This is a genomic window from Chromohalobacter sp., from assembly GCF_039830575.1.
GTDB classification, from domain to species: Bacteria; Pseudomonadota; Gammaproteobacteria; order Pseudomonadales; family Halomonadaceae; genus Chromohalobacter; species Chromohalobacter israelensis.
The window spans coordinates 1-56551 of sequence record NZ_JBDOOX010000001.1 but is presented as its reverse complement, the minus strand read 5'-3'; the positions used below and the strand labels follow the sequence as shown (position 1 = coordinate 56551).

Below are 56551 nucleotides of genomic sequence, written 5' to 3'. Positions count from 1 at the left end.
CCATCAACCGCGACCTCGGTCACGACCCGGAGGCGCTGGTGCGCTGGGCGCTCTCTCTCGAGGGCAAGGTCATCTGCACGACCAACTTCCGTCCCTTCGAAGCGGTGATCCTGCACATGATCACCCAGGTCAATCCCGACACCCCCGTGGTGTGGATGGATTCCGGCTACAACACCGAGGCGACGTACCGCTTCGCTGACGAGGTCAGCCGCCGCCTGAACCTCAACTTGACGATCTATCATCCGCGCCGCTCGCGCGCGCACCGGGAAGCCGTCGAGGGGGCGTTTCCCGCCATCGACGACCCGCGTCATGCGGCCTTTACCGAAGAGGTGAAGCTCGAACCGTTCCAGCGTGCCCTGCGTGAAACCGCGCCACGCGTCTGGCTCACCGCGCTGCGCGCCGAGGACACCGCGGAACGCGCCCAGATGCAGCCGGTATCGATCAATCAGGATGGGCTGATCAAGGTCGCCCCGGTACTGCACTGGACTGCCAAGGACATGTACCAGTATCTGCAGAAGCACGACCTGCCCAACAACTTCGACTACTTCGATCCCACCAAGGTGGAAGACAAGCGTGAGTGCGGCCTGCACCTGCAGCACTGAGCAGGTTGCGGCATCCCACGTCTTGACGTGCCTAGCGCGTTGCGTCGATCACGAGCAACGCGCCGGGGTATCGGCTCGTCAGCGTACCGGCAGTTCCACGCCCTCGAACAATCCCTGCTCGTGACGCGGCCCCGCCGCCAGCGCAGCTTCGACGCTATCCCGGTCGAGGTGCGGCGCGAAACGCTTGACGAAATCGAACATGAAACCGCGCATGAAGGTACCGCGGCGAATGCCGATCTTGGTCGTCGAACTGGCGAACAGGTGGCTGGCGTCCAGCGCCACCAGGTCGCGATCGACCACCGGATCGACCGCCATGTGCGCCACGATCCCCACGCCCAGACCCAACCGTACATAGGTCTTGATCACGTCGGCGTCGGCGGCGGTCAGCACCACATTGGGGGTGAGGTCATGCGCCTTGAAGGCATCATCGAGCTGCGAGCGGCCGGTGAAGCCGAATAGATAGGTCACCAGCGGATGCTCGGCCAGCGTTTCGAGGGTCAGTGCCTCGACCTCCGCCAGCGGATGATCTCGCGGCACCAGCACGCACCGGTTCCAGCGATAGCAAGGCAACAGCACCAGGTCGGTGAACAACTCCAGGGACTCGGTGCAGATCGCAAAGTCGGCCTGGCCTTCGCTGACCATCTGCGCGATCTGCTTGGGCGTGCCCTGCTGCATGTGCAGGGCGACATCGGGGTATTTCTGGCGGAACTCGTGAATGACCGGTGGCAGCGCGTAGCGCGCCTGGGTGTGTGTGGTGGCGATCGAGAGACTGCCGCGCCGTTCGTCGCTGTGTTCCTGGGAGACGTGCTTGATGTTGTCGACGGTGCGCAACACCTTGCCGGCCAGTTCGATGATGGCCTCGCCGGCGGGCGTCACACGGGTCAGATGCTTGCCGCTACGCGCGAAGATTTCCACGCCCAGTTCGTCTTCCAGCAAGCGTATCTGTTTGGAAATGCCCGGTTGCGAGGTGAACAAGCTCTGCGCTGTGGCGGAAACGTTGAGGTTGTGCCGCGCCACTTCCCAGATATAACGCAACTGCTGGAGCTTCATGAGCGACGTCTCCCGAACGACAATCTTTTATGGCATAAAATTCAGATTTGTGATTACTTTAAAGCATATGGTGCGAGAGTAGAAGAGGCACGACGGCCTGGCAAGAACGCCCCTCGGTGGTGCGCGGAAAGGCCCTCACATGATAGGCTCGACCTATTGTCGCCATACCGATGGGGCATTTGCCAGGGCCATGGTCAACGGCTACCATCGCCTCATCTACGCTCGCAAAAGCGCAACGGAATACTGGAGAGATTCGTAATGGCTAACAATGTCGATGTCACCTCCGCCAACTTCGAGCAGGAAGTCATCAACGCGGAACAGCCGGTGCTGCTCAAGTTCTGGGCACCGTGGTGCGGCCCCTGCAAGATGATGGCTCCGGTGGTCGATGAAGTCGCCGACGAGAAAGCCGGTGGCCTCAAGGTCGTCAGCGTCAACGTCGACGATGCTCCCGAAATCGCCGCCGAACAAGGTGTGCGCGGTGTCCCCACCGTGATGCTGTTCAAGTCCGGTGCCAAGGTCGCCTCGCTGGTCGGCGCTCAGTCGAAGTCCCAACTGACGCAGTTCATCGACCAGAACACCTGATCGAGCAGCCCCCTGAACGACAGGCTGCGCAGAACCTTCATCGCCCCGCTCCCATGCGGGGCGATGTCGTTTCAGCGCTCCGGTGTCATCAATCCACGCTTGCGACGCGCACGCTCGGAGGGACTCAGTAGCCTCGCCAGCCAGCGTGTCTCCGGGTGGCTGTCCAGCGCGATCTTGAGCGTCATGGTCAGCGGCACCGACAGCAACATTCCCACCGGCCCGAAGATCCATCCCCAGACCACCAGCGACAGAAACGCCACCAATGTGGAAAGCCCCATCGTGCGTCCCATGACGCGCGGCTCGATGATATTGCCCATGAAGAAGTTGATGGCAAGGTAAGCCCCCGCCAGCACCATTGCCTTGAACAGGCCCCCTTCGGGCATCGCCAGGGTCAACAGCACGGCGGGAACGGCCGCCAGGGCCGAGCCGATGTTGGGAATGTAGTTGAGGCAGAATGCCAGGGTGCCCCACAGCAATGCGAAATCGACGCCGATCAACAGGCACGAGCCCCACACCAGCACCCCGGTCACAAGACTGATCACCGTCTTGATGGCCAGGTAGCGTTTCAGGTTGCGACTGAACTCGGTGAAACGCTTGAGACTCGGCGCCGGATTGAGCAGGGCGCGCGACACCTTGTTGCGGAAGTCCAGCGTCTCGAACAGCATGAAGATCACCAGCAGCATGATGACCACGCTTTGCGACAGCAGGTTGCCCACGCTGCCCAGAAAGACAGGTACCCAGTCGGTCGCACTAGACGTATCGAACAGGCGCGAGATGCCCTGCGGGTCGATGGAAATGCCCTGCCCCGCCAGCCAGCGCAGCACCGCCAGATAGTGTTCCTGCAGTTGCTCCTGCAGCTTCGGGAGGGCTTCCATGAAGGTCGCGAAGCTGTTGCCGAGCAATGCCCCCAGCAAGGTCACCAGCACGCCGAGGATCAGTAGCGTGACCAGCACGGACAGACGCATGCCAAGGCCGCGCTCATGCAGCCAGTGCACCGGCGATGTGCAGATGACGGCAATGAAGAGCGACAACAGAATGGGAATCAGCAGATCGGCACCGGCGCGCATGCCTCCCACGATGATCACCAGGGACGCCAGGGTCAGCATCAAGTTGAGAGGGAGGTTCTGGGAACCGGGGTCGTATCCGGGGGACATGGGGCGTTCGCATCCTTGACGAAACCAGCCTCCCATTCTGCCTGTCGGGGGTGACTTGCACAAACGCCCCGTGGTGCGGCATGAGCGAATGGGCGGCTCGAAACGAACCGCCCATTCATGCGAGGCGTTGCGCGCCCGGTTCGACGATCAGATGGCGAAGCCGCGCCCGAAATCCTCGGCCGACATCGCCATCAGGGTATCGCCACCGGCACGGATCATCTCGGCGTGCGCACGGGTACGCGGCAAGAGGCGCTGGTAGTAGAAACGGGCGGTATCGAGCTTGGCGCGATAGAACGCCGCATCATCGGGATTGCCGGCCAAGGCATCATGCGCCGCCTGTGCCGCGCGCGCCCAGAAGAATGCCAGGGTCACATATCCCGCGTACATCAGGTAATCGACACTCGCGGCACCGACTTCCTCGCGATCCTGCATGGCCTTCATGCCCACCGCCATGGTCAGATCGCCCCACTCGGCGTTGAGCTTTGCCAGGGGCGTGACGAACTCCGCCATGGCATCGTTCGCTTCATGGGCCTTGCAGAACTTGTGAATCTGCTTGGTGAAGGGCTTCAAGGCCTCTCCCTGGCTCATCAGCACCTTGCGACCGAGCAGGTCGAGAGCCTGGATACCCGTGGTGCCTTCATACAGCCGCGTGATGCGGGCATCGCGCACGTACTGCTCCATGCCCCATTCACGAATGTAGCCATGCCCCCCGAAGACCTGTACGCCCTCATTGGTGGCCTCGAAGCCCACCTCCGTGAGGAAGGCCTTGACGATGGGCGTCAGCAACCCGAGCAACGTTTCCGCCGATTCCCGTTCGCTGTCGGATGCCGAGCATTCGACGGTATCCGCCAGTTGCGCGGCATACAGCACCATCATGCGCCCCCCTTCGGCCAGGGCCTTCTGGGTCAGCAGCATGCGCCGTACATCGGGATGCGCAATGATCGGGTCGGCGGGCTTGTCGGTATTCTTTGCCCCGGACAGCGCCCGCATCTGCAAGCGCTCACGGGCATAGGCCAAGGCATTCTGGAAACTGATCTCCATCAACCCCAGCCCCTGGATGCCCACGCCGATACGGGCCACGTTCATCATCGTGAACATGCAGGCCAGCCCCTTGTGAGGTTCGCCGACGAGAAAGCCCCGGGCACCGTCGAAATTCATGACACAGGTGGCGTTGCCATGGATGCCCATCTTGTGCTCCAGCGAGCCGCAATTCACCGCATTGCGCTCGCCGATGCCCCCTTCGGCATCGGGCAGGTATTTGGGCACCACGAAGAGAGAGATGCCCTTGGTGCCCTCCGGGGCATCGGGCAATTTCGCCAGTACCAGGTGCACGATGTTCTCGGCCAGATCGTGCTCGCCCGCGGAGATGAAGATCTTGGTGCCGGTGATCCGATAACCTTCTTCCCCATCGGGCTGGGCGCGCGTCTTGATCAACCCCAGATCGGTCCCGCATTGAGGCTCGGTGAGGCACATGGTGCCCGTCCAGGTGCCCGCATTCAGCTTGGCCAGGTACTGCGCCTTCTGGGCTTCGCTGCCATGATGGCGCAAGGCATCCGCTGCCCCCTGGGAAAGCCCCGGATACATGCCCCAGGCCAGATTGGTGGAGCACACCATCTCGGACAACACCATGCCCAGCGATGTCGGCAACCCCTGCCCCTCATGCGCCGGATCCCCCGACAGGCTCGGCCAGCCGCCTTCGACGTACTGGGCATACGCCTCCTTGAAGCCCGGCGGCGTCACTACCTGATCACCTTCGAGGCGACAGCCATGCGTATCGCCCACCTGGTTGAGCGGCAGCAGCACATCACGCGTGAAGCGCGCGCCTTCCTCCAGGATCGCACTCACGACGTCCGGCGTGACATCGTCGGCCTGGGGAAGCCCCGCATAGTGCCGGGGATAGTCGAGGACCTCGTCCATCGCGAAGCGGAAATCGCGTAGCGGCGCCTGATAACTGGGCATCTCTGAAGCTCCTGAGCATTACGGGCGGGTGGCCCGCGGGACATCAAACATGCGTTTGAAATTAAGCCTCGGCCGGCACCAAGTCAAGCGTTCGTTTGATTCCGAAATTCCTCGCGGCAATGTCGCCACCGACCAAGACGGCGTCACTCATGCCGCCCCCAGGGGCGTCGTCGCCAGTTGCCACGCCACCAGCAGCAAGATTCCGCAGATCACACCTTCTATGGCCTGCCAATAACGCGGCTCGGCCAGGCGAGGCGCCAGCCAGCCGGCGCCACCCACGAGGCCGAAGAACCACCCCACCGAGGCCATCGACGCGCCGACGACGAACGCCATCGGCGCTGTCTGCTGCGCACCGATGGCGCCGAGCATGATCACCGTGTCCAGGTACACATGCGGGTTGAGCAACGTCACCGCCAGCGTGGCCGACAATACGCGCCAGAGACGAGGCGACGCCTCGCCACCGGCCTGCAAGGCCGCCGGGTGACGCACGCGTTGCCAGGCTTGCCATGCCTGCCAGCACAAGAAGGCGACGCCCGCCCAGCGGGCCACCTGCATCAGCCCCGCATGCGTGGCCAGCAAGGCGCCGAGTCCCAGCACGCCCAGTCCGATCAGCCCGAGATCGCAAAGTGCACAGACGGTTGCCACCCACCAGGGGTGTTCATTCCTGAGCCCGCGCTGCAGCACGAAGGCATTCTGCGCACCGATGGCAATGATCAATCCCGCACCGACAAACAGGCCATTGAACCAAGAGCTCCACATATCCGTTTCTCCCTTTCAGCCGGGATACGTTGATAAGTGGCGCAGAATACGCTTGACTACAGCAATAAGGTAAATTAATTCAAGGAATGGGTGATAACGTTTACTGATGCTCGACTACAAACTTCTCGAAGCACTGGCCGTCGTGGTCGATCAGGGGGGATTCGAACGCGGCGCGCATTACCTGGGGCTCACTCAGTCGGCCGTCTCGCAGCGCATCAAATTGCTCGAAGCTCGCCTGGGGCAACCGGTGCTGGTACGCACGCCCAAGCTCGCCCCGACGCCCCTGGGGCGCCGGCTGCTCAACCACGTTCAGCAGGTACGCTTGCTCGAACATGACTTGCTCGATCAGATCCCTGCCCTCGGCGAGCGCGAACAGCGGCTGCGTCTGGCCATCAACGCCGATAGCCTGGCCACGTGGTGGTCGCCGACGACCGGCGAGTTCTGCCGTCGCCAAGGGGTGCTGCTGGACTTGATCGTCGAGGATCAGGACGTGGCGCTCAAGCGCATGCGCGACGGCGAGGTGGCCGGCTGCATCTGCGCCACACCGCGCCCCGTGCAAGGCGCCCGCGCGCATGCCCTGGGCAGCATGCGCTACCGTGCCATCGCCAGCCCCAGCTACGTCTCACGTCATTTCCATGACGGCTTGACGCACGATGCCTTGCGCCAGGCGCCGGCCATCGTGTTCGGCCCCGACGACCGCCTCCAGCATCGCTACCTGGAGATGCGCGGCTACAAGGAATCCTTTCCCCACCACCTTTGCCCTTCCTCGGAAGGCTTCGTGCATCTTGCCCTGGCCGGCATGGGCTATGGCCTGATTCCCGAGCGCCAGGTAGCGCGCGAGCTGGAGGAAGGCCGTCTGGTGGACCTCGATCCGGACAGTCACATCGACGTGCCCCTTTACTGGCACCACTGGCGGCACGGCGGCGACACCCTGGATGCCTTGACGGCCCATCTGCTCGACATGAGCAGTGCCTGGCTCACGCCGCCGGCGCCGACGGCGGCGTCGCTGACATAGCACGCGTCACAGGGGCAGCGATCAGGCGTCGCCCAACCGGCGCGCCACGCTGGCCACCTTGTCGTCCATGTGCTGTTCGCGATCGGTCCGCGTGCCCATCTTCAGTGTGGTGGTGATGCGCGGAGCGCCCATCTCGTGGACCCGTTGGTGGCACGCCTTGACGACCGCCATGACGTCATCCCAGGGCCCTTCGATGTTGGTTCCATATGCATGCATGCGGTACTCGAGGTTCGACGCCTCGATGACGCGCTGACAAGCCGCGACGTGCTCACCCACCGAGACGCCCACGCCCAGCGGTACCACGCATAGATCGACGATGACATGCATGTCGGCCTCCCTGGATGCTTCTCGAAAACGGTTTCGAGACGATGAACTGGCCAGAGGCTGTACTGGCCAGACGGTGCCCGGCCCGGAGCTCGTGATCGAACTCCTCGAGGCGCCGGGCAGGCCGCTTGCCTCAGCCTCCCTCGCGGATGACGTCCGCCCCTTCGGGAATCTCGAAGGTGAAACGCGAGGCGTCGATATCGCCGTTGACCTCGATGTCGTCGAACGCGATGGCGGTACGCTGGCCGGTGCTGTCCTCCATCTGCAGGCCTTCCAGACGCTCGTTCTCGAACGTCAACTGCAGGCTTTCGAACAGCGTATCCGGCGACTTCGGCGTCAGCGTGAAGGTTTCCTCGTCATCGCCCTGGCGACTTTCCACGGCGTAGTTTTCCGTCAAGGCGTCGGCGCTTCCCGATAACAGCAGTGCCGGCGTGTGCGTGACCCGCGTATCCAGCGGCCGCACGCTCACCTGTTCCAGATCGGGGTCGTAGAGGTAGACCTTGTCACCATCGGAGACCACCACTTGCCGGTACGGCGCCTCGACTTCCCAGTGGAACTTGCCCGGCCGCGAGAGCCACATGTGACCCTCGGCTTCCTGCAGGCGCTGGCCACCGCCATCGAGGATCTGCTGATCGAAATCCGCCGAGTAGGAGGTGACCGACTCCAGCAGTGCCGCCAAACGCTCCGCGCCACCCGTCTGCGCCTGCGCCGTCAATGGCAACGCGAGCGTCGCGCCGATCGCCAGCGCCCACTTGAATGCTCTCATGCCCACTCCTCGTTTCATCATCTGCATTGCTCGCCAGGCGTTGCCCGAAACTGACCGCGCCTCGCTCGCCGACTTTGCGTATCACTCGTGGGACGCCACGCCGGGCCGAAAGTTGCAGTTCCGTCATGGCGTTCACACTCTTTGCACCTTTCCCTTGCGCCTTTCGGCCGCCCACCGATTGCAGGCCGGCGTCAGCGATCCACGGGCGGCGGCGCCAGCACTTCGCGTGCCCCGTTGGTTCCCATCGAGGTCACGACGCCGGCGGCTTCCATGGCCTCGACCAGACGCGCAGCACGGTTGTAGCCGATCTTGAAACGGCGCTGCACGGCGGAAATCGAGGCACGGCGCGACTCGGTGACGAATTGCACGGCCTCGTCGTAGAGCGCGTCCTGCTCGGGATCGTCGCCGTCGCCGCCTTCCGCCTCGAGCCCCGTCAAGGCATCGGCGGACACCCCGCCGGAGAGAATTTCGTCGACGTACTCGGGTTCGCCGCGACGCTTCCAGTCCTCGACGATGCGATGGACTTCATCATCGTCGACGAAGGCCCCGTGGACACGCGTGGGCATGCCGGCCCCGGCCGGGAGATAGAGCATGTCGCCATGCCCCAGCAGGTTCTCGGCACCGCCCTGGTCGAGGATGGTGCGAGAGTCCACCTTGGAGGACACCTGGAAAGCCATGCGCGTGGGAATGTTGGCCTTGATCAGGCCGGTCACCACGTCCACCGAGGGGCGCTGCGTCGCGAGAATCAAGTGAATTCCCGCCGCGCGCGCCTTCTGGGCCAGGCGGGCGATCAACTCTTCCACCTTCTTGCCCACGATCATGAACATGTCGGCGAATTCGTCGATCACCACCACGATGTACGGCAGCTTCTCGAGCACCGGCGGCTGCTCGTGCATTTCCCAGGGTTGCGGCTCCCACAACGGGTCGGCGACCTGGGCGCCATGCCGTTCGGCCTCGTCGAGCTTGGCGTTGAAGCCGGCCAGGTTGCGCACGCCCATCGCTGCCATCAGCTTGTAGCGCCGCTCCATTTCGGCCACGCACCAGCGCAATGCGTTGGCGGCTTCCTTCATGTCGGTGACCACCGGCGCCAGCAGATGCGGAATGCCGTCGTAGACCGACAGCTCCAGCATCTTCGGGTCGACCATGATCATGCGCACCTCGTCCGGCGTCGCCTTGAGGAGCATCGAGATGAGCATGGCATTGACGCCCACCGACTTGCCCGACCCCGTGGTACCGGCCACCAGCAGGTGCGGCATCTTGTTGAGGTTGGCGACCACCGGATTGCCGCCGATGTCCTGGCCCAGCCCCATGGTGAGCGGCGACTCGGCCTGCTGATAGACATCCGAATCGAGCACTTCCCGCAGCCGGATCATGGCACGGTTGGGGTTGGGAATTTCGATCCCCACCGTGGGGCGCCCGGGAATGATCTCCACCACGCGCACGCTCTTGACCATCAGCGAACGCGCCAGGTCCTTCGACAGGTTGCTGATCTTGGAGACCTTGACCCCGGCGGCGGGCTTGATCTCGAAGCGGGTGATGACCGGGCCCGGCCAGGTATCGACGACCTCGGCCTTGACGCCGTACTCACGCAGCCGCGTTTCCAGCAGCTCGGCCATGTCCGCCAGCTGCTCGTCGGTATAGTTGGGTTTTTGCTCACCGGTCGGCGTCAATAGCCGCAAGGTGGGCAACGCCCCTTCGGGCTCGGTCGACGGCACGGTCTCGGGACGCTGATTCTGCAGATGCTCCACCGTCCACAGCGCCGGGGCCTCGTCATCGCCTTCCGGCTCGCTCGCCGACGGCTCGGCGGCGCGCGCCTCGGGCGTTTCCCCGGGCGCGCTTTCCACCCGACCACGCGGCGCCGACCGTGACGCATCCGCCGAAGGCGCATCCGACACCTCGGGCTCGGGGGGCGCCGAGGCCGGTGCCGATGAGTGCGCTTGCGGGGCTTCGTCGTCCCAGCTGATGCGAGGGCGCGGCGCTGCCGAAGGCGTCTCGGGCGCGGGTGCCGGTGACGCGGCATCCTCGGAGGCCGCAGGCGGGATGTCGTCGGCCTCGGGAGGCGGCGGGGCAAAGGACGCCGTTCCGACGTCATCGTCGTCGCGACGGGCCTGGATGCCCCAATCGCCGAGCGGCACATCGTCATCGTCGTCGGCAGTGAGCGGCTCCGGAATCGGCTCGGGAATGCGACGCCGCGTGACATCGGCCCGCATCGGGGTCTCGGTATCGGTATCCGTACCGGATGGCGTCCGAGGCGATGTCTCGGCTGAACGGGGCACTTCGCCGTCCTCGCCTGCTTCCTGCTTCTCGGCAGCAGGGCCGTCAGCGGCATCGGCCGTGGACGACTGACGCGTCGACGCGGCGGTCCTGGCGTGGACCGGCTCGCCATCGCGTGCGTCGTCAGCACTCTGTTGCGCGGAATAGGCGGCTTCAGGGCGCTTGGCGGAAGGCGTGTGCTCGGGCACGTCCCAGGGGATATCGGTCTTGCCGTCGTTGCGCCATGCCGAGGCGGCAGGCGCGGCTGCCTCGCGGGCATCGAAGGACGGCTCCACGCGCCGGGCCTGCGCCGAGGCATAGGCCGGTTCCGGGGAATCGCCGCCGAGCTGGGGCGCGCGACGCGACGGCCACCAGCGCTGCCACCAGGGCGTATGCGGGGCGACCTCTTCTTCGTCGCGCGCCTCATCGTCGGTGTCCGACACGTCCGCGCCATCGGCCAGCCGGGGCTCATGGTACGCCTCGGCTGCGTCGTCGCCCTCGGAAGCCGCCCGGCGCTCGGCGCGTCGTTCACGGCCTCCCGACCACTTGGAAACGCCCCAGCCCAGCAAGCGGTACATGCCGCGCCCCAGCTCGTCCATCACCGCCAGCCAGGTCATGCCGGTGAACAGGGTGAACCCGCACATGAAAGCGACCAACGCGACCAGGGTGGTGCCCTGCATGTTGAGCAGGGGCTGCAGGGCACCGACCAGTCCTTCGCCCAGAATGCCGCCCGCCGCGTAGGGCAGTTCGCTGTCGGGGTGATAGAAATGCAAGGCGCCAAGGGTCGTGGTGCTCAGCAACAGCAGCACCAGACCGCTGGTTCTGACCGATAGTGCGGTCGGGTCCCAGGCGATGCTCACTTCCCGCGCGCGCAGCATCCGCCAGGCCGCGAAGCCGAACATGCCCGGCCACCACAGCGCACTGGCGCCGAACAGCGAATACAGCACGTCGGCCAGCCACGCACCGACAGGCCCCATCCAGTTGGCAATCGACTGGTCCGGGCCGCTGTGCGACCACCCCGGATCGCTCGATGCATAGCTGAACAGCGACAGCAGGAGAAAGACACAGACCGCCAGCAGCACGATGGCGGCACCTTCGCGCGTCACACCCTGCAGGTGCATCACGACCCGACGTGCCTGCTCCTTGGCCTGCGACGCCGCTTGTCGGCGTTCATTGCGTTTTTCGTTGACACTCAAGTGGCCATCCCCCTTGCGCCACGTATGGCGATACCGGTGTTACCAACGCCGCCCGATGCGAGCAGTCCCTGTCGCATCCGCACGAGGTCGGCTCGCATCTCATGATCGGTGGTCGTCCCTGGCGTGCTCCCGCAAGCGTTTGCCGCCTCGGTCACCGGAAGGCGCCTGGACGATCAGGAGTGCCATCATACCCACCCCGTGCGCTGCGTCACAGGGGCAAACGTCGTCCTCTGCTGTCGCCGGGAAGCGACGCCACGCGGCCGGGAGGCGAAGCGGGTGGTTATCGACAGCCCACCTGACGTACGCTGATGCGAACCCCCTGACGTCAGTGCTGGAGCCTACCTCCATGTTGCCTTGGCTACCTGCCCATCGGGTCGCATTCCCCGCCGTCGAACATGCCCTGCGCGAACCGGACGGCCTGCTCGCCGCCGGCGGCGATCTCACGCCGGCATGGCTGCGCTGTGCATATCGTCACGGCATCTTCCCGTGGTTCGCGCCCGGTGAGCCCATTCTGTGGTGGAGTCCCGATCCGCGCCTGGTGCTGTTTCCCGAGGAGATCCACGTTCGCCGCAGCCTCGCCAAGCGCCTGCGCAACGCCGGCTTCACGGTCACCTTCGACCATGCCTTCGAGGCCGTCATCACGGCCTGTGCGACCACCCGCGCTGCCGCGGAAGGAACCTGGATCACGCCCGCCATGCACGCTGCCTACTGCCGCCTGCACATCGAGGGCGATGCGCATTCGGTCGAGGTGTGGCGGGACGGCGAGCTGGTCGGCGGACTTTACGGCATCGCCCTGGGCGGCGTTTTCTTCGGTGAGTCGATGTTCAGTCGGGTCGCCGATGCCTCGAAGGTGGCACTCGTGCATCTGGCGCGTCACCTGGCCGCCCACGGCGGCCGCCTGATCGACTGCCAGGTTCACACCCCGCACCTGGCAAGCCTCGGGGCGCGCTGCATCGCTCGCACGACGTTCATCGACTATCTTGACCAGTATGTATCTGCGCCCGTTTCATCATCGTTGTGGCCCGCCGCTCCCTCCACTGACGGATGTGCTGGCGCGAGCCGCCATGGACCGGGCGCCGACATGCGTCGGGGCGACATGAGTAGAGAGTCGACATGAGCAGCAACACACCGTCCCAGCTCACGCGAGACCTGCGCTTTTTCCTCACGGTCCCGCACGGCTGCAGCTATCTGCCCGACCGCGAGGCGACCACGCTGTTCCTGGACCCCCAGGAACAGCCTGGCCAGGGCGTGTACGATGCCCTGGCGCTGCTCGGGTTCCGGCGCAGCGGGCGGCATCTCTATCGTCCCCATTGCGAGGGCTGCCGGGCCTGCATCTCGGTGCGCATTCCGGTGGACGATTTCACGCCCAAGCGCACGCAGCGCAAGCTGATCTCGCGTAACGCCGACATTGAGACCCGCATGCTGCCGGCGGCCTTCCATGAAGAGCATTATGCCCTGTATGCCCGCTACATCCGCACCCGCCATGCCGACGGCGACATGTATCCGCCCAGTCACGAGCAGTACCGTACCTTCCTGACCCTCGATCACCCCTACGCCCGGCTGATCGAGTTTCGCCTGCAGGGACAATTGCTCGGCGTCGCGGCAACGGACCTGCTCAGCCACGGCGTCTCGGCGATCTACACCTTCTTCGACCCTTCACCGGCCTTCGAGCGGCGGTCGCTGGGCACGTATGCGATTCTCCATCAGATCGAGCTGGCCCGCCGGCTCGGCCGCCCCCACGTTTACCTGGGGTACTGGATCCGTCAATGCCGCAAGATGAGCTACAAGCAGGATTTCGAGCCGCTGGAGTATCTCGACGGCCGCCACTGGCGGCGCCAGATCCCTCTCGTCGAGTGACCTCCACCGCTCCGACCGGCAATTCGTGCACGGGTTTTTTGCCTTAACTCGCGGCATGCGGCAGAATATCGGGCTATCTTCAAGACCGATACCGGTTGCGGCCGGTATCCAGCGTCGTCGATGCGGCGCATTCCGTGACGCACTTTCGAAGAAGCCTTCAACGCAATACGAGGAAACGCCTAATATGGCACGTGAAGACCATATTGAAATGGAAGGTGTCGTGGTCGATACCCTTCCCAACACCATGTTCCGAGTCGAGCTGGAAAACGGCCACGTCGTGACGGCCCACATTTCCGGCAAGATGCGCAAGAACTACATCCGCATCCTGACCGGCGACAAGGTCAAGGTCGAGCTGACCCCCTACGATCTGTCCAAGGGCCGTATCGTCTACCGCGCTCGCTGAGCACCTGCCAGGCAGACACGGTGTTTGCCCGATCGCCAAGGCCACGAAAAACGCCCCGTCATCATGACAATGACAGGGCGTAAAGCGTGATGCCTTGAAGCGGTGGCGAGAGACCGTCAGGCCACGGCTGCCTCCGTTTCCAGATGCAGCTCGCCCTCCTCGACCGTGACGTGCACCACGCCACCGTGCTCGGCGAGATCGCCGAACAGAATCATCTCGGCCAGCGGCTTCTTGAGCTTTTCCTGAATGACACGTCCCATCGGGCGTGCCCCCATTTCCGGATCGTACCCCTCTTCGGCCAGCCACGCGCGCGCCGTTTCGTCGACGTCCAGCTGCACTCGCTTCTCGTCGAGTTGCGCCTGCAGTTCGACCAGGAACTTGTCGACCACGTTGCGCACCACCGAGGGAGACAGGCCGTGGAACTGGATGATGCCGTCCAGGCGGTTGCGGAACTCGGGCGAGAAGGTCTTGCGCAGCACTTCCATGGCATCCGAGGAGTGATCCTGCGTCTGGAAGCCGATGGAGCGCCGTGCGATCTGCTCGGCACCGGCATTCGACGTCATGATCACGATGACGTGCCGGAAATCGGCTTCGCGCCCGTTGTTGTCCGTCAGGCGGCCATGGTCCATGACCTGCAGCAGCAGGTTGAAGACCTCGGGGTGCGCCTTCTCGATCTCGTCGAGCAGCAGCACGCAATGCGGCTGCTTGTTGATCGCCTCGGTCAGCAGCCCGCCCTGGTCGTATCCGACGTACCCCGGGGGCGCACCGATCAGACGCGAGACGGTGTGGCGTTCCATGTACTCGGACATGTCGAAGCGCACCAGCTCGATGCCCATCAACTGCGACAGCTGGCGGGCCACTTCGGTCTTGCCGACACCAGTCGGCCCCGAGAACAGGAAGCTGCCCACCGGCTTGTCCGGCGACTTCAGGCCGGCGCGCGACAGCTTGATTGCCGCCGCCAGGCTGGTGATCGCCTCGTCCTGCCCGAACACCAGCATCTTGAGGTCGCGCTCGAGGTTGGACAGCAGCTTGCGATCCGAACTGGACACGCTCTTCGGCGGAATCCGGGCGATCGATGCCACCACCGCCTCGACCTGATCCACGTCGATGGTGGAGACGCGCATCTCGGGCGGCAGCAGGCGCTGATGCGCACCGGCCTCGTCGATCACGTCAATGGCCTTGTCGGGCAGGTAGCGGTCGTTGATGTAACGGTCCGCCAGCCGCGCCGCGCTTTCCAGTGCCGTGTCGGTGTACTTGAGCGCATGATGCTCCTCGAAGCGCCCACGCAGGCCCTTGAGGATGCGAATGGTGTCGTCCACGGTCGGCTCGGGCACATCGACCTTCTGGAAACGACGTGCCAGCGCGCGATCCTTCTCGAAGATGCCGCGGAACTCCTGGAAGGTCGTCGAGCCGATGCAGCGCAGCTCGCCGGACGACAGCAGCGGCTTGAGCAGGTTGGAGGCGTCCATGACGCCACCCGACGCCGCGCCGGCCCCGATCACGGTATGGATCTCGTCGATGAACAGGATCGCATTGGGTTGCTTGCGCAATTCGGCGAGCAGGCCCTTGAGCCGCTTCTCGAAGTCGCCCCGGTACTTGGTACCGGCCAGCAGGGTGCCCATGTCGAGCGAATAGACGACACCGTCGCTGATCACGTCGGGAACGTCCTCCTCGACGATACGCTTGGCCAGGCCCTCGGCGATGGCGGTCTTGCCGACACCGGCCTCGCCCACCAGCAACGGATTGTTCTTGCGCCGACGCGCCAGGATCTGGATGACGCGCTCGAGCTCGTGGTCGCGCCCGATCAACGGATCGATCTTGCCCAGGCGCGCCTGCTCGTTGAGGTTGGTGGCATATCCCGTCAACGGGTGGGTGCCGCCTTCGGACACGCCTTCCTCGGCATCCTCGCTTTCCTGGGAGGACGGCGACTGGCCGTGGCCGGCGACCTTGGAGATGCCGTGGGCGATATAGTTCACCGCATCGACGCGCGCCACGTTCTGCTGCTTGAGGAAATAGACGGCCTGGCTTTCCTGTTCGGAGAAAATCGCGACCAGGACATTGGCGCCGGTCACCTCCGACTTGCCCGAGGACTGCACGTGGAAGACCGCGCGCTGCAGTACGCGCTGGAAGCCCAGCGTCGGCTGCGTCTCGCGATCCTCCTGCTCATCGGGGATCAGGGGGGTGGTGGAATTGATGAAATCCTGAAGATCGGCGCGCAGCTTCTCGAGATTGGCGCCGCAGGCTCGCAACACATCGGCCGCGGAGGCATTGTCCAACAACGCCAGCAGCAGATGTTCCACGGTCATGAACTCGTGGCGCTTGGAACGCGCCACGGTGAAGGCCGTGTTCAGGGTGAGTTCAAGTTCTTTGCTCAACATGGCAATCCCCTCTTGGCCGCCTATGGCGTCTGTCGGCACTTTCACAATCGAGCACAAACAGAGGTTATGCAAGTGCTACCTTGGACCACACTTCAACGCAGCAGTGCCGTAATCAATCGGTTTTATCGATATCGCACAGCAGCGGGTGCTGACATTCGCGTGCGTACTCGTTGACCTGGTGACATTTGGTTTCCGCGATATCGCGGGTGAAAATACCGCAGGTGGCCTTGCCGTGCGTATGCACGACGAGCATGACCTGCACGGCCTTTTCCCGCTCCATCGCGAAGAAGCTTTGCAGCACCTCGACGACGAACTCCATGGGAGTGAAATCGTCGTTGTGCAGCACGACCTTGTACATCGGCGGCTGAGCCAGCTCGGGATCCGCCGACTGGACCGAAACGTCGCCTTCCGGATCTTCGTGGGGATCGTCGTCGGGCGGACGTGTCATGCCCAGGATGACCTCTGCGTAAGACATGGGGGAGACGAATGGGTGTTCTGGTTCAAACATAGATGGAAATGTCCGTAAGTGCGCGCCGGATTCGACGGGGCAGGGTCACCAGGGTGAACGCCACCGGCCGCTCCGGTTCTCTCAATGTGCGGCCGGCCGCACGTGGATGCAAGGCGGGCGCCGCGAAAAAACACGCGCCCCGGTACCCCGCAAGTATGGCATTGCGCCCCGGGTGCGGAGTAGGCTTTGCCCCATGTGCGCCGCCGTCGACAGGCCCGAGACCGCCAATGAGTTCGCTGTACCTGCTGCATAAACCTTACCAAATGCTCTCGCAGTTCACCGATACACGGGGACGCGCCACGCTTGCCGAGGCCATCGACGTGCCCGACATCTACCCGGCCGGGCGTCTCGACTACGACTCGGAAGGCTTGCTGCTGCTCACCGGAGACGGCGCACTGGCGCATCGCATCAGTCATCCGCGCCACAAGCAGCCCAAGACCTACTGGGTGCAGGTCGAGGGCGAGCCGGAGCCCGCCGCATTGCAGGCCCTGCGCCAGGGCGTGACGCTGCGTGACGGCCCCACCCGCCCGGCCAAGGTACGCCGTCTCGAGTCACCCGATGTCGCGCCACGCCACCCGCCCGTGCGGCATCGCGAGGCCGTGCCGACCGCGTGGCTCGAGCTCACCCTGAGCGAGGGACGCAATCGCCAGGTTCGCCGCATGACGGCGCATGTCGGCCACCCCACGCTACGCTTGATTCGTGTCGCCATCGGACCATGGCGCCTCGCCGGGCTGGCGCCTGGCGAATGGCGCCGCGAGACCCTGCATGCGCCGCGCGCCCAGGCCGCGCCGGCTTCCTCCCACAAGCGCCGCCGGAGTCGCCGATGAGCCGCTGGTCTCCCCATGTCACCGTCGCCAGCGTCATCGAGCGCGCGGGCCGTTACCTGCTGGTCGAGGAAGACAAGGGCGGGCCCTTCAGCCTGTTCAACCAGCCCGCCGGCCATCTCGAGCCCGGCGAACGTCTGACCCAGGCCGCCGAACGCGAAACCCGTGAGGAGGCCGCCTGGCATATCACCTTGACCGGCTATCTGGGGCTTTACGTCTATACCGCACCCGACGACCTGACCTTTCACAGTCATGCCTTCGTCGGCATCCCCCTCGCCCATCTGGGCAACGATCTGGACAGCGGCATCGTCGCCGCGCACTGGCTGACGCTCGACGAGATCGAAGCCCTGGAACGCTCGCATCGCCTGCGCAGCCCGCTGGTGCTCAAGCGGATCCGCGACGCCATGGCCGGACGCCAGTTTCCTCTCGACGTGATTCACGAACGCTGATGCCGCGACCTCGAAGCCTGAAGCCGGTTTCAGGTATAATGGCCGTTTTGACAGCCATTCATCCTCCACCCATTCGAGAGTGACCATGTCTCACGCCACGGGATCCCGGGCCGCGGGGGCCACTACCGCGTGCAAAGTCATCGTCGGCATGTCGGGCGGCGTCGATTCGTCCGTGACCGCCCTGACCCTGCTGGAGCAGGGCTATGCGGTCGAAGGCCTGTTCATGAAGAACTGGGACGAGGACGACGGCACCGAATACTGCACCGCCAAGGAAGATCTTGCCGACGCCCAGGCCGTATGCGACACCCTGGGCATCACGTTGCACACGGCGAACTTCGCCGCCGAGTACTGGGATAACGTCTTCGAGCATTTTCTCGCCGAGTACAAGGCCGGCCGCACGCCCAATCCCGATATCCTCTGCAACCGCGAGATCAAGTTCAAAGTCTTCCTCGAGTACGCCGAGATGCTCGGTGCCGAGAAGATCGCCACGGGCCATTACGTCCGTCAGGGCTGGCGCGACGGTCACTGCCGGCTGCTCAAGGGGCTCGATGCCAACAAGGACCAGAGCTACTTCCTGCACGCCGTGCCGGAGGTCGCCATCGCGCGCACGCTGTTCCCGGTCGGCGAGATGGAGAAAAGCGAAGTACGCGCCATCGCCGAGCGCCACGGCCTGACCACGGCGCGCAAGAAGGATTCCACGGGCATCTGCTTCATCGGTGAACGGCGCTTCAGCGACTTCCTGAAACAATACCTGCCCGCGCAACCGGGCGTCATCGAAACGCCCGAGGGCGAGGTCATCGGCGAGCACATGGGGCTGATGTACTACACCCTCGGCCAGCGCCAGGGACTGGGCATCGGCGGCCTGCCCAATCATCCCGATGCGCCCTGGTACGTGGCGGCCAAGGACCTCGAGCGCAACGTGCTGATCGCCGTGCAGGGCAAGCATCACCCGCTCTTGTATACCGACAGCCTGAGCACCGAGCCCGTGGAATGGGTCGCCGGTCAACCGCCGGCGCCGGAGGCGCGCCTCCAGGCGAAGACCCGCTACCGCCAGCAGGACGTCGCCTGTCACGTCCGCGTGCTCGAGGACGGCGGCGTCGAGGCGCGTTTCGACGAGCCCCAGCGTGCGGTCACGCCGGGACAGTCCCTGGTGCTCTACGACGGCGACATCTGCCTGGGCGGTGGCGTCATCCGTTCGACCTGGAACCACAGCGAGCATCGAGGAGATAACGCCGCATGACACCGACCCCGATTCAGAACGCGCCGCAGAGCGCTGTCACACGCCAGGCCCTGGCGTTGGCCGGTGTCTTTCAGGCCGCCGCGGTGGTCGATCAACTCGCGCGCACCGGGCAATGCGACGAACGCGCCTGGAACACGCTGATTCGCGCCACGCTGGATACCAATCCCGACAGTTTCGCGACCATCTACGGTGGCCACCACAACAACCTGCGCCTGGGCATCGATACCCTCAGCGCCGTGATGAACCGCCAGCACAGCGATCCCGCCGTCATGCGCTACGGGTTTTCGCTGGTCCTGCTGATGCAGAAGCTGCGCAAGGACGACACCATGATGGCGTCGCTGGGGGAGCGCCTGACCCGCATCCAGGGTCAGGCCGAGCATTTCGGCGACACTCACGAGAACGTGATCGCCAGCCTCGGTCAGCTGTACCAGGACACCTTGTCCACGTTCCGCTACCGCATCGTCGTACAGGGCGATCCCAGCCTGCTGCAAAGCCGCATGATGCCCGAGCGCGTGCGTGCCGCCCTGCTCACCGGGGTGCGTTTCGCCCTGCTCTGGCACCAGCAGGGTGGCCGCCGCTGGAAACTGCTGTTTCAACGCCAGGGCATCAAGAAGTCCCTGGCCGCTCTGGATGGCCACTGAGCGCTGCGCCGCGCGATTCGATTCACAATCAGGAAGACGACACCCATGGAATTGTCCGCCCTCACCGCCCTCTCCCCCGTCGATGGCCGCTATGGCGCCAAAGCCGCCGCCTTGCGCGAACATTTCAGCGAATACGGCTTGATCCGGGCTCGCGTCACCGTCGAGGTGCGCTGGCTGGAGCGTCTCGCCGCGCATCCGGGGATCGTCGAGGTGCCACCGCTCTCGGCCCAGGCCACCAACTTCCTGAGCCAGCTGGTGAGCGAGTTCTCGGTCGCCGACGCCGAGCGCATCAAGGACATCGAGCGCACCACCAATCACGACGTCAAGGCGGTGGAGTACTTCCTCAAGGAAAAGATCGCCGAGGTCGACGAGCTTCACGCGATCACCGAATTCATCCACTTCGCCTGCACCAGCGAGGACATCAACAACCTGTCCTACGGCGTGATGCTGCGTGACGGACTCGACACGCTGCTGCCGACGCTGCGCGAAACCGTCACCGCCATCACGCGCCTGGCCCACGAGCATGCCGAGCAGCCCATGCTCTCGCGTACCCACGGCCAGACCGCCAGCCCCACCACGCTGGGCAAGGAAATGGCCAACGTGGCATACCGCCTGCGCCGCCAGCTCAAGCAGATCGAGCAAGCCGAAATCCTCGGCAAGATCAACGGCGCGGTAGGCAACTACAATGCCCACCTGGCCACCTACCCCGAGATCGACTGGGCCGAGAATGCGCGCATCTTCGTCGAAGGCCTGGGGCTGACCTTCAACCCCTACACCACGCAGATCGAGCCGCACGACTACATCGCCGAACTGTTCGACGCCATCGCCCGCTTCAACACCATCCTGATCGACTTCGACCGCGACGTGTGGGGCTACATTTCGCTAGGCTACTTCAAGCAGAAGACCGTCGAGGGGGAAGTCGGCTCCTCGACCATGCCCCACAAGGTCAATCCCATCGATTTCGAGAACTCCGAGGGCAATCTCGGCCTCTCCAACGCGCTGCTCGGTCACCTCGCCCAGAAACTGCCGATCTCCCGCTGGCAGCGCGATCTGACCGACTCCACGGTGCTGCGCAACCTCGGCGTGGGTCTGGCGTACGGCTTGATCGCCTATCAGGCCACCCTCAAGGGCATCGGCAAGCTGGAAGCCAATCCCGCACGTCTCGACGAGGACCTCGACCAGAACTGGGAAGTCCTCGCCGAGCCGATCCAGACCGTGATGCGCCGTTACGGCATCGAGAAACCCTACGAGAAGCTCAAGACGCTGACGCGTGGCAAGCGCGTCGACCAGGCCGGCTTCGCGGCCTTCATCGACACTCTGGAACTGCCCGACGACGTCAAGACCGAGCTCAAGGCACTGACCCCGGCCACCTATATCGGGAACGCCAGCGAGCAGGCTCGCAATCTATAAGCGGGAAGCGCCGACATCACCAGGTAAACGGCACCGGGGACAGGCCGAAGCGGAGGCGTACAGGGAGGCTTTGACAGCGCCCCCCTCGCGCAGGCCTGTCGCCGGAACAGCCTCGACTCCAAGCCACCCACGGTCAGCATTGCAAGAGGTAGTGCCCATGTCCGCAAATACCCCCCTATCGATACTCGGCGGCTTGACCGCCGAGACCTTCCTGCGTGACTACTGGCAGAAAAAACCGCTGCTGATTCGTGGCGCATTCCCCGACTTCGCGTCGCCGCTTGCCCCCGAGGAACTCGCCGGCCTGGCCTGCGAAGACGGCATCGAGGCCCGGCTCGTCGAAGCCCAGGGCCCCGACAAGCCCTGGCAGGTCAGCCACGGGCCTTTCGGTGACGCCACCTTCGCGCGCCTGCCCGACCGAGAATGGACCCTGCTGGTTCAGGCCGTCGACCATTACGTACCCGAGGTCGCAGCCCTGCTCGATGCCTTCGACTTCCTGCCGCGCTGGCGACTCGACGACGTCATGGTCAGCTACGCGCCTCCCGAAGGCAGCGTGGGCCCGCACGTGGACAATTACGACGTCTTCCTGCTCCAGGGCAGCGGCCAGCGGCGTTGGCAACTCGGCGGCGAACAGCCCGACGATGCCCCGATCGTCTCGGGCATCGACCTGCGCATGCTCGAGCGCTTCGAGGTGACGGCGGACGAGGACTGGGTGCTCGAGCCCGGCGACATGCTGTATCTGCCGCCGCGCATCGCTCATCACGGCGTCAGCCAGAGCGCCGACTGCATGACCTATTCGATCGGTTTCCGGGCCCCCTCCGCCGACGAGGTCATCACCTCGTTCGCCGACTATCTCGGCGAAATGCAGCCCGATTCACGGCGCTACACCGACCCCGATCTCGCTCCCTGCGCGCATGCCGGTCAACTCGACGATCAGGCCATCGCCCGGCTGCGGCGACTGATGCTCTCGGTCATCGACGACCCGGCACAGATGGCCCAGTGGTTCGGCCGTGTCATGACGCAGCCCAAGTACGTCGATCAGCTCGCCCCGCTCGACACGCCGATGGACAGCGCGGCCACCGCCGAGGCGCTGGCACAAGGCCGTTACCTGGAACGCGCCCTGGGCTCGCGCTTCGCCTTTCATGATGAAGACGGCGAGACCACCCTGTTCGTGGATGGCGACGGTCATGCCTGCCCGCCGCCGCTGGCCCGCCTGCTCGCCGACACCACGCCGCTGCATGCCGCCACCCTGGCAGAACATCTCGACGACGCTGCCCTGTCGCTGCTCACCGAGTTGCTCAATCGCGGCAGTCTGCAGTGGCAGGACGAGGATGCCGAGGACGAGGAGGCGTGACATGACGCTCGAGATCGCAAGCGGTGACTGGGCCACGCTGGGGGAGGCTTGCAGCGCGATCCGCAAGACCGTGTTCATCGAGGAACAGCAGGTTCCGCAAGACGAAGAGTGGGACGGTCGCGATCCCCGGTGCCTGCATGTACTGCTGCGTGTCGAGGGGCGGCCCATGGGGACCGCCCGCCTGCTGCCGGACGGCTATATCGGCCGCGTCGCGATCCTGCGCGAGGGTCGCGGCCAGGGGCTGGGGCTACGTCTGATGGAAGCCGTGATGGAAAAGGCGCGTCAGCAAGGTCACGACGCCGTGCATCTCGATGCCCAGACCTACGCGATTCCCTTCTACGAACGTCTCGGCTTTGTCGCCCACGGCGAGACCTTCCTCGACGCCAACATTCCCCACCGCCACATGAGCCTGACTTTTCAATAGCTTGTCGTCGCTCGCAATGCCCCTCCCGAAACAGGGCTACAAGACGCCGCTGCATGGCGGCATCTTGTAGTCAAACTACAACGAAATCTGCGCCTAACTACGCATTGTTGCCGCGTCTCGTGTGCGTCATATTTTCCTCAAAGCCGAGGTTAAAACGATCGTTTTATCGCAGCGCAACAACCGCACCACCAGGCCCGCCCTGGCGAAAAAGACGGCACCTCGGTTCGACGTGGATCGCCCTTTCGGGCTCGCCCCACATGCTCACGACGACCAAGAGGCAAGCGACATGTCCCAGACACGCGAACAGCAAATCGCTGCGTTGGAAAAGGATTGGAACGAGAATCCGCGCTGGAAGGACGTCAAGCGTCCGTACAGTGCCGAAGATGTGGTTCGACTTCGCGGCAGCGTCAACGAAGCGCACACGCTGGCCAGCCGCGGCGCCGAGAAGCTCTGGCGACTGGTCAACGGCGAGGCCCGCAAGGGCTACGTCAACTGCCTCGGCGCGCTGACCGGCGGCCAGGCCATGCAGCAGGTCAAGGCAGGTATCGAGGCGATCTATCTCTCGGGTTGGCAGGTCGCCGCCGACAACAACAGCTACCTGTCGATGTATCCCGACCAGTCGCTCTATCCGGTGGACTCGGTGCCCAAGGTCGTCGAACGCATCAACAACAGTTTCCGCCGCGCGGATCAGATCCAGTGGCAGAAGGGCGCCAACCCCGGCGATGCCGACTTCGTCGATTACTTCGCGCCCATCGTCGCCGACGCCGAGGCGGGATTCGGCGGCGTGCTCAACGCCTACGAACTGATGACGGCGATGATCCGTGCCGGTGCCAGCGGCGTGCATTTCGAGGATCAGCTCGCCGCGGTCAAGAAGTGCGGCCACATGGGCGGCAAGGTGCTGGTGCCCACGCAGGAGGCCGTGCAGAAGCTGGTCGCCGCCCGTCTGGCCGCCGACGTCGCGGGCACGCCGACGCTGGTCATCGCGCGCACCGACGCCAATGCCGCCAACCTGATCACCGCCGACGTGGATGATTACGACAAGCCCTTCATCACCGGGGAACGCACCGCCGAAGGCTTCTATCGGGTCAATGCCGGCCTCGATCAGGCCATCTCGCGAGGCCTGGCCTACGCGCCCTTCGCCGACATCATCTGGTGCGAAACCGCCAAGCCGGATCTCGACGAAGCCAGGCGCTTCGCCGAGGCGATCCATCGCGAATATCCGGGGCAACTGCTGGCCTACAACTGCTCGCCGTCCTTCAACTGGAAGAAGAACCTCGACGATGCCGAGATCGCCGGGTTCCAGCAGGCTCTGGCCGACATGGGCTACACCTACCAGTTCATCACCTTAGCGGGCATTCACAACATGTGGTACAACATGTTCGATCTCGCCCACAGCTACGCTCAGGGCGAAGGCATGAAGCACTACGTCGAGAAGGTCCAGCAGCCGGAATTCGAGGCCGCCGAGCGCGGCTACACCTTCGTCGCTCACCAGCAGGAGGTGGGCACCGGCTACTTCGACGACATGACCAACGTCATCCAGGGCGGAGTGTCGTCGGTGACCGCCCTCAAGGGCTCCACCGAGGAAGCGCAGTTCTGACACGCCACACGCTCCCCCAACGAAAAGGGCGCCCGCTGGGGCGCCCTTTTCATTGCCTGAGTGGCGATCCGATCAACGCTGCTCGCGCAGGATGCCGAGCATCCGCTTGAGCGGTTCCGCCGCCCCCCACAGCAACTGATCGCCCACCGAGAAGGCGGACAGGTATTCGCCCCCCATGGCCAGCTTGCGCAGGCGCCCGACCGGCACGTCCAGCGTGCCGGTCACCGCGGCCGGCGTCAGGCCGCTCAAGGTGGCGTCCTTGTCGTTGGGGATCACCTTCGCCCACTGGTTGTGCTTGGCCAGACGATCCTCGATCTCGTCGAGGGGCACGTCCTGCTTGAGCTTGATGGTGAACGCCTGGCTGTGCGAACGCATCGCGCCGATGCGCACGCACAAGCCATCGATGGGGATCGGCGAGTCGCCGGTGGCGAGAATCTTGTTGCTCTCGACCCCGCCTTTCCACTCTTCCTTGCTCTGACCGTTGTCCATCGCCTTGTCGATCCACGGCAACAAACTGCCGGCCAGCGGCTCGCCGAACTGCTCGGTGGGGAAATCCCCGCCGCGCATGGTCTGCGTCACCTGACGGTCGATATCCAGAATCGCGCTGCCGGGGTCCGCCAGCGAGGCGGCCACCGAGCCATGCAACGCGCCCATCTGGGAAAGCAGCTCGCGCATGTGCTTGGCGCCCGATCCCGAGGCGGCCTGGTAGGTCATGGACGTCATCCACTCCACCATGTTGGCCTCGAACAGGCCGCCCAGCCCCAGCAGCATCAGGCTGACGGTGCAATTGCCGCCGACGAACGTCTTGCCGCCGTTGGCAAGGCCGCGCTCGATGACGTGACGGTTGACCGGGTCGAGCACGATGGTCGCCTCGTCCGCCATGCGCAGCGTGCTGGCGGCATCGATCCAGTAGCCTTGCCAGCCGGCCTCGCGCAGCGGGCGGTAGACGCTTTCCGTATAGTCGCCCCCCTGGCAGGTGACCACTACGTCGAGGCGCTTGAGCGCCTCCAGATCGCGCGCATCCTTGAGCGGGGGAACCTCGACACCGATGTCGGGACCGGGCTGGCCGACCTGGGAGGTGGTGAAGAACACCGGCTCGAGGCCGCTGAAATCGCCATCCTCGCGCATGCGTTGCATGAGGACGGACCCCACCATTCCTCGCCAACCGACAAAACCGACTCTAAGCATGTGTCGTCCTCCTGAAATCTACGAATGGGCGTACGGCCATGATACGTCAGTCACGCTCATTGCGCCTGGAAAGCCGCCAGCACGGCATCGCCCATGGCCTGGGTCGAGACGGGCGCCGTGCCCTCGAACGCGATATCGGCGGTACGCAGCCCCTGGTCGAGTACCGTCCCCACGGCGCGTTCGATGCGCTCGGCGAGCTGCGGCGCCTCGAGGGAATAGCGCAGCATCATGGCCACGGACAGGATCGTCGCCAACGGGTTGGCGATGCCTTGTCCCGCGATGTCCGGCGCGCTGCCGTGACAGGGCTCGTACATGCCCTGACGTTGTTCGTTGAGCGAGGCCGAGGGCAGCATGCCGATTGAGCCCGTCAACATCGCCGCGGCGTCGGAGAGGATATCACCGAACATGTTGCCGGTAACGATGACGTCGAACTGCTTCGGCGCGCGCACCAGCTGCATGGCCGCGTTGTCGACGTACATGTGCGACAGCGCGACATCCGGATACTCCGGCGCCAGCCGCTCCATCACCTCGCGCCACAGGATGGTGGCCTCCAGCACGTTGGCCTTGTCCACCGAGCAGAGCTTGCCGCCGCGCGCACGCGCCATCTCGAAGGCCACGCGGCCGATGCGCTCGATTTCGTGCTCGGCATAGATATAGGTGTTGTATCCGACTCTCTCGCCGTCGCGCTCCTCGATGCCCCGCGGCTGACCGAAGTAGATGCCGCCGGTGAGCTCGCGCACGATCATGATGTCCAGCCCGGCGACGATCTCGGGCTTGAGGCTCGAGGCCGAGGCCAGTTGCGGATACAGCAGCGCCGGGCGCAGGTTGCCGAACAGGTTGAGGTTCTTGCGCAGCCCCAGCAGCCCCTTCTCCGGACGCTTGGACAGATCCTCGATCTTGTCCCACTGGGGGCCGCCCACGGCGCCCAGCAACACCGCATCGGCGGCCTTGGCGCTCGCCAGCGTCTCGTCGGGAAGCGGCACGCCATGGGCGTCGATCCCCGCCCCGCCGACCAGACCTTCCTCGATGCTGGCCTCCAGGCCCGCCTCGCGGCACGCGTTGAGGATCTTGACCGCCTCGCGGGTGATTTCCGGGCCGATACCGTCGCCCGGCAGGACGAGAATCTTGCGACTCATGGCGTACTCTCTCGATGCATCACTGATGACGTCTCGGGCGAGCGCCAGATGACCTGGCATCCCGCGCTCGCCCAGGGGTTCATGAAGGGTCGGCAGCGACCGTCAGCCCGCCTGGCGGAATAGCCACGGCCGCGCCTGACGATGTCGTGCCTCGAAGTCCTCGATGGCGTCGGCGTCCTTCAGGGTCAGGCCGATATCGTCCAGCCCTTCGAGCAGGCAATGCTTGCGGAAGGGGTCGACCTCGAAGGTCAGCACTTCGCCGCTGGGCGTGGTGACCTGCTGCTTTTCCAGATCGACATCCAGACGATAGCCTTCCTCGGCCTCGGCTTCCTGGAACAGCCGGTCCACCGTGGCCTCGTCGAACGTGATCAACAACAGGCCGTTCTTGAAGGCATTGTTGAAGAAGATATCGGCGAAACTCGGCGCGATGATCACGCGAAACCCGAAGTCCTCCAGTGCCCAGGGGGCATGCTCGCGCGAGCTGCCGCAGCCGAAGTTGCGACGTGCCAGCAGCACGCTGGCGCCCTGGTAACGCGGCTGGTTGAGCACGAAATCCGGATTGAGCGGACGCTTGGCGACGTCCTGACCCGGGTAGCCCTCGTCCAGGTAGCGCAGTTCATCGAACAGATTGGGCCCGAAACCGGTGCGCTTGATCGACTTCAAGAACTGCTTGGGGATGATCAGGTCGGTATCCACGTTGGCGCGGTCCATGGGCGCCACGAGGCCCTGATGACGATCGAACTGTCGCATGCTCACGCCTCCTGTACCTGACTGTCATCGTTGGCGGCCCGGCCGGCCCCGAAATCGCGCACGTCCACGAAGTGGCCGGCGATGGCCGCGGCGGCGGCCATGGCGGGACTCACCAGATGCGTGCGCCCGCCGTACCCCTGGCGACCCTCGAAATTGCGATTGGAGGTCGAGGCGCAGTGCTCGCCGGTTCCCAGCTTGTCGGCGTTCATCGCCAGGCACATGGAACACCCCGGCTCGCGCCATTCGAAGCCCGCCTCGAGGAAGATCTTGTCCAGTCCCTCCTCCTCGGCCTGGCGCTTGACCAGTCCGGAACCGGGCACGACCATCGCCAGCTTGATGGAATCCGCCACCTTGCGTCCCTCGGCGACCCTGGCCGCTTCACGCAGGTCTTCGATGCGCGAGTTGGTGCACGACCCGATGAAGACCTTGTCGAGGCGGATATCGGTGATCCGCTGCCCCGCCTGGAGCCCCATGTACTCGAGGGCACGCGAGACGCCGCGCTGCACGGTCTCATCGCCGGCGGCGGCGGGATCCGGTACCTGTGCGCCGACACCGGCGACCATTTCCGGGCTCGTGCCCCAGGTGACCTGCGGCTCGATCTCGGCGGCGTCGAGTTCGACCACCTTGTCGAACGGCGCATCGTCGTCGGAGACCAGCTCGCGCCAGTCGGCGACCGCCGCGTCCCAATGTTCTTCGCTGGGCGCGAAGGGGCGCCGACGCAGGTATTCGATGGTCGTCTCGTCCACCGCGACCAGCCCCACGCGCGCACCGGCCTCGATGGCCATGTTGCAGATGGTCATGCGCCCTTCCATGGACAGGTCGCGAATCGCGCTGCCGGCGAACTCGATGGCGTAGCCGGTGCCGCCGGCGGTGCCGATCTTGCCGATCACCGCCAGCACGATGTCCTTCGCCGTCACGCCGAGCCCCAGCTCGCCCTCGACGCGTACCTGCATGTTCTTCATCTTGCGCTGAATCAGGCACTGGGTCGCCAGCACGTGCTCGACCTCGGAGGTGCCGATGCCGTGCGCCAGGGCCCCGAAGGCCCCGTGCGTGGCCGTGTGCGAATCGCCGCAGACCACCGTCATGCCCGGCTGCGTGGCGCCTTGCTCCGGCCCGACCACATGCACGATGCCCTGACGCGCATCGTTGATGCGGAACTCCTCGATGCCGAAGCTCGCGCAGTTGTCGTCCAGTGTCTCGACCTGAATGCGCGAGACCGGATCGACGATGCCCGCGTTGCCCTCGGAACGCTCCTTGAGCGTGGTCGGCACATTATGGTCCGGCGTGGCGAGATTGGTATCCAGCCGCCACGGCTTGCGCCCGGCAAGCCGCAGACCCTCGAAGGCCTGCGGCGAGGTCACCTCGTGGAGCAGGTGACGATCGATATAGATCAACGCCGTGCCATCGTCGCGTTCCTTTACCAGGTGCCGCGACCAGAGCTTGTCGTAAAGAGTCTGGCCTGCCATGGAATCTCCTCCACTCGTGCCTTCCCGACCGGGAAGATTGGGCGATGACGCTCTATGTCGTCTTGCAACATCTCGCTGATTACGCGCCGCGATAAGCGGCGCAACCTCGATGTCCCCAAGCCTAAGGGGGCTTATGGATAAACGCAATTCATGTTATTTATGCTTTGGATTCCAAAGTAGAATACTTTCCCGAGAGAGCGCTCATGGACACGCAAAGCCTGCAAGCCTTCCTCGCGGTCGCCGACCACGGCTCGTTCTCGCTCGCCGCGGAACAGCTCCATCTGACCCAGCCCGCCGTCAGCAAGCGCATCGCGGGCCTCGAGGGGCAGGTCGGCGCCCAGCTCTTCGACCGACTCAACCGCCGCGTGACGCTCACCGAAGCCGGTCGCACCCTGCTGCCGCGCGCCCGCCAGATCCTGGTGATGTTCGATGACAGCCGTCGCGCGCTGTCCAATCTCAGCGGCGACATCAGCGGCAGCCTGACCATGGCCACCAGCCATCATGTCGGCCTGCACCGCCTGCCACCGCTGCTCAAGGCCTATACCCAGGCCTACCCGGACGTACGCATGGACATGCGCTTTCTGGACTCGGAACAAGCCTATCAAGGCGTGCTGGACGGCGACCTGGAGCTCGCCGTGGTCACGCTGGCCCCGGTCCCCGATCCGGCGCTGACGGTGGTGCCGGTGTGGATCGACCAGTTGCGCTTCGTCTGCGGACGCGAGCACGCCCTCGCCGGGCGCGACACGGTCGCGCTGTCGGCACTGTCCGATTATGATGCCGTGCTGCCGGGACATCTTACCTTCACCCGGGGCATCGTGGTGGACACTTTCGCCCGCGACGGCCTGCAGGTGAACGTCTCGCTGTCCACCAATTACCTCGAAACCCTCAAGATGATGGTCGCCATCGGCCTGGGCTGGAGCGTACTGCCCGAAACCATGATCGACGACGAGATCGAGGTCATTCCCATCGATCACCGCCCCATCCAGCGTCCGCTGGGCTATCTGTTCCACAAGAGCCGGACGCTTTCCAATGCCGCACGGGCCATGCTCGAGATGCTGGATGCCGCCCGGGACACGACGGCCCGGCAATGGGTGTGACGCCTCATGTCGTGAAACATCAAGACAACCCATAAGATAGCCAGGGGGCTCGCCTTTTTTCGTCACGCCGATTTGATCGATAGCGACGCAAAAACGCCGTTTATTATCAACCGGTCCGCCACGTCGTGTCAGAAAACATCATGTGGGCCGTTCGGTGCCGCCTTAGCCTTGTGCCAGACCAACGACACAAACCGCTTGCATGAGGCAGGACATGACCGACACGACTCCCCAAGCGTGGGCGGAGCAGCCCGCGGAAAAGGCACTGACCCTTCCGTCCCGTTATTTCTACGACCCGCAACTGTTCGCCGCCGAACGTGACCGCATCTTCATGGGTGCCTGGCATTTCGCCTGTCACGTCAACGAGGTGACCGAGCCCGGCGCCTTCGTGGTGCGCGACATCTTCGATCAGAGCGTCATCGTGATGCGGGACCGCCAAGGCGAGTTGCATGCCTTTCACAACGTCTGCCAACACCGTGGCAACCGTCTGCTCGACGAGACGCGCGGCGTGCAGAAGGGCGTCATCCGGTGTGCCTATCACTCCTGGTGCTACGGGCTGGACGGCAGCCTGCGCGCCGCACCGCGCAGCGACCGGATCGCGGCCTTCAATGTCGATGATTACCACATCCCGCCGGTACGACTGGAAGTCTTCGCCGGGGGCGTCTACTTCAATCTCGATCCCGACGCGACCGACATGCAGACGCTCTTTCCCGGGGCCGAGGCCGCCATCCGCGAGGCGATTCCGGACCTGGACGCCATGCAACTGATCCAGGAAGACGACGTCATCGTCCCGGCCAACTGGAAAGTGATCATGGACAACTCCATCGAGGGCTATCACTTCCAGCTTTCGGGGCCCCATCACGTCGACCTGGCCGCCCTGATCGATTTCGATGGCTACCGCCTGACCCATCACGACAACTGGTGGACCTACGGCGCACCGCCCAATGCCGATGCCAAGCAGGCATACGGCGTGCCGCTGGAGCGTCCGGCCGGCAACGGCGACGGCTTTTTCAACATCGGCATCTGGCCGCACAACACCTTCTACCAGTTCCCGTTCTCGCAGTGCATGGGCACGTTCATGATCATCCCGCTGGATGCCGAGCGCTCGATCCTGCGCTTCGGGTATTACACCCCGCACGACACGCTGCCGGAAGTGACCAGGGCCAGCATGCGCTGGATGAACGAAGAACTCGGCCCCGAGGACATCGAGCTCAACATCAGCGTGCAGAAAGGCCTGCACTCGCTGGGCTACGATCAGGGCCGCTACATGATCGATGCCGCACGCAGCAACGAAAGCGAGCATCTGGTGCTGCACTTCCACCGCCTGGTGTTCCAGGCCTTGCACGGTGACGCCAGCACGCCCCAGGAGGCGCCGTCATGACATTCACCGGTCAACGCGTGCTGGTGACCGGCGGCGCCCGCGGTATCGGCGCCGCCACGGCACGGCGCTTTCTGGAACAGGGGGCGCGCGTCGCTCTCGGCGCGCGCCGAGAGGCCTCCGTCGAGGCGTTCCGCGATTCGCTGGCGAATACCGAGCTTGCCTCGGCCACGGTGGAATCCGCCGTGGGCGAGATCGGCACCCAGGCCGAGTGCCGGGCGGTCGTGGAAACCGCCGTCGCGCGCCTCGGTGGGCTCGACATCCTGGTCAATTGCGCCGGCGTCTTCGAGGAAGTGCCCTTCGAAGCGGTCACGCAGGAACACTGGGTCAGCACGTTCCGCATCAACGTGGGCGGCACCTTCTTCTGCCTCCAGGCGGCGCTACCGCACCTGGAGGCCAGTGGCGGCAACGTCGTCAACCTGGGCTCGGATGCCGGCCTGATCGGCTTTCCCCCGAGCAGCGTCTACTCCGGCGCCAAGGCCGCCGTGGTCAACCTGACCCGCGCCCTGGCCCTGGAGCTGGCCGGCCGCATACGGATCAACTGCGTGTGCCCGGGCAATGTCGAGACCGACATGATCCAGCACGCCGCCGAGGCCAGCGGCGAGCCACACGCCTACCTGGACGCGGCCCATCGACGAGCGCCCCTGCAACGCATGGGAAAACCGCGAGAGATCGCCGATGCCGTGCTCTATCTCGCCTCTCCGCAGGCCGGCTTCACCCATGGCGCCATCCTGTCCGTCGACGGTGGCGGCGTGTGCGGCTTTTGAGCTCGCGCAGGCCCGCTCGCCGCACCTGACGGCAACACAACGACAACACATCACGAGGAGACTCCCATGACCGCTACCCCCCGACACTGCACCCCGCTGGGCCGCTTGACGTCCACGTTGCTCGGCGGCGCCATGGGCGCGCTGCTGCTCGCGCCTTTCGGGCTCGCCCAGGCCGAGGACGACACGGTCCGCTTCGGCACGCCGCAATGGCCCGGCGCCACCGTCAAGTCGGAAGTGGCGCGACAACTGCTGGACACGCTCGGCTATCGCACCTCGCTGCGGGAAGCCAGCTCGTCGATCATCCTGGAAGGCATGGCGAGCGGCGATCTCGACGTCAACATGGCGCTCTGGCGGCCGTCGCAAAGCGGCATGCTCGATCCCCGCCTGGCGGCCGGCGAGCTGGTCGAAGTCGTCAAGAACATCGACGGCGCGCGCTTTCAGCTCGCGGTGCCCGAATACGTGTGGGACGCCGGTGTGCACTCGATGGCCGATCTCGCCGAGCACGCGGAACGCTTCGGCCGCACTTTCTATGGCATCGAGCCGGGCAACGTCGGCAACGAATTGATGCAGAACGCCATCGACGACGGCACCTACGGCCTGAATGACTGGCGAGTCGCCGCGTCCAGCGAGACCGGCATGATGTCGCAGGTCGAAAGCGACATCCGCAACGAGCAATGGGTCGCGTTTCTGGGCTGGGAACCGCACTGGATGAACGTCGACTTCGACATTCGCTACCTGGAGGACCCCGAGAACCTCTGGGGCGACGCCAGCTCGGTGTCCACGGTGGTCGCCAGCGACTTCGCCGAGCGTCATCCCAACGTCATCGCCTTTCTCGACAACATGGTCGTGCCCATCGCCGTCCAGGACCAGTGGGTCTACGCCTACAGCCGCGAGGACCAGCCGCTGGAAGCGGTCGCCGCGACCTGGATCCAGTCGCATCCCGAACGGGTCAACACCTGGCTCGAAGGCGTGACCACCGCGGATGGCGAGACCCGCGCGCAAGACGCCTATCAGGCCTCGCGTTGACCTTCCGCCCTTCGCCTCAGGATGCCTGCATGACGACTCATCGAGATTACGACTACATCATCGTCGGGGCGGGATCGGCCGGCTGCGTGCTGGCCGACCGACTCACCGCCGATGGCGAATCCCGGGTGTTGCTGCTCGAAGCCGGCCCCCGCGATCGCTCGTGGACCATCGACATGCCGGCCGCCATGGGGGCGGCCATCGATGGACCACGCTTCAACTGGCACTATTGGTCGGGTCCCGAACCCTACCTCGACGGACGGCGCATCGCCACGCCACGTGGACGCACGCTGGGCGGCTCGTCGTCGATCAACGGCATGGTGTACATCCGCGGTCACGCCCGCGATTACGATGCCTGGGAAGACGCCGGCTGTCCCGGCTGGGGTTACCGGCACGTCTTGCCCTACTTTCGCCGCGCCGAGACCCACGAACTGGGCGCCGATGCCTACCACGGCGAGACGGGGCCGCTGCATGTCAGTGCCGGGCGCCCCGAGGATCCCCTGGCGAAAGCCTTCCTGGCCGCCGGCGAAGAAGCCGGCTATGCCGCCAGCGACGACCTCAACGGCTATCGTCAGGAAGGCTTCGGCCGCGTCGATCGCACGACGCGCGCCGGCAGGCGCTGGAGCACGGCGCGTGGCTACCTGGCGCGCGCCGAGACACGCGACAACCTGACGGTCGTGACCCATGCGCTGGCGCAGCGCGTGTTGATCGGCGAGACCGGTGCCGAAGGCATCGAATATCGCCACGCCGACACGCTGCACCGGGCACACGCCACCCGCGAGGTCATCCTGGCGGGTGGCGCCATCAACAGTCCCCAGTTGCTGATGCTCTCCGGCATCGGCCCCGACGACGAACTGACCCGCTGGGGCATTCCTCGCGTGCATACGCTCGAGGGCGTGGGCCGCCGCCTCAGCGACCACCCGGACACCGTCGTGGCATACCGCTGCCGCCGGCCGGTCTCGCATGCCCCCTGGACCCACGCTCCCCGCAAGTGGTGGCTGGGCATGCGCTGGTTCCTCGACCGGCGCGGCCTCGCGGCGAGCAACCAGTTCGACGCCGGCGCCTTCATCCGCTCGCGGGCAGGGGTCGAGCATCCCGACATCCAGTTGACGTTCATGTCCCTGGCCATCGCGCCCGGCACCACCGAAAGCCTGCGCGAGCATGCGTTCCAGGTGCACATCGACTTGATGCGCCCCACGAGCATGGGCCGCCTGCGCCTCAGGAGCGCGGACCCCGCACGAGCGCCGGAGATCGTCTTCAACTACCTGGCCACCGAGCGCGATCGCGCCGACATGCGCGCGGCCGTGCGTCGCGTCAGGGAACTGGTCGAGCAGCCGGCATTCGCGGCGTTGCGGGGCGAGGAAATCTCCCCCGGTGCCGACTGCCAGAGCGATGAGGCGCTGGATGCCTGGGCGCGCGCCACCACCGAAACCGGCTATCACGCCGCCGGCACCTGCAAGATGGGACCGGCCGACGATCCGGAGGCCGTGGTCGACCCCGAGCTTCGCGTGCATGGCATCAATGGTCTGCGCGTGGTCGATGCCTCGATCATGCCTCGCGTGGTCAGCGGCAACACCAATGCGCCGACCGTCATGATCGCCGAAAAGGCCAGCGACATGATCCTCGGCCACGCGCCTCCGGCGCCCTCGGATGCACCCTTCTGGCTGCATGACGACTGGCAGCACCAGCAACGTTGAGGAGGACATGCCATGACCGCGACGCCATTCGAGGTCGTGATCGACAGCCACCAGCGGCTATCGAGCGCTATCTACCAGATCGAGTTGGTCGCCGCCGATGGCGCCGCCCTGCCGCCGGCCCCGGCGGGCGCTCATCTCGAGGTGCGCCTCCCCAATGGCCTGATACGTCACTATTCGCTGCTGGACGACGCGCGTCACGGCCGCTATCGCATCGGCGTGCTGCATGACCCGGCATCCCGCGGGGGATCTGCCTTTCTGGCCGAGCAGGCAAGCGTCGGTACGCAGCTGTGCGTCTCTGCGCCCCGGGACCGCTTTCCCCTCGCCGACGACCGGCAGCACTACCGGCTGATCGGAGGCGGGATCGGCATCACGCCGCTCGTCGCCATGGCGCGCCGACTCGTCGAGCGGGGCGATACGGTCGAGGTGCATTACCTGGTACGTCACCGGGACGAGGCGGCGTTCCTCGACGAACTTCGCGCGTTCCTGCCCGCATCGCAGTTGCACCTGCACGCCTCCGCCACGCAGGGAAGGCTCGCCCCACGTGCGCTGCTGGGCGACTACACGCCGGAGACCGGGGTCTATGCCTGTGGCCCCGAAGGTCTGCTGGACGCCTTGACCGACGCGGCACGGGCGTGGCCTCCGGGCGCACTGCAAATGGAACGCTTCCGCGGCGCATCGCAAGCGCCGGCAGCGCGTACCACGCCTTGCCGGATCGAGCTCGCGCGCAGCGACAAGCAGTTCACGCTCGCCGAGGACGAAACCCTGCTCGACGGTCTGGCACGCGCCGGTGCGGCGCCGGACAGCCTGTGCTGCGAAGGCGCCTGCGGCACCTGCGGTATCCCCGTGCTCGAAGGCGAGGTCGAGCATCGCGACGTTCTTCAGTCCGATGCCGAAAAAGCCGCCAACGACATCATTTACGTCTGCGTTTCGCGCCCCAAGGGGGAGCGCCTGGTGCTCGACCTGTAAGGTCGGCGCGAGCGCTTTCCACGCCCATTCGACAATCGCCAAGGTATGGTCATGTCTTCCTCTCCCCTGTCCACCACCCACGCCGACTGGCAACACCGTGCCGCCACCCTCTCGCTGGATGGCGCCGCCTACATCGACGGTCACCGCTATGTGACGCGCCAGGGGGAATCCCTCGCGTCGATCAACCCCATGACGGGCACGTCGCTGACGGAGATCGCGGCCTGCGGCCCGGCGGATATCGATGCCGCGGTCGATGCGGCACGCCGCGCGTTCGAGCTCGGTGCCTGGTCACGCGCCGAGCCGACGACACGCCGCCGGTGCCTGCAGGCGCTCGCCACTCAGGTGCGCGACCACGCCGAGGAACTCGCCCTGCTCGACAGCCTGGAGGTCGGCAAGTGCATCCACGAAGCCCTGGACGACGTCGAGGAGGCGGCCCTGCTCTTCGACTGGTTCGGCGAGCTCCAGGACAAATGCTATGACCAGCTCGCGCCCAGTCCCAATCGCGTGCAGGCCACGGTGGCTCACGAGCCCCTCGGCGTCGTTGCCGCCGTGGTCCCGTGGAACTTTCCCCTGCATAACGCGGCGGTGAAACTGGCGCCCGCGCTGGCCGCCGGCAACAGCGTGGTGCTCAAGCCCGCCGAGGAATCGTCGCTCTCCGCGCTGCGCCTGGCGGAACTCGCGACCCAGGCCGGCCTCCCGCCCGGGGTTCTCAATGTCGTGCCGGGATACGGGCATGTCGCCGGCGAAGCGCTGGGTCGGCATGCGGGGGTCGACGCGCTCGGCTTCACCGGCTCCACCGAGATCGGCAAACGCTTTCTGGTCTACTCGGGCGAATCCAACATAAAACCCGTGTGGCTGGAATGCGGCGGCAAGAGCCCGCATCTGGTGTTCGACGATTGCCCCGATCTGGAGGCCGCCGTGGACAACGCCGTGGCCGGCATCTTCACCAATGCCGGCCAGGTCTGCTCGGCGCATTCGCGCCTGTTGCTGCAAGAGGGCATCGCCGAGCGCTTCCTCGAGGCCCTGCAGGCACGTATCGCGACGCTCGTGCCGGGAGATCCGCTCGATCCGGCGACGACGCTCGGCCCGCTCGTCAGCCAGGCACAGTTCGACAAGGTTCGCGACTATCTGACGGTCGGCAAGCGCGAGGCCACGCTGTTGTGCGGCGGCGAGACGCTGCAGGCGGCGGGCGGCGACTTGTTCGTCGCCCCCACGGTATTCACCGATGTCGAACCGCATCACCGGCTCTTCCAGGAGGAGATTTTCGGTCCCGTGCTCAGCGTGACGCGCTTCAGCGACGAGCGCCAGGGCGTGACATTGGCCAATGCCAGCCAGTATGGTTTGGCAGCGTCCCTGTGGACCGCCGACCTGGGACGCGCCCATCGCCTTTGCGATGCCCTGCAGGCCGGCACCGTGACGGTCAATGGCGTCGATGCCGTCAGCCCGCAGACGCCTTTCGGCGGCATGAAGCAATCCGGCATCGGTCGCGACTACGCGCTGGCCGGCATGCACAAATACATGGCGCTCAAGACGCGCTGGATCCACTATTGATGGCCTCGGTTTCGCCATCGCCACAGGAGCGAGACATGACGACCGCTACCGAGCTTCCCGGTACTCCCCGCGAACAGCTGGCCTGCGCGTTCCGCTGGCTGGCCCGCCTCGACATGCACGAAGGCGTCGCCAATCACTGCAGCTTGGCCACCCAGGCGGACGGCAGGCGCTTTCTGGTCAACCCCGAAGGGCGTCATTTCGCGGAGATGCGTGCCAGCGACCTCGTCGAGGTGGATGCCAGCGCCGCACAACGTCCCGAATCCATCGACCCCACCGCCTGGGCCATTCACGGCGCCATGCACCGCCAGGGCCACGGCGTGGGATGCGTGATGCATGCCCACTCGCTCTACGCCACCGCCCTGGCCTGCCTGGAGACACCGGAGCTGCCGCCGGTGGAACAGAACGCCATGCGCTTCTTCGAGCGGGTGCACATCGATGCCGGATTCGATGGCATGGGGCTCGACGAAGAAGCGGAACGCCTCGGCAAGCTGGCCGGCACGGCGCCGATCCTCCTGCTCGGCAATCATGGCGTGGTCGCCACCGGCCAGGACGTCGCCGAAGCCTTCGACCACCTCTACTACTTCGAGCGTGCCTGCCGCTCCTATCTGGTGGCCCGTGCCAGCGGCCTTCCCGTGCGTCCCGTCGCGCCCGAGATCGCACGCAAGACCGCCCGGCAATGGGAGGATTATCTGGCGCAAGGCTCGGCGCACATGCACCTTGCCGCCTTGATGCGCCTGCTCGACCGCGACGCCCCCGATTACCGTGATTGACACGCGACGTCCGACGCCCGGGCCGGAGCGCATCGCGATCCTGCTGATGCCGCAGTTTTCCTTTGCCGGTCTGGGTGCGATGCTGGATCCGCTGTTCATCGTCAACTGGCTGACCCAGGAATCGCGCTTCAAGTGGCAGTTGCTGGGCAGCGATGCCACGGTCGCCGCCTCCAACGGCGTCCCCCTGAACGTGGATACCGAGTGGCCGGCACCAGCCGATCTGGACAGCGTGTTCGTCCTCGCCAGTTTCGAGACCAAGACGTATACCGGCGACAAGCGCATCGCCATGTGGCTGCGCCAGTGTGCGGCGGCCGGGGTGGCATTGGGCGGCATCGAGATGGGCAGCGAAGTACTGGCCGCGGCGGGCGTGCTCGACGAGCATCAGGTGGCCGTGCACTGGGATAATCTGGAAGGCTTTCGCGAGCTTTATCCACGCATCCAGGCCACCAGCGACCTCTATCGCATCGCCGGCCAGCGGCTGAGCTGCGCCGGTGGCACCGCCGTGCTCGACATGATGTTCGCCTGGCTCACGCCACGTGTGGAGCCGCCCTACATGGAGGAATTGCGCAATCACTTGCTGGAACGCCGCCAGCGTCGCGACGACAGCGAACAATTGTCGGCGGCCCCCGAGCACCATGTCGAGACGTCGGCGCAGTTGCGCAAGGTGATTCGCACCATGCGCCGCACCCTGGAAACGCCGCTCTCGGCACCGGCGCTGGCTGCCCTCGTCGGGCTCTCGCCGCGCCAGCTGGAGCGGCGCTTCAAGGCCGAACTCGGTGTCACGCCGATTCGTTACTATCTCTGGCTGCGCATCAATCGCGCGCATCGACTGCTGCAGCAGACCGACCTGAGCGTGGCAGAGGTCGCCAGTTGCGCCGGCTTCGGCTCCCTGGAGCATTTCTCACGTGCCTACCGGCGCTTCTTCGGCTGCGCCCCCAGCGACGACCGCCTGCAATCGCGAGACGCCCCGGTGGTCCCGGTGCGACTCTTCCCGATCAAGCGCTGAGCGCCCTCGATCGTCACGACAAGTCGCTATCTTCCGGGGCCGTCCCGGAAAGCACTTCGGGAATGGTCTGCCGTACATAGCGGCCCGGCGCGGGCTCGATGGGGGGCAACTCGCCATCACCGGGATGTCGCGCCGCCACTGTCTTGTCGGGATCGGCATAGCGGTTGTCGGTCATCCAGGCTTGCCAATGCGGCCACCAGGAGCCTTCGCGATACTCGGTGCCCTCGAACCAGGCATCCGGGTCGTCGGGCATCTCGTCACGCGTCCAGTACCCGTATTTCTGGCGCGTCGGCGCATTGACGATGCCGGCGATGTGCCCGGCGCCTCCCAGCACGAAGGTGCGTGGTCCCTTGGGCAGGCGCGCACCGAGATAGCAGGTCCGCCACTTGGCGATATGGTCGTCACGCGTGGCCACGAAATAGCTCGGGGTCGACACCTTGCGCAGATCGATCCTGACACCGTCCAGCTCGATGCCGCCGGGCTCGATGAGACGGTTCTCCCGGTACATGTGACGGAGATACCAGCCGTGCGTGCCCGCCGGCAGGTTGGTGCCATCGCTGTTCCAGTACAACAGGTCGAAGGTCGGCGGCGTCTCGCCCTTGAGATAATTGCTGATGTAGAACGACCAGAAGAGATCGTTCTCGCGCAGCAAGTTGAAGGAAAAGGCCATGACCCGGCCATCGAGATAACCGTCACGCGCCAGTTGACGCTCGATGCCGGCCAGTACCGGCTCACTGAGGAACACGCCGATTTCGCCGGGATCGCTGAAGTCCAGCAAGGTCGCCATGTAGGTCACCGAGCGGACCTTGCGGCCACGTCGAGTGCTGGTCAGATAGGCGACCGTGGTCGCCGCCAGCGTGCCGCCGATGCAGTAGCTCAGCAAGTTGACGGACTTCTCGCCGCAGGCTTGCTCGATCGCCGCCATGGCGGCGATCGGCCCCGACTGCATGTAGTCGGCCCAGGTCAGGTGACGCTGCTCCGGCCCGGGATTGCGCCAGGAGATCATGAAGACGGTATGCCCTTGCTCTACCAGCCACTTCACCATCGAGTTGTCCGACCGCAAGTCGAGGATGTAGTACTTGTTGATCCAGGGCGGCACGATCAGCAGCGGTGTCTTGAAGACCTTGTCGGTGGTCGGATGGTACTGGATCAACTGCATCACGTCGTTTTCGAAGACCACGTCTCCAGGCGTGATGGCGATGTTGTCACCCAGCCGAAAGGCGCTGCGATCGGTCATCGCGACATTGAGTCCTTCGGCGGAGTTGTCCAGGTCCTCGCGCAGCCGCCGGAGTCCCTCGACGAGATTCTGCCCTCGCGTCTCGAGCGTCTTGCGTACCACCTCGGGGTTGGTGGACACGAAATTGCTCGGCGCCAGCGCATTGACGTATTGCCGTGCATAGAATTCCAGCTGATGTCGCACGTGTGGGGGCAAACCGTCGAGGCTGGCGAGCAGTTCCTCGATGGCACGCACGAACAACAGGTAATGCTGGAGAATGAAGCGGTAGAAAGGATGGGAATGCCAGGCGTCGTCGCGAAAGCGGCGATCCTCGGGGCGCGGTTCGATCACCGGCGGCACCTGCTCTCCCATGATCTCGCGCAAGGCATTCTGCCACACTCGCCACTGATCCTGGGCCAGACGCATCTGCACGGTGTAGACCGCCGGTGCGTTGACGATCATGGCATCCGCCCCGATACGCAGGTTCTCCTGAATATCGGCGTAGACCGAAGCACCTGCCTCGCTGGGCCACAGACGATTGAAGGCCTCCTGCATGAGGGCTTGATATTGCTCGTTGAAGGCAGTCACCTGGCGCTGCCAGGCGTGCGGGTCACTGAAGGCGCTATCGCCCTCCTCAGGCCCTTGCCACATACGCTCTCTCCCGGCCGCTTTGCGGACAAGGCGAACCGAGGCGCTGTTCTCCCGAGCCTCGTCACGCCATCTCTTCACACCCGCTCTTCACACCCGCTCTTCACGCCAACGCTTCGCACCGGCGTGGCACCCGCGCTACCCATCAGCGCGGCATGCCGAGTGGCAGCCGTCCTGCCGGACACGCTGCCGAACTCGGCGAACGCGTTACTGCTTGCTGCTGCGTGAAGAGGACGACTGGTTGCCGCCGCTGGACGCCTTGGCGGGTTCGGACGCCTTGGCTGACTCGGATGCCGACTTCATGTTTTCCGACGCCTGATCGGCGGCGTTCTGCCCGGCTTCGGCCATCATGTCCTCGAGTTCGCTCTTGAACTTGAGACTGATGTCGGCCATGGCACGCGCGTCCTCGAGCATTTGCTTGGACAGCGCGTTGAGCATGTCGGCCTGCTGGGTCGTGAAGTCACGCATGCCCTCGGCGTCCTTGACCTCGGAAGCGGCCCGCATGCGCTCCACGCCCAGCTGGCTGTAGCGCTTCATGGCATCGAGCTGGTATTCGGTCATTCGCTCCATGTTGTCCAGCATCAGACCGTTGAACTTGCGCATGGGCTCGAAAAAGCCACGCGTTTGTTCGGAGAAGGCACTAAACATTTTGTCCTGCATGACGAATTCCTCCTGGAGGATCTAGGCGAGGCCAGTGCGCGTTATGCTGCACTGCACAAAGAATAGTCCTGCCCCGACGGACTTGCAATTGCTGGATGTCAAGACTTCAGGACTTTTTTCGTGTCGAACCGTGAGTCGCTTCATCCGGCCGGGGCTCCGCCTGACGCAGCATGTCCATCAACATCTGCTGATAGTGACCGAAGCTCGCGACGCCCTGGGCCAACCCCTGTTGCAGAAACGGCTGCATGAGGCTCCAGGGGTCGTAGCCCTCGACGCCGGCTTCCATCTGCCGACGGACATGTGCCATCAGTTCCTGCTGAAAGGCCTCGACATCCGGCAGCCCCATCGCTTGCCGAAATTCCTGCGGGGTGAGGTCGAACTCGACATGGACTTTCATGCGCTGCTCCCGTTGCTGACTGCCTTCAGTGTAGCGAGCCATGGCCGAAACGTGAGCGACGGACACGAAAAAGCCCGCCTGACACAGGCGGGCTGGATTCTGGATGACGCCGGTCATGCCTGGCTGAACGAAGCGCCTTCAGCCAAGACGCGGCGTGCTCACCTCGACATCGGCGTTCTGCGCCCGGTGACGCAGGTAATGATCCATGAGCGTCAGCGCCATCATCGCCTCGGCGATCGGCGTGGCCCGGATGCCGACACAAGGGTCATGGCGTCCCTTGGTGACGACCTCGACGGCCTCCCCGTGCACATCGATCGAGCGCCCGGGCTGGGTGATGCTCGAGGTCGGCTTGAGTGCCAGATGCGCAATCAGGGGCTGCCCCGAGGAAATGCCGCCCAGCACTCCCCCGGCGTGGTTGGAGAGAAAGCCCTGCGGTGTCATTTCGTCGCGATGCTCGCTGCCCCGCTGGGCAACCGATGCGAAACCGTCCCCGATTTCCACGCCCTTGACCGCGTTGATGCTCATCAAGGCATGCGCCAGGTCGGCATCCAGGCGGTCGAAGACCGGTTCACCGAGCCCTACCGGCACGCCCTCGGCGACCACCGTGATGCGCGCGCCGACGCTGTCCTGGTCGCGCCGCAACTGGTCCATGAAGGCTTCGAGTTCGGGAAGCTTGTCCGGATCGGGGCAGAAGAAGGGATTGGTGTCGACCGCCTCCCAGTGCTTGAAGGCGATGTCGATGGGGCCCAACTGACTCATGTAACCGCGCACGCGAATGCCCTGCGAGGCCAGGAACTTGCGCGCGATGGCACCGGCGGCGACGCGCATCGCGGTCTCCCGCGCGCTCGAGCGCCCGCCCCCGCGGTAATCGCGAATGCCGTACTTGTGATGGTAGGTGTAATCGGCGTGGGCGGGCCGGAACTGGTCCTTGATCTTCGAGTAGTCCTTGGAGCGCTGATCGGTATTCTCGATCAGAAGGCCGATGGGCGTCCCGGTGGTGACGCCCTCGAACACCCCGGAAAGAATGCGCACCTGATCGGGCTCACGGCGCTGGGTGGTATGCCGCGACGTTCCCGGGCGGCGCCGATCCAGATCGTGCTGCAAGTCCGAGGCCTCGAGCGCCACGCCCGGCGGGCAGCCATCGACGATGGCCCCCAGCGCCTCGCCGTGGCTCTCGCCGAAGGTGGTGACGGTGAACAACTTACCAAATGTATTACCGGACATTCCGCGCTCCTCAACGATCAGGCGAACGACGCCGCATATTGATCAAGCTCGGCGGCGGTCAATGCAAACACGCCTTCGCCGCCACGCTCGAACTCGAGCCACAAGAACGGGACCTCGGGAAATGCCGCATCGAGATGGCGTGCGGAGTTCCCTACCTCGACGATCAGCACGCCGTCGTCGGTCAGATGCTCGCGCGCCTCGCGCAGCATGCGACGCACGATATCCAGCCCATCATCGCCGGCCGCCAGGGCCAGGGTCGGCTCATGGCGGAACTCGGCCGGCATGCCCGCCAGGTCGCGCGCATCGACATAGGGGGGATTGGAGACGATGACATCGTAGCGCTGCCCGGCCACGCCGGCGAACAGGTCCGAGGTCACCGCGCGCACGCGGTGGCCCACGTCGTGACGCACGATGTTGGCCTTGGCCACCGCCAGCGCGTCGGGGCTGATGTCCACCAGGTCCACCTCGGCCGTCGGCAGGTAAAGGGCCGTGGCGATGCCGATGCATCCCGAGCCGGCGCACAGGTCCAGCACGCGCGACGGCGGCCACTGGTCGAACCAGGCTGCAAAACCGTCCTCGATCAACTCCGCGATCGGCGAACGCGGAATCAACACTCGCTCGTCCACATCGAAGAGATGACCGGCGAAAAAGGCCTCACCCAGCAAATACGGCAGTGGCGTACGCGCCTCGATGCGCTGACGTACCAGCGCCACGACACGCTGACGCTCGAGCGGCAGCAAGCGCGCATCCAGCACCGCCGGATCGGTGTCCCAGGGCAGGTGCAACGCGCCCAGCACCAGCGCCACCGCTTCGTCCCACGCACTCGCCGTGCCATGCCCGAAGTGCAGCCGGTGGGCATTGAACTCGCTGGTCGCCCAGCGCAGACAGTCGCGCAGCGATACCAGGCCCTCGGCCAGGGCAGCGTCGTCGAGGGTGAGCGTGGAGACGTGGGTCGATCGGGAAGCGGGCACGATGCGTCCTGTTTAGCGGTTCCGTGGAACAGGCGATTGTACCCGGACGGCGCGCCGGTTCACAGCCGTTGGCAAGTCGCTATACTGGGGGCTTCGCAACCGACCGTGCCGCCCTTTGGGAGTTTCGTCATGAGCCGACGCCGTGGCCCGCCCGACGACGCCGACATCAACTTGTTCCGCCAGGCGCTGGAAAACGCCGGCGTGCGCCGCCTGCATGCCAACCGCGCCGACCCCGGACAAGCGCGCCGCCGCGATGACGACGATGCCCTGGCCGAGCGCCGCGCGGCCGCGACCAGCGCCGATAGCCAGGCGCCGACCAGCCGCACCAGCGACGGCCGTGTGGAGCCGGTGCGTCCCAGCGAGGCACTGGACTTCGCGGTGCCCGATCTCCCCTATCGCACACGCACGCAACTCAAGCGCGGCAATATCGCCTGGGAGGCCGGTCTGGACCTGCACGGCTACACCGTCAACGATGCCCGCGCGCAACTGGAAGCCTTCCTCCATGATGCCCACGGGCAGCGGTGGCGCTGCGTGCTCGTCGTCCATGGCAAGGCTCGCGCCTCGCAGTTGAGCGAGCGCGACGATTACCCCGTCATCAAGAGCCACGTCAACGCCTGGCTGCGCGAATGGCCATCCGTGCTGGCCTTCTGCTCGGCGAAGGATGCGGATGGCGGCACCGGTGCGGTCTACGTGCTGCTGCGCCGTCGCGGCGACGCTCTATAGTCCGCGAACCAGCCGGCTAGCGGGACGACGGCGTGTTCCGCCCCGACATCACGGGATAGCGCCGGGCATCCGGAACATCGCCTTCCGCCACGGTCATGTCGCGCCGTCCTTCGTACCGATCGATGGCCTGAGCGGCCAGATGGCGACCCAATTGAATCAACGCCTCGGCGCGATGAAACTCGTAGGCGCCACAGACGCTCTTGGGCACTTCGATCAAGATATCGGGGGGATAGCCGGCCACCTTGTACTTGGCCAGTGCTGCCTGGGTGATATCGAACGAGGCCAGCATCATGTCGAGCTTGCTCCAGGCCCGCTCGGCAGCCGCCTGCTCGGTGAGCTCGCTGACGTCGCCTTCGTCGGTGCCATTGCCGAACATGTGCTGCACGCGTTGGCGGACGCCCCCCAGCCAGCCACCGAACCCCTGCCCGCGGGATTCGCGTTCCCGCTCACGCGCCACTTCCTGGGCCGCCTCCTCGGGCGGCAGCAGTTCCTCGAGCGTGATCTGACGCGACGTCTGCGCGGTGGAGTTGACCGCCACCACCAGGTCGGCATGCACCGCTACGGTGGGAATGATCGGCAAGGGATTGAGCAATCCGCCATCGACCAGGATCTGGCCGTCGAGATGCACCGGCGTGATGATGCCGGGCACCGCGATGGAGGCCCGAATCGCACGCAGCAACGGTCCGCTCTGAAACCAGATTTCCTTTTGCCGGGTCAGGTCGGTGGCCACGGTCGTCAGCGGAATGCTCAGGTCCTCGATGCGGATATCTCCGATCAGGCTCTCGAGCTTGTTCATGACCTTGCTGGCACGCATGGCGCCCATCGGGCTCCAGGTCACGTCGACCAGCTTGAGCACATCGAAGTAATCCAGCCGGCAGACCCAATCGCGGTATCCCTCGAGCTGCCCGGCGGCATAGATCCCGCCCACCAGAGCGCCCATCGAGCAGCCCGAAATGGCGGCGATTTCATAGCCGCGCGAACGTACCTCGTCGATCACGCCGATGTGCGTATACCCACGCGCACCACCGCTACCCAACACCAGCGCAATACGCTTGCCCATCTCAGCCCTCTCCTTTACGCATCATGCCGCTCCCCGTCTTTCATGCACCGTCACGCTCATGGGCAACGATCGCCTCGGCCACCGCCGCGACGGCGTCGGCCTCGAGGTGAAGATGATGACCGCCGGGCAGGATGACCCGCGTGAGATTCGCCACCGCCGCCCTGGCCCGACGGGCATAGTCCCGCTCGACGAGGATACCGTCTTCGCCTTCGATCAACAGTACAGGCGCCTCGATACTGCGCAGCATCGACAGCATCTGTTCACTGCTGAAGCGCACTAGCGAGGGGCGCAGCAAGCGACTATCGGAGCGCAGGCGCACATGGCCGTCATCTTCTTCGTCCAGATTGCGCCGTACCAGCGGGGCGGCCGTCACGGCATCGATGGGCGTCACGCCGCCCGCCACGCGTGCCGCGATGGCAGTGGCCTCGTCGGGATAGCGCGGCACCGAGGAACGCGAGCGGCGGCGCTGGATCAGCCCCATGCGCAGTTGCTTGGCGGTGTCCTCGACCTCGGTGGTCAAGGTGCCCAGGCCGTCGATCAGCACCAGGTGCGCGACACGCTCCGGCATCGCCGCCGCCACCAGGCACGAGACGGCCGCCCCCATCGAATGCGCCAGCAACGGCGCGCACTCCAGCCCCAGGGCATCGAGTGCGTCCAGCACGTCCAGCGTATACTCCCAGATCGGGTAGTCGCCGCCTTCGGCGCGCGGCTGCGAGTGCCCGTGGCCGGGAAAGTCGATCGCGACGATGCGAATTCCCAGCGCCTCGACCAGCAACGGCGCCAGGCGCGAGAAGCTCTCGGCGTTATCCAGCCAGCCATGCAGCGCCAGCCATGTCGGCGCCTCGGGATCGCCCCAGGCCAGGGCCGCGAGTCGCCCATGGGCGAGGGTCAGGGATTCGGGTTCGCGCATGAGGACTCCAACAAATCATCGATCTCGACATGCCGGGATCGGCACATCGTCGCAGGTGACATAACGGCACCGGAGCAGCGAACCTCGTCGCCGCGCTGGGCCTAGCAGGCTAACGGGTTTACCATAAACCTTCTCGTTTCCCAAGCCGACCAAGGAACAAGGATCCATCGTGCCAAGATCTCGCCCGTCTCGCCCTACCCGCCTGCGCAATACGCTCTTCTGGATCGTCGTGGCCATCGCACTCATCGTGGGCTTCGTGCTGGCAAGACAGGGAAGCTGACCGCCCATGGACCTGCTGGCCGTCTTCTCGCAAACGCTGCAAGTCACGCTGCCCGTCTTCGCCATGGTGTTCCTGGGCATTCTCTTCAAGCGCATCGGCTGGATCGACGCGCACTTCATCTCCACCGCCTCGGCCCTGGTGTTTCGCGCCACCATGCCGACGCTGATCTTTCTGAGTATCGTCCGGGCCGACCTGGACGTCGCCCTGCAACCGGGGCTCATCGTCTATTTCCTGGGCTTTTCGGTTCTCAGCTTTTTCCTGGCCTGGGGCTGGGCCATCTGGCGCTGCCCCTTCGCCGACCGCGGCGTCTTCGCCCAGGGTGCGTTTCGCGGCAACTGCGGCATCGTCGGCCTGGCCCTCGCTGCGAGCCAATACGGCGACTACGGCCTATCGCTGGGGAGCATCATGGCCGGGGGCATCATCATCGTCTACAACGTACTGGCGGCGATCATCCTCGCGTACTACAGTGCCAACGCACGCTCGGGCCTCGGCTCCATCCTCAAGCATGTTGCCAGGAACCCGTTGATTCTCAGCGTGTTGCTGGCGATGCCCTTCGCCTACTTCCAGGTCCCGCTGCCCGAGTGGTTGATGACCTCGGGCGATTACTTCGGCGCCATGTCTCTGCCGTTGGCCCTGGTCTGCATCGGCGGCACGCTGTCGTTCAGTTCCGTCAAGCAGAGTAGCGGTCCGGCCCTGGATGCCAGCTTATGGAAAATCGTCTGGATTCCCCTGCTGGGTGTACTGGGCGCCTATGCGCTCGGCTACCGCGGACGGGAGCTGGGCATGCTCTTCCTGTTTCTGGGAACCCCGGGGGCTGCCGCCAGCTTCGTGATGGCCAAGGCCGTCAATGCCAACGCCAAGCTGGCCGCCAACATCATCGTGATCACTACCTTCGCTTCGCTGTTCACGCTCAGCGCCGGCGTTTTCATATTGACCATCGCGGGATGGATCTAGGGTTCGACACGACAAGGAGTCAACCGCTACATGCTCGACAGTTACAGCGCCCTGGCCGGCCAGTTCTTCGGCGTGGTCTCGTTGATACTTTGCCTTCTGGCCTTCTCCAGCAAGCGGGACGATCGGCTGATGGTGCTGTTGCTCTCCGCCAACGTGGCGTTCGCGTTACAGTTCGTTCTCTTCGCGAGCTGGACCGCCGCCGCGTTGACGGTACTGGTGATCGTGCGCATCGCGCTCGCCCGACGCTATCCGGGCAGCAGGAGCGTCATGGCCGGCGTGCTGGTCGCCAGCGGCGTGGCCGCCCTGCTGACCTGGCAAGGCTGGGCGGACCTTCCCGCCGTCGTGGCCATGGCGGTGGGCACGGTGGGCATGTTCCTGCTGAGTGGCATCGCCATGCGCGTCGCGCTCGGCGTGGCGGCGTCGTCATGGTTTCTCAGTCATGCGCTGGTGGGCTCCGTGGGCGGCATGCTGGCCGAGGCGCTGGTATTCGTCACCAACGCCGTCACCATCTACCGCCTGTTCCGCGCCAAGCGTCGCTACCCGCAAGCGTTCGAATGAGCAGTGCACTCGGCGATACGGCTTGGCCGAAACGCGCTCGCCCCGTGGCAGTCTCTCAGGTGCGATACGACGCATAGGTTGCGCTCGCGCGGCTCAAATGATGATGCATCGCCTCGCGTGCGGCCTCTTCGTCGCCTGCCACGATCGCTTCGAGGATATCCGCGTGCTCCTGGGCGACGCGTTCCAGGTACCGATGCGTCGCCGCCGTATCGAGCTCGACCGAAAGCAGCTTGGCACGCGGAATGGCGCCCAGGTTCAACTGCTCGTACACCGTCGTGAACGCCGGGTTGTGGGTCGCCTGGGCCACCGCGAAGTGAAAGGCGAAGTCCTCCTCTCTCGCCTGCGACCGATGCTGGAAGGCCTCGATGAAGCGCGCGTGCGCCTGTCGCAGCCGCTCGAGATCCGCATCGTCGCGCCGTGCCGCCGCCAGCGCGGCGGCTTCCGGCTCCAGGGTCAGGCGTAATTCGAGAATGCCCAGAATGTCCTCGACCGTCGTCAGGCTGATGCGCTTGGCGGGATACGCTTCTTCCGGCGCCGCACGCAGAACGCGCGTACCGATCCCGCGCCGCGTCTCGACCAGGCCGAGCGACTTGAGGTGCGTGATGGCCTCGCGTATGACAGTACGGCTGACGCCGAACATCTCGCACAGGCCGTTCTCCGGCGGCAGTTTATCGCCGACGGCGATCTCTCCTCGGGAGATGATCGCTTCGAGTTGCTGCGAGACCTGCTGGGACAGGCTCCCCTGCTGGGAGACACGTTTAACGTCAAGTGAGTTCATATTGCGTATTTCGCATGATGATTTTTACTCTTTATTCGTTTGGCAGACCAATACCAGGCATTCGAGCTCGACCCCCACCCCGGAATCAAATACTGCATCGCGATGGCATCACTGCACTGCATGACAGTGAGACTCGCGTAGAGCAGCTGGGTCCCGGCATCAGTTTTTCTTTACCTTCGCGCCGGTGGGACTCGCCCCTTTGTTCACGCTTGATCGCCACTATCCCTCAATTGCACCAGTTCCGCATACAACCCGGAAGGGATTGACATACCCTCGCTTCGGCTACGCGCCCTGGCCGCATGTCGTCGCTGCGATGGTAAGCGAGCCCCTTGGGCAGTGATACCCTCGAACAAGGCTTCGGCCTGCTGTAAACGCAAGTCGACATCCCCACCGAGGAAGACGTGCGGGTCCATGGCCAGGATGAACTCACCATGCCGAGGCGTTCCTTCGTCACTGCCATCCGCCGGATGGGTCTGATGGCCCAGACGATCGCCGATGAGTGGCCCGGCCAGAAGTTCGATCATGATCGACAATGCGGTCCCCTTGTGACCACCGAACGGAAGGAGCGCTCCGGCCAGCGCCGCCTCTGGCTCGGTCGTCGGCTGTCCCCTCTCGTCGAGCGCCCAGCCTTCCGGAATCGACTCACCGGCCCGGCGGTGCAGTTCGACCTCACCGCGTGCGACCATGCTGGTCGCGAAGTCGAAGACGAACGGAAGGCCATCGGGGCGCGGCCAGGCAAAGGCGATGGGGTTGGTGCCCAATAACGCCGAGGTACCGCCGGCCGGAGCCACATAGGCGTGGCTCGGTGTCATGGCCAACGCTACCAGGCCTTGATCCGCCAGAGACTCGACTTCAGTCCACAAGGCCGAGAAGTGAAAGGCATCGTTGACGGCGAGTACCGCCACACCATGGTCACGGGTTTTCTCGACCAGCGCTTGACGCCCTTTCTCGAATGCCAGAAGCGAGCAGCCGCCTCGGGCATCGACACTGATCACACCGGGCGCCTGGTCGTGAACCTCGGGAACGGCCCGAGGCTCGACACCGCAATGCCGAACGGTGCGCACGCAATCCAGCAATCGATACAACCCATGCGAGTGGCATTCGTCCCGCTGCGCGGCCACCACGCTGCGGGCAATGGCAGCCGCCTGGTCCTGGGAGAAGCCATTTTGCTCAAGAACATCGACGCTCAGCGTCCAGGCCTCATCCATCGACAGCCGTACGTGCTCATCCATATACGTTCCCCCACTGACCGAACAGGTCGTCGCCTCGTTTACTCAGCGTCGTCGGGATGCCCCGCCGCCGCAAATTTGCCGCCCTGGTAGACGACTGCCGGATCGTCAGGGTCGATCTCGCCGGCCTGCTGTTCGATCTCCTCCCGCCAGATTTCCGAACTGTCCTGCGGAACCCAGCCGAGAAATGCCGACTTGTCGTTGTCCCACCACGACTCGGTATTCGCCGAGGCACCATAGACGACGGTGCACCCCAGCTTGGGAGCCACGAAGGAACGCTTCATCAGGCGCATGAAGTCGTCGACGCTCAGCCAGGTGGCCATCATCCGCGCGTCCTTGGGCTTGGGAAAACACGAACCGATGCGTACGTTGAGGGTCTCGATATCGAACTTGTGGTAATACAGGCTCGCCAGATCCTCACCGAAACACTTGGACAAGCCATACAGCGAGTCGGGACGGCGCGGCACTTCGGTGTCGATTCGCGTAGTGCGTGGATAATAGCCGATGGTGTGATTGGAACTGGCGAACACGATGCGCGGCTTGCCGAGGTTCCTGGCGGCTTCATACAGGTTGTAGGCGCCGATGATGTTGGCCTGGAGAATATCGTTCCAGGGACGTTCCACCGACACCCCACCGAGGTGAATGATACCGTCGCAATCCTTGACCAGATCATGAACGGCCTGGGCATCGGCCAGGTCGCAGGCAACAATCTCCTCGTGCGCCTCGGCCGCGCCGAGATCGGCGATATCCGACAGACGGACCTCGTGCGCCAGCGTTCCAAGATGTGGGCGAATCGCACTCCCCACACCACCAGCAGCCCCGGTCACCAACAAACGATTGAGCATTCTTTCCTCCATTGTTCGAGTCATCGCCGGGCAAGCATTGCGCCATGCGCGTATCCCGTGCGTTCACTTCACCTCTCGGTGCTCGCATGCCAACAGCGGCCCTGTATCCGCAACCCTGTATCAGAAGCCATACAACGTCGCCGGATTATCGACCAGTATTCTCTGGCGCACCTCGGGGGACGCCCAGTCGAGCAGGACATCGAGCTGCTCGGCATCGTCGGGGTATTGCTCGCGCGGCACACCGACGTGCGGCCAGTTGCTCCCCCAGATGATGCGCTCTGGCGCATGGCCGATGACCCGCTTGGCGATCGCCCCGACATCCGCGTAGTCGGGACCGCCGAGCCGGCTGGCTTCATAGCCGGCACATATCTTGAACCAGGCATTGCCGCGATCGAGCAGCCGCAGAATGTCATCCACCCGAGGGTCGTCCGCCGACACCGGCGGCATGAACTTGCCGATATGATCGATGATGTATTCGCCCTCGATACGCTGCAGATCCGCGAGGTAATCGTTCAACTTGCAGCCATTGAACTGAACCATCAGATGCCAGCCCATCGGGCGAATCCGTTGCTCGACCTCGAGCATCTGATCGCTGGCAACGGCGCCCCCCGGCAGGTTCATGATCCGTGCACCGCGCACCCCTTTGTCATGCCAGTCCCGAAGCTCGCTGTCCGATATCTCGGGCGTCACTGCCGCGACACCGCGTGCGCTGTCAGTGCCCAACTGGCCCAGCGCCGTGAGCAAGGCGCGATTGTCACGCTGGTAGGCATTGGGTTGAGTGACCACCACACGCTCGAGCGACAGCCAACGCTGGATCTGTCGGTAATTCTCGACCGTTGCCAGCTCGGGAATCTTCGGACCACCGGGCTGGGCATCGAAGCCCGGCAGATACAGATGGATATGACAGTCGGTCGCACCGGGCGGCGCCTTGAGTTTGGGTGCCGGGCCATCAAGCGGGCGAGTGTTGGCGGGAAGATCGGACACGCTCATGCCTCCTTCAAAGCGAATTGGCGCAATGCATCACGATTGATCTCGATGCCCAGCCCCGGTCCATCGGGTATCTGCACGACGCCACCGTCATGTTCGAGCGGCGTTTTCACCACGGCCTGTCGGAAAGGATTGTGCGTACGATCGAACTCCATGATCGGCTCGATGGGCCGGCGTCGCGGCGGGTTGGGTGGCAAGGCCGCCATGCATTGCAAGCTGGCGGCAAGACACACCGCCGTGCCCCAGACATGCGGAATCAAACGCACACCGAACATGGCCGCCATATCCACGACCCGGCGCATTTCCGAGATGCCGCCCACGCTGCAGACATCGGGTTGCACGATGTCCACCGCCCGCGTTTGCAGCGGCTCGAGCATGGCGTAACGTCCATGCCAGTTCTCGCCACTGGCCACCGGGAGCGGCTGCCCGTCGCGCACGGCGTGATAAGTGGAAATCTGCTCGGGCAATACCGGTTCTTCGAACCATGCCACGTCGAACGCGGCGGCACGCTTGCCGACCTCCAACGCCTCCAAGAGGTCGTAACCATGGTTGGCATCGATCATCAAACGCTTGCCATTGCCCAACGCCTCGCGCGCCGCGGCAATCACTTTCACGTCTTCTTCGACATCGAAACCTATCTTGATCTTGACGCCACAGAACCCTTCTTGCGCGTAACCGGCGACCTCCTCGGCCGTATCCTGCACACGATCGACGCCGTCACGCTTGAATGATCCGGTGGCATAGGCATGCACATGCTCGCGAAAACGCCCGCCCAGGAGTTCGGAAACGGGCGCCCCGTAATGCTTGCCCTTGATATCCCACAACGCGATATCGATACCGCTCAGGGCCGTGACAGTCAGGCCGCGCTGGCCTTGATCACGCAGCCGGTTATAGAGCTCGATCCAGAGCTTTTCCGTCTCGAGCGGATTGCGCCCAATGATCGAGGTCGCATAAGCCTCGATGACAGCCGCATTGGGCTTGGCCGGCCCTAGGCACTCCCCCCAGCCGATCGTACCGTCGTCACATATCACCTCGACCAGACAATGCTGGCGCCGATCAAACCGCATGGAGGCACTTTCGAAGGCCTGCTCCAGCTGATAATCGAGAACGTGTGCATGTATCTTTTCGATTTTCATGTAGGGCGATCCATGAGCGAGAAGAGGAAGATGTCACTGGAAGAAGCCGGGCAGCGTCAGCGATATCGCCGGCACGTAGGTCACCAGCATCAACACCGCAAACAGCGCTAGATAGAACGGCCAGATGGTACGTACCGCCTGTTCGATCTTGATCTTGCCGATAACGCTACCCACGAAAAGACAAGACCCTACCGGGGGAGTACATAGTCCCAGCCCAAGGTTCATCATCATGATGATGCCGAACTGAATGGGGTCCATGCCGAACTCTTCGGCAACCGGCAGGAATATCGGCGTGCAGATCAGGATCAGTGCCGCCATGTCCATGATCATGCCGAGACCCAGCAATATCAGGTTGAGCATCAGCAGGATCACGTAAGGATTCTCGGAGATACTCAACAGTGCGTCGGTCAGCAGCTGCGGTACGCTATAGAGTGCCAGCAGGTACGAGAATGCCGAGGCACATCCCACCAGGATCATCACCAGCGAGGTCGTGCGTACCGCCTGGTAGACCGCCTGCTTGAACGGTTCCCAGCGCAATTCACGGTACACCAGTCCCGTGACGACGATGGCGTAGATAGCGCCGAAGGCACCGGACTCGGTGACCGTCAGAACGCCAGACAGCACCCCGCCGACAATGATCACCGCCGTCATCAGACCGGGCAGCGCAGCCACGAAACTGAGCATCAATGCCGACCACCCGGGAAATGCCTCGCCTTGGTAACCACGCTTGACCGCCACGACATATGCAGCCACGGCCAATGCCAGACACATCAGCACCCCCGGCACGATACCGGCAATGAACAGCTGGGTGATCGAGATGCCGCTCCCGGCGGCGACGGCATAGAGAATCATGTTATGACTGGGAGGAATCACGACACCCGCAATCGACGAGGTAACCGTGACATTGACCGCATAATCGGCGTCGTAACCTTTCTCTTTCATGACCGGGATGAGGATCGAACCCAGTGCGGATGTGTCAGCGACTGCAGACCCCGAGATGCCTCCGAAAAGCATCGAGGAGCTGACATTGACCATTCCCAGACCACCCCGCACACGCCCTACGGCAGCGGATGCCAGGCGTACCAGGCGAGTGGATATGCCGCCATGCAGCATCAGTTCGCCGGCAAAGATGAAAAACGGTATGGCCAGTAAGGAAAAGACCGAGATTCCCGACAATATGCGTTGAAAAGCCACGAAAAGTGGCAGCCCTTCGTAGAGAAAGGTTCCCGCCGCAGCCAGACCGACAGCGAAGGCCACTGGCGCACCTACGATGAGACCCAGAAAGAACAGGCCGAACAGAATCATGAGTCCCATGAGGTCACCCCTTCCGTGACTTGAGCAGGCGCTTGGCGATATTGGTGCAAGAGAACAGAACCATCAGCACGCCACAGATCACCAATGGTGCCGCACGCCAGCTTTCGGAAAATCCGATCATTGGAATGGGACGCTCCAGGTTCTCCAGGACCAGGTGCCACCCTTGCCAGGCCATGAAGAGACCGAAACACGTGACGAAAAGGTCAGCGATATAGCGCATGATCTCGCGTGGCAAATACGGCAGCCCTTCACGCACGAAGTCGATGCTAAGGTGGGTATTGTTTCTCACACCGGCGGCAGCCCCTAGACAGGTGATATAAACGACGATCAGGAGCGAGGACTGTTCCACCCATGTCGGCGTGTCATTGAGCACGTAACGGCCGAAGACCAACCAGCCAAACGTCGCAATCAAGAAAACCAGCAAGATACCCGACACGATGATGCAAAGTTGGGCAATGCCGTCCAGAAAGCCATCGAATGCTGTTCGCGATGCCGAAGCGGGGCTCTGGTCATTCATTTTCTCGGAGAATGAGCTCACGATTTTAAACCCTCTCAAGACCGCTCCGGGCCTGATCCGGCCCGGAGCATTTCATGGCATCTGCGGATCAGCTCTGCGCATCTTGAATATCCGTCACGAGCGACTCCAGTTCCGGGTGCTCCTGAACAAACTGGTCGTAGATCGGCTGCATCTTGGCCTGGAACGCCGACTTGTCATCCACCTCGTTGATCTTCACCCCGGCGTCCAGGATCTTCTGCTTGCTCGCCTGAACACCTTCCTCCCAGAGCGCGCGCTGCTCCTTGGCAGCATCCTCGGCTGCTTCGCGTATCGCCTGCCGGTCTTTCTCACTGAGCTCTTCCCAACTCGCCTTGGCAACACACAAACACTCGGGAAGGATCAAGTGCTCGGTCAACGAGTAGTAATTTGCCACCTCATAGTGGCCACTGGACTCATAAGATGGATAATTGTTCTCGGCGCCGTCGATGACGCCTGTCTTGAGTGACTGTAGGGTCCCGGATGATAGGATCGCCTATAGAAGTTATCCTCTGCTAGCAGCGAGAGAGCTTCTTCAGCAATTCATCCGGGAGCAAGTTCATGGACATCAAGCTGCATAAACAAGCGACCACGA

General features: G+C 64.5%; 54 protein-coding genes (1 of these 54 cut by a window edge). 26 read left to right on the top strand and 28 right to left on the bottom strand.

Annotation, left to right across the window (positions count from 1 at the left end):
- Positions 1-602: the 3' portion of a phosphoadenosine phosphosulfate reductase family protein gene (locus ABGX75_RS00270; protein WP_011507720.1), read on the top strand. It extends 19 nt beyond the left edge of the window; the window shows 602 of its 621 coding nt (coding positions 20-621); its start codon lies beyond the left edge, outside the window; the stop codon is at positions 600-602.
- Between the two features lie 78 nt (positions 603-680).
- On the opposite strand, the gene cysB is transcribed toward ABGX75_RS00270, so the two are convergent.
- A complete protein-coding gene (gene cysB, locus ABGX75_RS00265) occupies positions 681-1652 on the bottom strand; it encodes an HTH-type transcriptional regulator CysB (protein ID WP_011507721.1) in 972 nt (323 codons plus the stop codon).
- A 258-nt stretch (positions 1653-1910) separates the two neighbouring features.
- On the opposite strand from cysB, the gene trxA reads away from it, so the two are divergent.
- Entirely contained in the window at positions 1911-2234 is a 324-nt protein-coding gene (gene trxA, locus ABGX75_RS00260) for a thioredoxin (RefSeq protein WP_011507722.1), read from the top strand.
- A 71-nt stretch (positions 2235-2305) separates the two neighbouring features.
- On the opposite strand, the gene ABGX75_RS00255 is transcribed toward trxA, so the two are convergent.
- The 3 genes from ABGX75_RS00255 to ABGX75_RS00245 all read right to left on the bottom strand — a co-directional run bounded on the left by ABGX75_RS00255 (position 2306) and on the right by ABGX75_RS00245 (position 6106).
- On the bottom strand, positions 2306-3388 hold the full coding sequence (locus ABGX75_RS00255) for an AI-2E family transporter (protein ID WP_011507723.1): 1083 nt from the start codon (positions 3386-3388) through the stop codon (positions 2306-2308).
- A 147-nt stretch (positions 3389-3535) separates the two neighbouring features.
- Positions 3536-5347: an acyl-CoA dehydrogenase C-terminal domain-containing protein gene (locus ABGX75_RS00250; protein ID WP_110061743.1), complete on the bottom strand. Its 1812-nt coding sequence runs from the start codon at positions 5345-5347 to the stop codon at positions 3536-3538.
- A 147-nt stretch (positions 5348-5494) separates the two neighbouring features.
- Positions 5495-6106 carry a LysE family transporter gene (locus tag ABGX75_RS00245; RefSeq protein ID WP_011507725.1) on the bottom strand — a complete coding sequence of 204 codons (612 nt, stop codon included), beginning with the start codon at positions 6104-6106 and terminating at the stop codon, positions 5495-5497.
- A gap of 106 nt (positions 6107-6212) precedes the next feature.
- On the opposite strand from ABGX75_RS00245, the gene ABGX75_RS00240 reads away from it, so the two are divergent.
- The gene (locus ABGX75_RS00240) at positions 6213-7121 is read left to right on the top strand and encodes a LysR family transcriptional regulator ArgP (protein ID WP_035415235.1); all 909 of its coding nucleotides are present in this window, start codon (positions 6213-6215) and stop codon (positions 7119-7121) included.
- A 21-nt stretch (positions 7122-7142) separates the two neighbouring features.
- Here the strand turns inward: ABGX75_RS00240 and ABGX75_RS00235 are convergent, their stop codons facing one another.
- From ABGX75_RS00235 to ABGX75_RS00225, 3 genes are all read right to left on the bottom strand, one after another.
- Positions 7143-7448 (bottom strand): MTH1187 family thiamine-binding protein, encoded by a 306-nt coding sequence (locus ABGX75_RS00235; protein WP_011507727.1) that lies wholly within the window; start codon positions 7446-7448, stop codon positions 7143-7145.
- Between the two features lie 130 nt (positions 7449-7578).
- Entirely contained in the window at positions 7579-8211 is a 633-nt protein-coding gene (gene lolA, locus ABGX75_RS00230; protein WP_011507728.1) for an outer membrane lipoprotein chaperone LolA, read from the bottom strand.
- Between the two features lie 191 nt (positions 8212-8402).
- Positions 8403-11660, bottom strand: coding sequence for a DNA translocase FtsK 4TM domain-containing protein (locus ABGX75_RS00225; RefSeq protein WP_110061742.1), 3258 nt, complete (start codon positions 11658-11660; stop codon positions 8403-8405).
- 346 nt (positions 11661-12006) lie between these two features.
- Between ABGX75_RS00225 and aat the strand changes: the two genes are divergently transcribed.
- The 3 genes from aat to infA all read left to right on the top strand — a co-directional run bounded on the left by aat (position 12007) and on the right by infA (position 13920).
- Entirely contained in the window at positions 12007-12777 is a 771-nt protein-coding gene (gene aat / locus ABGX75_RS00220) for a leucyl/phenylalanyl-tRNA--protein transferase (RefSeq protein ID WP_110061741.1), read from the top strand.
- Positions 12774-13517 (top strand): arginyltransferase, encoded by a 744-nt coding sequence (locus tag ABGX75_RS00215; RefSeq protein WP_110061740.1) that lies wholly within the window; start codon positions 12774-12776, stop codon positions 13515-13517. The genes aat and ABGX75_RS00215 overlap by 4 nt, the downstream gene beginning before the upstream one ends.
- A gap of 184 nt (positions 13518-13701) precedes the next feature.
- The gene (gene infA, locus ABGX75_RS00210; protein ID WP_011507732.1) at positions 13702-13920 is read left to right on the top strand and encodes a translation initiation factor IF-1; all 219 of its coding nucleotides are present in this window, start codon (positions 13702-13704) and stop codon (positions 13918-13920) included.
- 116 nt (positions 13921-14036) lie between these two features.
- Here the strand turns inward: infA and clpA are convergent, their stop codons facing one another.
- A complete protein-coding gene (clpA, locus tag ABGX75_RS00205; RefSeq protein ID WP_011507733.1) occupies positions 14037-16298 on the bottom strand; it encodes an ATP-dependent Clp protease ATP-binding subunit ClpA in 2262 nt (753 codons plus the stop codon).
- Between the two features lie 112 nt (positions 16299-16410).
- Positions 16411-16746 (bottom strand): ATP-dependent Clp protease adapter ClpS, encoded by a 336-nt coding sequence (gene clpS / locus ABGX75_RS00200; RefSeq protein ID WP_224114614.1) that lies wholly within the window; start codon positions 16744-16746, stop codon positions 16411-16413.
- A gap of 287 nt (positions 16747-17033) precedes the next feature.
- Here clpS and ABGX75_RS00195 point away from each other — a divergent pair, with 287 nt between their 5' ends.
- The 8 genes from ABGX75_RS00195 (at position 17034) to aceA (ending at position 24742) form a co-directional block, all read left to right on the top strand.
- Entirely contained in the window at positions 17034-17633 is a 600-nt protein-coding gene (locus ABGX75_RS00195) for a pseudouridine synthase (RefSeq protein WP_035415225.1), read from the top strand.
- Complete coding sequence (locus ABGX75_RS00190) at positions 17630-18079, top strand: NUDIX hydrolase (protein WP_011507736.1); 450 nt, start codon at positions 17630-17632, stop codon at positions 18077-18079. Before ABGX75_RS00195 ends, ABGX75_RS00190 begins: the two co-directional genes overlap by 4 nt.
- An 85-nt stretch (positions 18080-18164) precedes the next feature.
- Positions 18165-19319: a tRNA 2-thiouridine(34) synthase MnmA gene (gene mnmA, locus ABGX75_RS00185; RefSeq protein ID WP_347410905.1), complete on the top strand. Its 1155-nt coding sequence runs from the start codon at positions 18165-18167 to the stop codon at positions 19317-19319.
- A complete protein-coding gene (gene hflD, locus ABGX75_RS00180; RefSeq protein ID WP_179153490.1) occupies positions 19316-19960 on the top strand; it encodes a high frequency lysogenization protein HflD in 645 nt (214 codons plus the stop codon). Before mnmA ends, hflD begins: the two co-directional genes overlap by 4 nt.
- Positions 19961-20005: 45 nt before the next feature.
- Entirely contained in the window at positions 20006-21370 is a 1365-nt protein-coding gene (gene purB, locus ABGX75_RS00175) for an adenylosuccinate lyase (protein WP_347410906.1), read from the top strand.
- A gap of 157 nt (positions 21371-21527) precedes the next feature.
- Positions 21528-22721 carry a cupin domain-containing protein gene (locus ABGX75_RS00170; RefSeq protein ID WP_347410907.1) on the top strand — a complete coding sequence of 398 codons (1194 nt, stop codon included), beginning with the start codon at positions 21528-21530 and terminating at the stop codon, positions 22719-22721.
- Between the two features lies 1 nt (position 22722).
- Positions 22723-23145, top strand: a complete 423-nt coding sequence (locus tag ABGX75_RS00165; protein WP_347410908.1) for a GNAT family N-acetyltransferase — start codon at positions 22723-22725, stop codon at positions 23143-23145.
- A 286-nt stretch (positions 23146-23431) separates the two neighbouring features.
- Complete coding sequence (gene aceA / locus ABGX75_RS00160; protein WP_011507742.1) at positions 23432-24742, top strand: isocitrate lyase; 1311 nt, start codon at positions 23432-23434, stop codon at positions 24740-24742.
- A 72-nt stretch (positions 24743-24814) separates the two neighbouring features.
- Here the strand turns inward: aceA and asd are convergent, their stop codons facing one another.
- The 4 genes from asd to leuC form a co-directional block, all read right to left on the bottom strand.
- Positions 24815-25930 (bottom strand): aspartate-semialdehyde dehydrogenase, encoded by a 1116-nt coding sequence (gene asd / locus ABGX75_RS00155; protein ID WP_110061736.1) that lies wholly within the window; start codon positions 25928-25930, stop codon positions 24815-24817.
- A gap of 56 nt (positions 25931-25986) precedes the next feature.
- On the bottom strand, positions 25987-27066 hold the full coding sequence (gene leuB, locus ABGX75_RS00150; RefSeq protein ID WP_110061735.1) for a 3-isopropylmalate dehydrogenase: 1080 nt from the start codon (positions 27064-27066) through the stop codon (positions 25987-25989).
- A gap of 102 nt (positions 27067-27168) precedes the next feature.
- Positions 27169-27816, bottom strand: coding sequence for a 3-isopropylmalate dehydratase small subunit (gene leuD / locus ABGX75_RS00145; protein WP_011507745.1), 648 nt, complete (start codon positions 27814-27816; stop codon positions 27169-27171).
- Positions 27817-27818: 2 nt separating this feature from the next.
- Entirely contained in the window at positions 27819-29282 is a 1464-nt protein-coding gene (leuC, locus tag ABGX75_RS00140) for a 3-isopropylmalate dehydratase large subunit (RefSeq protein WP_011507746.1), read from the bottom strand.
- 203 nt (positions 29283-29485) lie between these two features.
- Between leuC and ABGX75_RS00135 the strand changes: the two genes are divergently transcribed.
- From ABGX75_RS00135 to ABGX75_RS00095, 9 genes are all read left to right on the top strand, one after another.
- Complete coding sequence (locus ABGX75_RS00135; RefSeq protein WP_035415200.1) at positions 29486-30379, top strand: LysR family transcriptional regulator; 894 nt, start codon at positions 29486-29488, stop codon at positions 30377-30379.
- 211 nt (positions 30380-30590) lie between these two features.
- Positions 30591-31757 carry an aromatic ring-hydroxylating dioxygenase subunit alpha gene (locus tag ABGX75_RS00130; protein WP_347410909.1) on the top strand — a complete coding sequence of 389 codons (1167 nt, stop codon included), beginning with the start codon at positions 30591-30593 and terminating at the stop codon, positions 31755-31757.
- Positions 31754-32521: an SDR family NAD(P)-dependent oxidoreductase gene (locus ABGX75_RS00125; RefSeq protein WP_347410910.1), complete on the top strand. Its 768-nt coding sequence runs from the start codon at positions 31754-31756 to the stop codon at positions 32519-32521. Before ABGX75_RS00130 ends, ABGX75_RS00125 begins: the two co-directional genes overlap by 4 nt.
- 66 nt (positions 32522-32587) lie before the next feature.
- Complete coding sequence (locus ABGX75_RS00120) at positions 32588-33547, top strand: ABC transporter substrate-binding protein (RefSeq protein WP_287124785.1); 960 nt, start codon at positions 32588-32590, stop codon at positions 33545-33547.
- Between the two features lie 29 nt (positions 33548-33576).
- Positions 33577-35241, top strand: a complete 1665-nt coding sequence (locus ABGX75_RS00115) for a choline dehydrogenase (RefSeq protein ID WP_347410911.1) — start codon at positions 33577-33579, stop codon at positions 35239-35241.
- 12 nt (positions 35242-35253) lie between these two features.
- Complete coding sequence (locus ABGX75_RS00110; RefSeq protein ID WP_110061731.1) at positions 35254-36207, top strand: PDR/VanB family oxidoreductase; 954 nt, start codon at positions 35254-35256, stop codon at positions 36205-36207.
- A gap of 51 nt (positions 36208-36258) precedes the next feature.
- Positions 36259-37758: an aldehyde dehydrogenase gene (locus ABGX75_RS00105; RefSeq protein WP_110061755.1), complete on the top strand. Its 1500-nt coding sequence runs from the start codon at positions 36259-36261 to the stop codon at positions 37756-37758.
- Positions 37759-37793: 35 nt separating this feature from the next.
- Complete coding sequence (locus tag ABGX75_RS00100; protein WP_110061730.1) at positions 37794-38528, top strand: class II aldolase and adducin N-terminal domain-containing protein; 735 nt, start codon at positions 37794-37796, stop codon at positions 38526-38528.
- Positions 38521-39534, top strand: a complete 1014-nt coding sequence (locus ABGX75_RS00095) for a GlxA family transcriptional regulator (protein WP_035415187.1) — start codon at positions 38521-38523, stop codon at positions 39532-39534. The genes ABGX75_RS00100 and ABGX75_RS00095 overlap by 8 nt, the downstream gene beginning before the upstream one ends.
- Positions 39535-39547: 13 nt before the next feature.
- Here the strand turns inward: ABGX75_RS00095 and phaC are convergent, their stop codons facing one another.
- The 5 genes from phaC to prmB form a co-directional block, all read right to left on the bottom strand.
- A complete protein-coding gene (gene phaC / locus ABGX75_RS00090; RefSeq protein ID WP_347410912.1) occupies positions 39548-41401 on the bottom strand; it encodes a class I poly(R)-hydroxyalkanoic acid synthase in 1854 nt (617 codons plus the stop codon).
- 204 nt (positions 41402-41605) lie between these two features.
- Entirely contained in the window at positions 41606-42058 is a 453-nt protein-coding gene (locus tag ABGX75_RS00085) for a phasin family protein (RefSeq protein WP_011507757.1), read from the bottom strand.
- A 106-nt stretch (positions 42059-42164) separates the two neighbouring features.
- Complete coding sequence (locus ABGX75_RS00080; RefSeq protein WP_309105282.1) at positions 42165-42497, bottom strand: hypothetical protein; 333 nt, start codon at positions 42495-42497, stop codon at positions 42165-42167.
- 96 nt (positions 42498-42593) lie between these two features.
- Positions 42594-43679, bottom strand: coding sequence for a chorismate synthase (gene aroC, locus ABGX75_RS00075; RefSeq protein ID WP_110061727.1), 1086 nt, complete (start codon positions 43677-43679; stop codon positions 42594-42596).
- Between the two features lie 17 nt (positions 43680-43696).
- Positions 43697-44650 (bottom strand): 50S ribosomal protein L3 N(5)-glutamine methyltransferase, encoded by a 954-nt coding sequence (gene prmB / locus ABGX75_RS00070; protein ID WP_110061726.1) that lies wholly within the window; start codon positions 44648-44650, stop codon positions 43697-43699.
- A 129-nt stretch (positions 44651-44779) separates the two neighbouring features.
- Between prmB and ABGX75_RS00065 the strand changes: the two genes are divergently transcribed.
- Entirely contained in the window at positions 44780-45373 is a 594-nt protein-coding gene (locus ABGX75_RS00065) for a Smr/MutS family protein (RefSeq protein ID WP_043558534.1), read from the top strand.
- A gap of 16 nt (positions 45374-45389) precedes the next feature.
- Here ABGX75_RS00065 and ABGX75_RS00060 read toward each other — a convergent pair whose 3' ends face one another.
- The gene (locus tag ABGX75_RS00060) at positions 45390-46433 is read right to left on the bottom strand and encodes a patatin-like phospholipase family protein (protein ID WP_347410913.1); all 1044 of its coding nucleotides are present in this window, start codon (positions 46431-46433) and stop codon (positions 45390-45392) included.
- A gap of 40 nt (positions 46434-46473) precedes the next feature.
- On the bottom strand, positions 46474-47343 hold the full coding sequence (locus ABGX75_RS00055) for an alpha/beta hydrolase (protein ID WP_110061724.1): 870 nt from the start codon (positions 47341-47343) through the stop codon (positions 46474-46476).
- 286 nt (positions 47344-47629) lie between these two features.
- On the opposite strand from ABGX75_RS00055, the gene ABGX75_RS00050 reads away from it, so the two are divergent.
- A complete protein-coding gene (locus ABGX75_RS00050) occupies positions 47630-48577 on the top strand; it encodes an AEC family transporter (protein WP_011507764.1) in 948 nt (315 codons plus the stop codon).
- A 30-nt stretch (positions 48578-48607) separates the two neighbouring features.
- Positions 48608-49135: a YgjV family protein gene (locus ABGX75_RS00045; protein ID WP_110061723.1), complete on the top strand. Its 528-nt coding sequence runs from the start codon at positions 48608-48610 to the stop codon at positions 49133-49135.
- A gap of 55 nt (positions 49136-49190) precedes the next feature.
- On the opposite strand, the gene ABGX75_RS00040 is transcribed toward ABGX75_RS00045, so the two are convergent.
- The 8 genes from ABGX75_RS00040 to dctP form a co-directional block, all read right to left on the bottom strand.
- Entirely contained in the window at positions 49191-49913 is a 723-nt protein-coding gene (locus ABGX75_RS00040; RefSeq protein ID WP_110061722.1) for a FadR/GntR family transcriptional regulator, read from the bottom strand.
- A 203-nt stretch (positions 49914-50116) separates the two neighbouring features.
- A complete protein-coding gene (locus ABGX75_RS00035; RefSeq protein WP_347410914.1) occupies positions 50117-51145 on the bottom strand; it encodes an Ldh family oxidoreductase in 1029 nt (342 codons plus the stop codon).
- Between the two features lie 38 nt (positions 51146-51183).
- Positions 51184-51987: an NAD(P)-dependent oxidoreductase gene (locus ABGX75_RS00030; protein ID WP_347410915.1), complete on the bottom strand. Its 804-nt coding sequence runs from the start codon at positions 51985-51987 to the stop codon at positions 51184-51186.
- 120 nt (positions 51988-52107) lie between these two features.
- Positions 52108-52971, bottom strand: a complete 864-nt coding sequence (locus ABGX75_RS00025; protein ID WP_110061754.1) for an amidohydrolase family protein — start codon at positions 52969-52971, stop codon at positions 52108-52110.
- Positions 52972-52973: 2 nt separating this feature from the next.
- Positions 52974-54110 (bottom strand): mandelate racemase/muconate lactonizing enzyme family protein, encoded by a 1137-nt coding sequence (locus ABGX75_RS00020; protein WP_011507769.1) that lies wholly within the window; start codon positions 54108-54110, stop codon positions 52974-52976.
- 33 nt (positions 54111-54143) lie between these two features.
- On the bottom strand, positions 54144-55424 hold the full coding sequence (locus tag ABGX75_RS00015; RefSeq protein ID WP_110061720.1) for a TRAP transporter large permease: 1281 nt from the start codon (positions 55422-55424) through the stop codon (positions 54144-54146).
- A 4-nt stretch (positions 55425-55428) separates the two neighbouring features.
- On the bottom strand, positions 55429-55962 hold the full coding sequence (locus tag ABGX75_RS00010) for a TRAP transporter small permease (RefSeq protein ID WP_011507771.1): 534 nt from the start codon (positions 55960-55962) through the stop codon (positions 55429-55431).
- A 67-nt stretch (positions 55963-56029) separates the two neighbouring features.
- Positions 56030-56449 carry a TRAP transporter substrate-binding protein DctP gene (gene dctP, locus ABGX75_RS00005; RefSeq protein ID WP_347410916.1) on the bottom strand — a complete coding sequence of 140 codons (420 nt, stop codon included), beginning with the start codon at positions 56447-56449 and terminating at the stop codon, positions 56030-56032.
- Positions 56450-56551: the final 102 nt, after the last annotated feature.

Excerpts from the sequence above, each read along its gene's own strand:
- cysB (WP_011507721.1), bottom strand. The coding sequence starts at position 1,652 with ATGAAGCTCCAGCAGTTGCGTTATATCTGGGAAGTGGCGCGGCACAAC.
- trxA (WP_011507722.1), top strand. The coding sequence starts at position 1,911 with ATGGCTAACAATGTCGATGTCACCTCCGCCAACTTCGAGCAGGAAGTC.
- ABGX75_RS00255 (WP_011507723.1), bottom strand. The coding sequence starts at position 3,388 with ATGTCCCCCGGATACGACCCCGGTTCCCAGAACCTCCCTCTCAACTTG.
- ABGX75_RS00250 (WP_110061743.1), bottom strand. The coding sequence starts at position 5,347 with ATGCCCAGTTATCAGGCGCCGCTACGCGATTTCCGCTTCGCGATGGAC.
- ABGX75_RS00245 (WP_011507725.1), bottom strand. The coding sequence starts at position 6,106 with ATGTGGAGCTCTTGGTTCAATGGCCTGTTTGTCGGTGCGGGATTGATC.
- ABGX75_RS00240 (WP_035415235.1), top strand. The coding sequence starts at position 6,213 with ATGCTCGACTACAAACTTCTCGAAGCACTGGCCGTCGTGGTCGATCAG.
- ABGX75_RS00235 (WP_011507727.1), bottom strand. The coding sequence starts at position 7,448 with ATGCATGTCATCGTCGATCTATGCGTGGTACCGCTGGGCGTGGGCGTC.
- lolA (WP_011507728.1), bottom strand. The coding sequence starts at position 8,211 with ATGAGAGCATTCAAGTGGGCGCTGGCGATCGGCGCGACGCTCGCGTTG.
- aat (WP_110061741.1), top strand. The coding sequence starts at position 12,007 with ATGTTGCCTTGGCTACCTGCCCATCGGGTCGCATTCCCCGCCGTCGAA.
- ABGX75_RS00215 (WP_110061740.1), top strand. The coding sequence starts at position 12,774 with ATGAGCAGCAACACACCGTCCCAGCTCACGCGAGACCTGCGCTTTTTC.
- infA (WP_011507732.1), top strand. The coding sequence starts at position 13,702 with ATGGCACGTGAAGACCATATTGAAATGGAAGGTGTCGTGGTCGATACC.
- clpA (WP_011507733.1), bottom strand. The coding sequence starts at position 16,298 with ATGTTGAGCAAAGAACTTGAACTCACCCTGAACACGGCCTTCACCGTG.
- clpS (WP_224114614.1), bottom strand. The coding sequence starts at position 16,746 with ATGACACGTCCGCCCGACGACGATCCCCACGAAGATCCGGAAGGCGAC.
- ABGX75_RS00195 (WP_035415225.1), top strand. The coding sequence starts at position 17,034 with ATGAGTTCGCTGTACCTGCTGCATAAACCTTACCAAATGCTCTCGCAG.
- ABGX75_RS00190 (WP_011507736.1), top strand. The coding sequence starts at position 17,630 with ATGAGCCGCTGGTCTCCCCATGTCACCGTCGCCAGCGTCATCGAGCGC.
- mnmA (WP_347410905.1), top strand. The coding sequence starts at position 18,165 with ATGTCTCACGCCACGGGATCCCGGGCCGCGGGGGCCACTACCGCGTGC.
- hflD (WP_179153490.1), top strand. The coding sequence starts at position 19,316 with ATGACACCGACCCCGATTCAGAACGCGCCGCAGAGCGCTGTCACACGC.
- purB (WP_347410906.1), top strand. The coding sequence starts at position 20,006 with ATGGAATTGTCCGCCCTCACCGCCCTCTCCCCCGTCGATGGCCGCTAT.
- ABGX75_RS00170 (WP_347410907.1), top strand. The coding sequence starts at position 21,528 with ATGTCCGCAAATACCCCCCTATCGATACTCGGCGGCTTGACCGCCGAG.
- ABGX75_RS00165 (WP_347410908.1), top strand. The coding sequence starts at position 22,723 with ATGACGCTCGAGATCGCAAGCGGTGACTGGGCCACGCTGGGGGAGGCT.
- aceA (WP_011507742.1), top strand. The coding sequence starts at position 23,432 with ATGTCCCAGACACGCGAACAGCAAATCGCTGCGTTGGAAAAGGATTGG.
- asd (WP_110061736.1), bottom strand. The coding sequence starts at position 25,930 with ATGCTTAGAGTCGGTTTTGTCGGTTGGCGAGGAATGGTGGGGTCCGTC.
- leuB (WP_110061735.1), bottom strand. The coding sequence starts at position 27,066 with ATGAGTCGCAAGATTCTCGTCCTGCCGGGCGACGGTATCGGCCCGGAA.
- leuD (WP_011507745.1), bottom strand. The coding sequence starts at position 27,816 with ATGCGACAGTTCGATCGTCATCAGGGCCTCGTGGCGCCCATGGACCGC.
- leuC (WP_011507746.1), bottom strand. The coding sequence starts at position 29,282 with ATGGCAGGCCAGACTCTTTACGACAAGCTCTGGTCGCGGCACCTGGTA.
- ABGX75_RS00135 (WP_035415200.1), top strand. The coding sequence starts at position 29,486 with ATGGACACGCAAAGCCTGCAAGCCTTCCTCGCGGTCGCCGACCACGGC.
- ABGX75_RS00130 (WP_347410909.1), top strand. The coding sequence starts at position 30,591 with ATGACCGACACGACTCCCCAAGCGTGGGCGGAGCAGCCCGCGGAAAAG.
- ABGX75_RS00125 (WP_347410910.1), top strand. The coding sequence starts at position 31,754 with ATGACATTCACCGGTCAACGCGTGCTGGTGACCGGCGGCGCCCGCGGT.
- ABGX75_RS00120 (WP_287124785.1), top strand. The coding sequence starts at position 32,588 with ATGACCGCTACCCCCCGACACTGCACCCCGCTGGGCCGCTTGACGTCC.
- ABGX75_RS00115 (WP_347410911.1), top strand. The coding sequence starts at position 33,577 with ATGACGACTCATCGAGATTACGACTACATCATCGTCGGGGCGGGATCG.
- ABGX75_RS00110 (WP_110061731.1), top strand. The coding sequence starts at position 35,254 with ATGACCGCGACGCCATTCGAGGTCGTGATCGACAGCCACCAGCGGCTA.
- ABGX75_RS00105 (WP_110061755.1), top strand. The coding sequence starts at position 36,259 with ATGTCTTCCTCTCCCCTGTCCACCACCCACGCCGACTGGCAACACCGT.
- ABGX75_RS00100 (WP_110061730.1), top strand. The coding sequence starts at position 37,794 with ATGACGACCGCTACCGAGCTTCCCGGTACTCCCCGCGAACAGCTGGCC.
- phaC (WP_347410912.1), bottom strand. The coding sequence starts at position 41,401 with ATGTGGCAAGGGCCTGAGGAGGGCGATAGCGCCTTCAGTGACCCGCAC.
- ABGX75_RS00085 (WP_011507757.1), bottom strand. The coding sequence starts at position 42,058 with ATGCAGGACAAAATGTTTAGTGCCTTCTCCGAACAAACGCGTGGCTTT.
- ABGX75_RS00080 (WP_309105282.1), bottom strand. The coding sequence starts at position 42,497 with ATGGCTCGCTACACTGAAGGCAGTCAGCAACGGGAGCAGCGCATGAAA.
- aroC (WP_110061727.1), bottom strand. The coding sequence starts at position 43,679 with ATGTCCGGTAATACATTTGGTAAGTTGTTCACCGTCACCACCTTCGGC.
- ABGX75_RS00065 (WP_043558534.1), top strand. The coding sequence starts at position 44,780 with ATGAGCCGACGCCGTGGCCCGCCCGACGACGCCGACATCAACTTGTTC.
- ABGX75_RS00060 (WP_347410913.1), bottom strand. The coding sequence starts at position 46,433 with ATGGGCAAGCGTATTGCGCTGGTGTTGGGTAGCGGTGGTGCGCGTGGG.
- ABGX75_RS00055 (WP_110061724.1), bottom strand. The coding sequence starts at position 47,343 with ATGCGCGAACCCGAATCCCTGACCCTCGCCCATGGGCGACTCGCGGCC.
- ABGX75_RS00050 (WP_011507764.1), top strand. The coding sequence starts at position 47,630 with ATGGACCTGCTGGCCGTCTTCTCGCAAACGCTGCAAGTCACGCTGCCC.
- ABGX75_RS00045 (WP_110061723.1), top strand. The coding sequence starts at position 48,608 with ATGCTCGACAGTTACAGCGCCCTGGCCGGCCAGTTCTTCGGCGTGGTC.
- ABGX75_RS00040 (WP_110061722.1), bottom strand. The coding sequence starts at position 49,913 with ATGAACTCACTTGACGTTAAACGTGTCTCCCAGCAGGGGAGCCTGTCC.
- ABGX75_RS00035 (WP_347410914.1), bottom strand. The coding sequence starts at position 51,145 with ATGGATGAGCACGTACGGCTGTCGATGGATGAGGCCTGGACGCTGAGC.
- ABGX75_RS00030 (WP_347410915.1), bottom strand. The coding sequence starts at position 51,987 with ATGCTCAATCGTTTGTTGGTGACCGGGGCTGCTGGTGGTGTGGGGAGT.
- ABGX75_RS00020 (WP_011507769.1), bottom strand. The coding sequence starts at position 54,110 with ATGAAAATCGAAAAGATACATGCACACGTTCTCGATTATCAGCTGGAG.
- ABGX75_RS00015 (WP_110061720.1), bottom strand. The coding sequence starts at position 55,424 with ATGGGACTCATGATTCTGTTCGGCCTGTTCTTTCTGGGTCTCATCGTA.